The organism is uncultured Brevundimonas sp. (genome assembly GCF_937863155.1).
In the GTDB taxonomy this organism is placed as follows: Bacteria; Pseudomonadota; Alphaproteobacteria; order Caulobacterales; family Caulobacteraceae; genus Brevundimonas.
The window spans coordinates 1-54,623 of the sequence record NZ_CALMFB010000054.1 but is presented as its reverse complement, the minus strand read 5'-3'; the positions used below and the strand labels follow the sequence as shown (position 1 = coordinate 54,623).

The 54,623-nt window shown below is 67.0% G+C and carries 58 protein-coding genes and 1 tRNA gene (1 of these 59 running past the window's edge); 38 read left to right on the top strand and 21 right to left on the bottom strand.

Annotation, left to right across the window (positions count from 1 at the left end; translation table 11 throughout):
• Positions 1 to 1,345 carry the 5' portion of a sensor histidine kinase gene (locus Q0581_RS08460; RefSeq protein ID WP_298699376.1) on the bottom strand. The gene continues 128 nt to the left of window position 1, outside the view, so only the first 1,345 of its 1,473 coding nucleotides appear in the window; it begins with the start codon at positions 1,343 to 1,345; the stop codon falls past the left edge of the window.
• A 173-nt stretch (positions 1,346 to 1,518) separates the two neighbouring features.
• Between Q0581_RS08460 and Q0581_RS08455 the strand changes: the two genes are divergently transcribed.
• From Q0581_RS08455 to Q0581_RS08430, 6 genes are read left to right on the top strand one after another with little or no spacing between them, the layout of a single operon-like run.
• On the top strand, positions 1,519 to 1,962 hold the full coding sequence (locus tag Q0581_RS08455) for a YbaN family protein (protein WP_298699374.1): 444 nt from the start codon (positions 1,519 to 1,521) through the stop codon (positions 1,960 to 1,962).
• Positions 1,963 to 1,994: 32 nt separating this feature from the next.
• On the top strand, positions 1,995 to 3,764 hold the full coding sequence (locus Q0581_RS08450; protein WP_298699372.1) for a pyridoxal-dependent decarboxylase: 1,770 nt from the start codon (positions 1,995 to 1,997) through the stop codon (positions 3,762 to 3,764).
• Positions 3,761 to 4,294, top strand: coding sequence for an SCP2 sterol-binding domain-containing protein (locus tag Q0581_RS08445; RefSeq protein ID WP_298699371.1), 534 nt, complete (start codon positions 3,761 to 3,763; stop codon positions 4,292 to 4,294). The genes Q0581_RS08450 and Q0581_RS08445 overlap by 4 nt, the downstream gene beginning before the upstream one ends.
• A 4-nt stretch (positions 4,295 to 4,298) precedes the next feature.
• Positions 4,299 to 5,291 carry a peptidase U32 family protein gene (locus Q0581_RS08440; RefSeq protein ID WP_298699370.1) on the top strand — a complete coding sequence of 331 codons (993 nt, stop codon included), beginning with the start codon at positions 4,299 to 4,301 and terminating at the stop codon, positions 5,289 to 5,291.
• On the top strand, positions 5,288 to 6,193 hold the full coding sequence (locus Q0581_RS08435; protein ID WP_298699368.1) for a U32 family peptidase: 906 nt from the start codon (positions 5,288 to 5,290) through the stop codon (positions 6,191 to 6,193). Before Q0581_RS08440 ends, Q0581_RS08435 begins: the two co-directional genes overlap by 4 nt.
• Positions 6,190 to 6,501, top strand: a complete 312-nt coding sequence (locus tag Q0581_RS08430; RefSeq protein ID WP_298699366.1) for a chorismate mutase — start codon at positions 6,190 to 6,192, stop codon at positions 6,499 to 6,501. Before Q0581_RS08435 ends, Q0581_RS08430 begins: the two co-directional genes overlap by 4 nt.
• Before the next feature lie 148 nt (positions 6,502 to 6,649).
• Here Q0581_RS08430 and Q0581_RS08425 read toward each other — a convergent pair.
• Positions 6,650 to 6,739 (bottom strand) — tRNA-Ser (locus Q0581_RS08425).
• A gap of 112 nt (positions 6,740 to 6,851) precedes the next feature.
• Here Q0581_RS08425 and msrA point away from each other — a divergent pair.
• Both msrA and Q0581_RS08415 read left to right on the top strand, forming a co-directional pair.
• Positions 6,852 to 7,505, top strand: a complete 654-nt coding sequence (gene msrA, locus Q0581_RS08420; protein WP_298699364.1) for a peptide-methionine (S)-S-oxide reductase MsrA — start codon at positions 6,852 to 6,854, stop codon at positions 7,503 to 7,505.
• A 4-nt stretch (positions 7,506 to 7,509) separates the two neighbouring features.
• Entirely contained in the window at positions 7,510 to 7,854 is a 345-nt protein-coding gene (locus Q0581_RS08415; protein ID WP_298699362.1) for an MmcQ/YjbR family DNA-binding protein, read from the top strand.
• Here the strand turns inward: Q0581_RS08415 and Q0581_RS08410 are convergent.
• The 8 genes from Q0581_RS08410 to flgF all read right to left on the bottom strand — a co-directional run bounded on the left by Q0581_RS08410 (position 7,851) and on the right by flgF (position 14,274).
• Positions 7,851 to 9,641: a DUF885 family protein gene (locus tag Q0581_RS08410; RefSeq protein WP_298699360.1), complete on the bottom strand. Its 1,791-nt coding sequence runs from the start codon at positions 9,639 to 9,641 to the stop codon at positions 7,851 to 7,853. The genes Q0581_RS08415 and Q0581_RS08410 overlap by 4 nt on opposite strands.
• Positions 9,642 to 9,662: 21 nt before the next feature.
• On the bottom strand, positions 9,663 to 10,187 hold the full coding sequence (locus Q0581_RS08405) for a hypothetical protein (RefSeq protein WP_298699358.1): 525 nt from the start codon (positions 10,185 to 10,187) through the stop codon (positions 9,663 to 9,665).
• 17 nt (positions 10,188 to 10,204) lie between these two features.
• Positions 10,205 to 10,633, bottom strand: a complete 429-nt coding sequence (locus Q0581_RS08400) for a hypothetical protein (protein ID WP_298699488.1) — start codon at positions 10,631 to 10,633, stop codon at positions 10,205 to 10,207.
• A gap of 36 nt (positions 10,634 to 10,669) precedes the next feature.
• Complete coding sequence (locus tag Q0581_RS08395) at positions 10,670 to 11,140, bottom strand: hypothetical protein (RefSeq protein WP_298699356.1); 471 nt, start codon at positions 11,138 to 11,140, stop codon at positions 10,670 to 10,672.
• Positions 11,141 to 11,317: 177 nt separating this feature from the next.
• The gene (gene flgH / locus Q0581_RS08390) at positions 11,318 to 12,052 is read right to left on the bottom strand and encodes a flagellar basal body L-ring protein FlgH (protein WP_298699355.1); all 735 of its coding nucleotides are present in this window, start codon (positions 12,050 to 12,052) and stop codon (positions 11,318 to 11,320) included.
• A 12-nt stretch (positions 12,053 to 12,064) separates the two neighbouring features.
• Complete coding sequence (locus Q0581_RS08385) at positions 12,065 to 12,736, bottom strand: flagella basal body P-ring formation protein FlgA (RefSeq protein WP_298699353.1); 672 nt, start codon at positions 12,734 to 12,736, stop codon at positions 12,065 to 12,067.
• A complete protein-coding gene (gene flgG, locus Q0581_RS08380) occupies positions 12,736 to 13,524 on the bottom strand; it encodes a flagellar basal-body rod protein FlgG (RefSeq protein WP_298699352.1) in 789 nt (262 codons plus the stop codon). The genes Q0581_RS08385 and flgG overlap by 1 nt, the downstream gene beginning before the upstream one ends.
• A 12-nt stretch (positions 13,525 to 13,536) precedes the next feature.
• Positions 13,537 to 14,274 (bottom strand): flagellar basal-body rod protein FlgF, encoded by a 738-nt coding sequence (gene flgF, locus Q0581_RS08375; RefSeq protein WP_298699350.1) that lies wholly within the window; start codon positions 14,272 to 14,274, stop codon positions 13,537 to 13,539.
• 182 nt (positions 14,275 to 14,456) lie between these two features.
• On the opposite strand from flgF, the gene Q0581_RS08370 reads away from it, so the two are divergent.
• From Q0581_RS08370 to Q0581_RS08330, 9 genes are all read left to right on the top strand, one after another.
• The gene (locus tag Q0581_RS08370) at positions 14,457 to 15,110 is read left to right on the top strand and encodes a flagellar basal body-associated FliL family protein (protein ID WP_298699348.1); all 654 of its coding nucleotides are present in this window, start codon (positions 14,457 to 14,459) and stop codon (positions 15,108 to 15,110) included.
• Between the two features lie 3 nt (positions 15,111 to 15,113).
• Entirely contained in the window at positions 15,114 to 16,175 is a 1,062-nt protein-coding gene (fliM, locus tag Q0581_RS08365; RefSeq protein WP_298699346.1) for a flagellar motor switch protein FliM, read from the top strand.
• Positions 16,172 to 16,663 carry a DUF6468 domain-containing protein gene (locus Q0581_RS08360; RefSeq protein ID WP_298699345.1) on the top strand — a complete coding sequence of 164 codons (492 nt, stop codon included), beginning with the start codon at positions 16,172 to 16,174 and terminating at the stop codon, positions 16,661 to 16,663. The genes fliM and Q0581_RS08360 overlap by 4 nt, the downstream gene beginning before the upstream one ends.
• A 71-nt stretch (positions 16,664 to 16,734) precedes the next feature.
• Positions 16,735 to 17,661 carry a hypothetical protein gene (locus Q0581_RS08355; protein WP_298699344.1) on the top strand — a complete coding sequence of 309 codons (927 nt, stop codon included), beginning with the start codon at positions 16,735 to 16,737 and terminating at the stop codon, positions 17,659 to 17,661.
• 83 nt (positions 17,662 to 17,744) lie between these two features.
• A complete protein-coding gene (locus Q0581_RS08350) occupies positions 17,745 to 18,002 on the top strand; it encodes a DUF3297 family protein (protein ID WP_298699342.1) in 258 nt (85 codons plus the stop codon).
• Between the two features lie 64 nt (positions 18,003 to 18,066).
• On the top strand, positions 18,067 to 19,512 hold the full coding sequence (locus tag Q0581_RS08345; protein ID WP_298699340.1) for a M20/M25/M40 family metallo-hydrolase: 1,446 nt from the start codon (positions 18,067 to 18,069) through the stop codon (positions 19,510 to 19,512).
• A gap of 163 nt (positions 19,513 to 19,675) precedes the next feature.
• Positions 19,676 to 20,950, top strand: a complete 1,275-nt coding sequence (locus Q0581_RS08340) for a site-specific integrase (RefSeq protein WP_298699338.1) — start codon at positions 19,676 to 19,678, stop codon at positions 20,948 to 20,950.
• A gap of 39 nt (positions 20,951 to 20,989) precedes the next feature.
• Complete coding sequence (locus Q0581_RS08335) at positions 20,990 to 22,084, top strand: type IV toxin-antitoxin system AbiEi family antitoxin (protein ID WP_298699337.1); 1,095 nt, start codon at positions 20,990 to 20,992, stop codon at positions 22,082 to 22,084.
• Positions 22,081 to 22,935 carry a nucleotidyl transferase AbiEii/AbiGii toxin family protein gene (locus Q0581_RS08330; RefSeq protein WP_298699335.1) on the top strand — a complete coding sequence of 285 codons (855 nt, stop codon included), beginning with the start codon at positions 22,081 to 22,083 and terminating at the stop codon, positions 22,933 to 22,935. The genes Q0581_RS08335 and Q0581_RS08330 overlap by 4 nt, the downstream gene beginning before the upstream one ends.
• Here Q0581_RS08330 and Q0581_RS08325 read toward each other — a convergent pair.
• From Q0581_RS08325 to Q0581_RS08310, 4 genes are all read right to left on the bottom strand, one after another.
• The gene (locus Q0581_RS08325; protein ID WP_298699333.1) at positions 22,932 to 23,468 is read right to left on the bottom strand and encodes an SLATT domain-containing protein; all 537 of its coding nucleotides are present in this window, start codon (positions 23,466 to 23,468) and stop codon (positions 22,932 to 22,934) included. The two genes, Q0581_RS08330 and Q0581_RS08325, sit on opposite strands and share 4 nt — an antisense overlap.
• Positions 23,465 to 24,391, bottom strand: a complete 927-nt coding sequence (locus tag Q0581_RS08320; protein WP_298699331.1) for a hypothetical protein — start codon at positions 24,389 to 24,391, stop codon at positions 23,465 to 23,467. The genes Q0581_RS08325 and Q0581_RS08320 overlap by 4 nt, the downstream gene beginning before the upstream one ends.
• A gap of 518 nt (positions 24,392 to 24,909) precedes the next feature.
• The gene (locus tag Q0581_RS08315; protein ID WP_298699329.1) at positions 24,910 to 25,692 is read right to left on the bottom strand and encodes a hypothetical protein; all 783 of its coding nucleotides are present in this window, start codon (positions 25,690 to 25,692) and stop codon (positions 24,910 to 24,912) included.
• 394 nt (positions 25,693 to 26,086) lie between these two features.
• Positions 26,087 to 26,371, bottom strand: coding sequence for a hypothetical protein (locus Q0581_RS08310; RefSeq protein WP_298699327.1), 285 nt, complete (start codon positions 26,369 to 26,371; stop codon positions 26,087 to 26,089).
• A gap of 306 nt (positions 26,372 to 26,677) precedes the next feature.
• On the opposite strand from Q0581_RS08310, the gene Q0581_RS08305 reads away from it, so the two are divergent.
• Entirely contained in the window at positions 26,678 to 27,577 is a 900-nt protein-coding gene (locus tag Q0581_RS08305) for an endonuclease/exonuclease/phosphatase family protein (protein ID WP_298699326.1), read from the top strand.
• A gap of 13 nt (positions 27,578 to 27,590) precedes the next feature.
• Here Q0581_RS08305 and Q0581_RS08300 read toward each other — a convergent pair whose 3' ends face one another.
• Entirely contained in the window at positions 27,591 to 28,190 is a 600-nt protein-coding gene (locus Q0581_RS08300; protein ID WP_298699324.1) for a hypothetical protein, read from the bottom strand.
• 59 nt (positions 28,191 to 28,249) lie between these two features.
• Between Q0581_RS08300 and Q0581_RS08295 the strand changes: the two genes are divergently transcribed.
• Positions 28,250 to 29,635, top strand: a complete 1,386-nt coding sequence (locus tag Q0581_RS08295) for a hypothetical protein (RefSeq protein WP_298699323.1) — start codon at positions 28,250 to 28,252, stop codon at positions 29,633 to 29,635.
• A 236-nt stretch (positions 29,636 to 29,871) separates the two neighbouring features.
• Positions 29,872 to 31,932, top strand: coding sequence for a ParB/RepB/Spo0J family partition protein (locus Q0581_RS08290; RefSeq protein ID WP_298699322.1), 2,061 nt, complete (start codon positions 29,872 to 29,874; stop codon positions 31,930 to 31,932).
• 84 nt (positions 31,933 to 32,016) lie between these two features.
• On the opposite strand, the gene Q0581_RS08285 is transcribed toward Q0581_RS08290, so the two are convergent.
• Positions 32,017 to 32,538 carry a hypothetical protein gene (locus Q0581_RS08285; RefSeq protein WP_298699319.1) on the bottom strand — a complete coding sequence of 174 codons (522 nt, stop codon included), beginning with the start codon at positions 32,536 to 32,538 and terminating at the stop codon, positions 32,017 to 32,019.
• Between Q0581_RS08285 and Q0581_RS08280 the strand changes: the two genes are divergently transcribed.
• The gene (locus tag Q0581_RS08280; protein WP_298699318.1) at positions 32,537 to 32,743 is read left to right on the top strand and encodes a hypothetical protein; all 207 of its coding nucleotides are present in this window, start codon (positions 32,537 to 32,539) and stop codon (positions 32,741 to 32,743) included. The genes Q0581_RS08285 and Q0581_RS08280 overlap by 2 nt on opposite strands.
• A gap of 11 nt (positions 32,744 to 32,754) precedes the next feature.
• Here Q0581_RS08280 and Q0581_RS08275 read toward each other — a convergent pair whose 3' ends face one another.
• Positions 32,755 to 33,555, bottom strand: coding sequence for a hypothetical protein (locus Q0581_RS08275; RefSeq protein WP_298699316.1), 801 nt, complete (start codon positions 33,553 to 33,555; stop codon positions 32,755 to 32,757).
• A gap of 255 nt (positions 33,556 to 33,810) precedes the next feature.
• Between Q0581_RS08275 and Q0581_RS08270 the strand changes: the two genes are divergently transcribed.
• The 9 genes from Q0581_RS08270 to Q0581_RS08230 all read left to right on the top strand — a co-directional run bounded on the left by Q0581_RS08270 (position 33,811) and on the right by Q0581_RS08230 (position 40,992).
• The gene (locus Q0581_RS08270; RefSeq protein ID WP_298699314.1) at positions 33,811 to 34,734 is read left to right on the top strand and encodes a hypothetical protein; all 924 of its coding nucleotides are present in this window, start codon (positions 33,811 to 33,813) and stop codon (positions 34,732 to 34,734) included.
• Between the two features lie 41 nt (positions 34,735 to 34,775).
• Entirely contained in the window at positions 34,776 to 35,465 is a 690-nt protein-coding gene (locus tag Q0581_RS08265) for a Shedu anti-phage system protein SduA domain-containing protein (protein WP_298699312.1), read from the top strand.
• A 93-nt stretch (positions 35,466 to 35,558) separates the two neighbouring features.
• Complete coding sequence (locus Q0581_RS08260; protein ID WP_298699311.1) at positions 35,559 to 36,386, top strand: hypothetical protein; 828 nt, start codon at positions 35,559 to 35,561, stop codon at positions 36,384 to 36,386.
• A 71-nt stretch (positions 36,387 to 36,457) separates the two neighbouring features.
• On the top strand, positions 36,458 to 37,027 hold the full coding sequence (locus Q0581_RS08255; protein ID WP_298699310.1) for a hypothetical protein: 570 nt from the start codon (positions 36,458 to 36,460) through the stop codon (positions 37,025 to 37,027).
• 91 nt (positions 37,028 to 37,118) lie between these two features.
• A complete protein-coding gene (locus Q0581_RS08250; protein WP_298699309.1) occupies positions 37,119 to 38,030 on the top strand; it encodes a HEPN domain-containing protein in 912 nt (303 codons plus the stop codon).
• A complete protein-coding gene (locus Q0581_RS08245; RefSeq protein ID WP_298699307.1) occupies positions 38,023 to 38,361 on the top strand; it encodes a hypothetical protein in 339 nt (112 codons plus the stop codon). Before Q0581_RS08250 ends, Q0581_RS08245 begins: the two co-directional genes overlap by 8 nt.
• Entirely contained in the window at positions 38,358 to 38,582 is a 225-nt protein-coding gene (locus Q0581_RS08240) for a hypothetical protein (protein ID WP_298699305.1), read from the top strand. Before Q0581_RS08245 ends, Q0581_RS08240 begins: the two co-directional genes overlap by 4 nt.
• Before the next feature lie 34 nt (positions 38,583 to 38,616).
• A complete protein-coding gene (locus tag Q0581_RS08235; protein ID WP_298699303.1) occupies positions 38,617 to 39,609 on the top strand; it encodes a hypothetical protein in 993 nt (330 codons plus the stop codon).
• Positions 39,610 to 39,843: 234 nt separating this feature from the next.
• Positions 39,844 to 40,992, top strand: coding sequence for a DUF3800 domain-containing protein (locus Q0581_RS08230; RefSeq protein ID WP_298699301.1), 1,149 nt, complete (start codon positions 39,844 to 39,846; stop codon positions 40,990 to 40,992).
• A 34-nt stretch (positions 40,993 to 41,026) separates the two neighbouring features.
• Here Q0581_RS08230 and Q0581_RS08225 read toward each other — a convergent pair whose 3' ends face one another.
• On the bottom strand, positions 41,027 to 44,272 hold the full coding sequence (locus tag Q0581_RS08225; RefSeq protein ID WP_298699299.1) for an error-prone DNA polymerase: 3,246 nt from the start codon (positions 44,270 to 44,272) through the stop codon (positions 41,027 to 41,029).
• Between the two features lie 126 nt (positions 44,273 to 44,398).
• On the opposite strand from Q0581_RS08225, the gene Q0581_RS08220 reads away from it, so the two are divergent.
• Genes Q0581_RS08220 through Q0581_RS08205 form a run of 4 tightly spaced genes read left to right on the top strand, consistent with a single transcriptional unit; the run spans position 44,399 to position 48,090 of the window.
• Positions 44,399 to 44,962, top strand: coding sequence for a hypothetical protein (locus tag Q0581_RS08220; RefSeq protein ID WP_298699296.1), 564 nt, complete (start codon positions 44,399 to 44,401; stop codon positions 44,960 to 44,962).
• The gene (locus tag Q0581_RS08215) at positions 44,959 to 46,332 is read left to right on the top strand and encodes a 7-cyano-7-deazaguanine synthase (protein ID WP_298699294.1); all 1,374 of its coding nucleotides are present in this window, start codon (positions 44,959 to 44,961) and stop codon (positions 46,330 to 46,332) included. The genes Q0581_RS08220 and Q0581_RS08215 overlap by 4 nt, the downstream gene beginning before the upstream one ends.
• Complete coding sequence (locus tag Q0581_RS08210; RefSeq protein ID WP_298699292.1) at positions 46,329 to 47,501, top strand: XRE family transcriptional regulator; 1,173 nt, start codon at positions 46,329 to 46,331, stop codon at positions 47,499 to 47,501. The genes Q0581_RS08215 and Q0581_RS08210 overlap by 4 nt, the downstream gene beginning before the upstream one ends.
• 10 nt (positions 47,502 to 47,511) lie before the next feature.
• Entirely contained in the window at positions 47,512 to 48,090 is a 579-nt protein-coding gene (locus Q0581_RS08205; protein ID WP_298699291.1) for a hypothetical protein, read from the top strand.
• Between the two features lie 11 nt (positions 48,091 to 48,101).
• Here Q0581_RS08205 and Q0581_RS08200 read toward each other — a convergent pair whose 3' ends face one another.
• A complete protein-coding gene (locus Q0581_RS08200; RefSeq protein ID WP_298699289.1) occupies positions 48,102 to 49,622 on the bottom strand; it encodes a DNA polymerase Y family protein in 1,521 nt (506 codons plus the stop codon).
• On the bottom strand, positions 49,537 to 50,295 hold the full coding sequence (locus Q0581_RS08195) for a damage-inducible protein (protein WP_298699288.1): 759 nt from the start codon (positions 50,293 to 50,295) through the stop codon (positions 49,537 to 49,539). The genes Q0581_RS08200 and Q0581_RS08195 overlap by 86 nt, the downstream gene beginning before the upstream one ends.
• Before the next feature lie 151 nt (positions 50,296 to 50,446).
• On the opposite strand from Q0581_RS08195, the gene Q0581_RS08190 reads away from it, so the two are divergent.
• From Q0581_RS08190 to Q0581_RS08175, 4 genes are all read left to right on the top strand, one after another.
• Positions 50,447 to 51,037 carry an SOS response-associated peptidase gene (locus tag Q0581_RS08190; protein WP_298699286.1) on the top strand — a complete coding sequence of 197 codons (591 nt, stop codon included), beginning with the start codon at positions 50,447 to 50,449 and terminating at the stop codon, positions 51,035 to 51,037.
• A 333-nt stretch (positions 51,038 to 51,370) separates the two neighbouring features.
• Positions 51,371 to 51,664: a DUF736 domain-containing protein gene (locus tag Q0581_RS08185; protein ID WP_026108286.1), complete on the top strand. Its 294-nt coding sequence runs from the start codon at positions 51,371 to 51,373 to the stop codon at positions 51,662 to 51,664.
• A 73-nt stretch (positions 51,665 to 51,737) separates the two neighbouring features.
• A complete protein-coding gene (locus Q0581_RS08180) occupies positions 51,738 to 52,625 on the top strand; it encodes a zincin-like metallopeptidase domain-containing protein (RefSeq protein WP_298699282.1) in 888 nt (295 codons plus the stop codon).
• 49 nt (positions 52,626 to 52,674) lie between these two features.
• Entirely contained in the window at positions 52,675 to 53,787 is a 1,113-nt protein-coding gene (locus Q0581_RS08175; RefSeq protein WP_298699280.1) for a DUF4238 domain-containing protein, read from the top strand.
• Here the strand turns inward: Q0581_RS08175 and Q0581_RS08170 are convergent.
• A complete protein-coding gene (locus Q0581_RS08170; RefSeq protein ID WP_298699278.1) occupies positions 53,777 to 54,490 on the bottom strand; it encodes a hypothetical protein in 714 nt (237 codons plus the stop codon). The genes Q0581_RS08175 and Q0581_RS08170 overlap by 11 nt on opposite strands.
• Positions 54,491 to 54,623: the final 133 nt, after the last annotated feature.

Genomic DNA, 54,623 nt, shown 5'->3' with positions numbered 1-54,623 from the left:
ACAGCCCGACGCCCATGCCGGTCGGCTTGCTGGTGATGAAGGGCTGGAACAGCTGGGCGGTCACGGCCTCGCTGACGCCGGGGCCGGTATCGGCTACCATGACCTGCGCCATTCCGGGCGGTCCGGGTTCCAGATGGATCGACAGGGACCGTGGCCCCTGCACCTCGTCCATGGCCTCGATGGCGTTGCGGATCAGGTTCAGCATCACCTGCTGGATCTGCACGCGATCGACCAGCGCCCGATCCACCGAGGGGTCCAGCGCGAACCGCACGTGCACGCCATGATCCTTGGCCCCGACAAGAGCCAGGGCGGCGGCTTCCTCGATCAGCTTGCCCAGGCTCTCCTGACGCCGTTCGGTTTCGCCGCGCGAGACGAAATCGCGCAGCCGCCGGATGATGTCGCCGGCGCGCAGCACCTGTTCGCCGGCCTTGGTCAGGGCGTCCTCCAGCCGGTCGCGGGGCAGGTCGGCCTGGTCCAGCAACCTGACGGACCCCTTCAGATAGTTGGCCGTGGCCGACAGGGGCTGGTTCAGTTCGTGCGCCAGGGCCGAGGCCATTTCCCCCATGGCCGTCAGGCGCGAGATATGGATCAGCTCGGTCTGCAGTTCCTGCAGCCGCGTCTCGGTCTTCTGCCGTTCGGTCAGGTCGCGGATGAAGCCGGTGAAGAAGCGCTGGCCCTCGGACACCATTTCGCCGACCGCCAGCTCCAGCGGGAAGGTCGAGCCGTCCTTGCGTTCGCCCACCACCACGCGCCCGATGCCGATGATGCGGCGCTCGCCCGTGGTCAGATAACGCGTCAGGAAACCGTCGTGCGCCGTGCGGTACGGGTCTGGCATCAGCACCTTGACGTTGCGGCCGATCATTTCCGCCGCGGTCCAGCCGAACATCCGTTCGGCGGCGGGGCTGAAGGACTGCATCAGGCCGCGCTCGTCGATCACGACCATGGCGTCCGGCACCGTGTCCAGGATCGAACGCAGGTGCGCCTCTCTCGCGTGCAGATCGCGCCGGGCCGCCAGCCCCTGGTCGCGCAGTCTCTGGAACACCTCGCCGGCCGCGCTGATGCCCATGCCCAGCATGACGAAGACCAGCACCGCCGCCGCGTCGCCCGCCCCATGCGATCCCATCCGCCAGGTGATGAAGGCGGCCCCGGCGGCGCCCAGGATCGTGGCGGCGAATCCCGGAAAGACGCCGCCCAGCGCCGCCGCCGCCAGCATCCCCGGAATGAAGAACAGAAAGGCGACCCGGTCGGCCAGATAGCCCGACATCGCCAGCCGCACGAGCAGGCCCAGAAGCGCGCCGACGCCCGCCACGGCCAGAGCCGCATAGGGCCGCCTTCGATCCAGCATGCGTATCCACTCATGCCGGACGCCTGTTAGAGCGGTGATCTGCAAAACGGCCTCCGTCGGGAATCGTACGAGACGGCGCGGCCTTTCGCCAGCCGTCCTGCGACCCTTTCACGCAGTCGCAATTGATGCGTCGCAAAGCGTTCCGGCGCGCGCGGCCTGATCCTTTGGCGGTGATGAGCCACGACTCCGTTGAACGCGACGCGCCCTACGACCTGTGCGGCTTTAGCGAGTGTCATTGTCGGCCCGGCGCGCGCCAGGCGCACAGCGGCCGGGTGATGCTGTTGCTGCTGGGCTGGATCGCCGCCGCCCTGGCGATCCTGGGGGTGATGCTGCCGCTGTTGCCGGCGACGCCGTTCGCCCTGGTCGCCGTCTGGGCCTTCGCCCGGTCTTCGCCCCGCCTGGAGGCCTGGCTGCGCGGCCACCGCTGGCTGGGGCCGCTGATCGCCGACTGGCGCGCCCGTCGCGCCATTCCGCGCCGCGCCAAACAGATCGCGGTCGCCAGCCTGGCGTGCAGCTGGCTGACGATGGCGGGGCTGGGCCTGCCCGTCCTGGTCCTGGCCGGTGTTGCGCCGATCCTGACCGGCGTCGGCGCCTGGATCGTCACCCGGCCCCAGTGATCCCCCAACCGACGCCAGAGAACGCACCGCCCATGACCGCATCGCCCGCCGCCCCTTCGCCGCTGGATCTGGCCGGCGCCTATTTTCCAGGCCCGCACGGCGAGAACGAAGCCTGGATGCGGACGTCGCTGGGGCATGTCCTGGACGCCTGGTTCAACTGGCGGCGCAGCCTGTTCCCCCAGGACGCGGCCATCACCACGACGGTTTCCCCGGCCGCCGGCGCCCAGCGCGACAAGCTGGCGGTGGAACTGGACGCCCTGTGCCGGGCGATGACCAGCGAGACGCCCACCTGCACCCCCCGGTACATCAGCCACATGAAGGCCGACATCTCGACCCCGGCCCTGATGGGCTGGCTGGCGGCCATGCTGCACAATCCCAACAACACCTCGCGCGAGGCCAGCCGCGTCGGCACGGTGATCGAGACCGAGGCCATCGCCATGCTGGCGCGCATGCTGGGCTACGATCCCGACGCGGCCCAGGGGCATTTCACCTCGGGCGGCACGGTCGCCAATCTGGAGGCCGTCTGGCGCGCGCGGCACCGCATGGACCTGTGGCTGGGACTGGCGCTTCACCTGGCCGAGACGAAGGGCCGCCCGCTGGACGTGTTCGCCGACGCCCACATGGGATGGGGCGCGTTCCGCCGCCTGTGGGCCGCGCACGACCTGAGCGAGGACATCCTGCGCCCGGAACGCGCGGCGGCGGGCAACCCCATGGACATCTGGCGACGGATCGACCGTCTGACGCCCCAGCCGTGGCGCGGGCCGGTGCTGCTGGCGCCCGGCGCGGCGCATTATTCGTGGCGCAAGGCGGTCAACATCTTCGGGCTGGGCGAGGATTCGCTGTGGAGCGTCGCCCTGGACGACCAAGGCCGCATGGACCTGGACGATCTGGACCGGCTGATCCAGCGCGCCCGCGACGAGGCCCGGCCGATCCTGATGACGGTCGCCGTGGCCGGGACGACCGAGACGGGCCAGATCGACCCCATGGACCGGTGGCAGGCGCGTCTGGACGACCTGCGGCGCGAACACGGCCTGCATGTCTGGAGCCACGTGGACGCGGCCTATGGCGGCTTCCTTCGGGCCATCGACCTGGACGGCGCGGCCTTCGACGACCGCACCCGCACGGCCCTGGCGGCCATGGGCCGGGCCGAGTCCCTGACCATCGACCCGCACAAGCTGGGCTATACCCCCTATGCCTGCGGGGCCTTTCTGACCCGCGATGCGGTCGCCTATGCCGTGTCGACCTTCGATGCGCCCTATCTGGACCGCCCCGAGCTGGGCGACGGCAAATGGTCCTCGACGCTGGAGGGATCGCGGTCGGCGGCGGGGGCGGCGGCGACCTGGCTGACCGGGCGCACCCTGGGCTTCTGCGCCGAGGGCCTGGGCGCGGTCCTGGCCGAGACGATCGCCGTGCGCCGCGCCTTCCAGGCCGCCATCGGATCGCGGGTTCCCCAGGCCCGTTTCCTGGCCCCGGTCGACAGCAACATCGCCTGTTTCTGCATCGCGGCCGAGGGACAGCCTCTGTCGGTCGTCAATCAGCAGACCCTGGCCCTGTTCGACGACATTCACAGGTCGCCGACCTTTTCGGTGTCCCGGACCACCCTGGGCGCGACCAGCAAGGCGGCCATCGCCCGGCACGTCGCGGGATGGAACGGGACAGTCGACGCCTCGGGCCTGGTGCTGATCCGATGCGTCTTCATGACCCCCTATTGGGCGGCCCCCGCCGCGCGCGACACCCTGTTCCAGGAGTTCGCCGATCTGATTGCGCGTCAGATCGCCCCCGGCCTGGAGGCGGCGGCGTGAGCGGCTGGCGGCGTCGATCAAAGTCTGACGGGCGCGGTCGCGGCGAACGCCTGGCTGTCACGGTGCTGATGACCCTGCGCCACCCACCGGAACGGATGCTGACCGCCGCCCTGCGTGCGCTGGGCCGGCGCCGGCCCGAGGTGTTCGAGCGACTGGGCGTGGCCAATGACGTCGATCTGGTGGTCGCCCCGTCCGACTTTCCCGTCGCCTTTCGGCTGCGTCCGGGTCACGGCGCGGGCCGGGTGGAGGTCGAGCGTCATGATGCGGCGCGGCCCTCCGCCGCGCGGATCACGGGGCCTCTGGCCACTCTGATCGGTTTGTTCGACGGCGCCTGTGACGCCGACGCCGCCTTCTTCGCCCGGCGCATTCGCATCACCGGCGACACCCAGGCTGTGGTCGCCCTGCACAATACGCTGGAGGCGGCCGAACTGACGACCGCCGACCTGTTACCCCTGCCGGATCCGCTGCGGCGCTGGACCGGCGCCCTGCTGTCGGCGGGATTGGCGCGGCTGCGCGCAAGAGAGGGGTAAGGGCGTGGGTTCGATCGAACTGGTCTGTCCGGCCGGGTCGCCCGCCATGCTGCGCGCGGCGATCGAGGCGGGCGCCGACAGCGTCTATTGCGGCCTGCGCGACGACACCAATGCGCGCAATTTCCCCGGCCTGAATTTCTCACCCCAGGAGCTGTCGGACAGCGTGGCCTGGGCGCACCGTCACGGGGCCAGGGTGTTGTTGGCCGTGAACACCTTCGCCCAGGCGGGCGGCAGCGATCGCTGGCGACGGTCGCTGGACGCCGCCGCCGCTTCGGGCGCCGATGCGGTGATCGTGGCCGATCTGGGCGTCCTGGCCTATGCGCGCGAGGCGTGGCCGCATCTTCGTCTGCATCTGTCGGTTCAGGCCGCGGCCGGATCGCCCGAAGCCATCGCCTTCTACGCCCAGGCCTATGGTGTGAAACGTGTGGTCCTGCCGCGTGTGCTGAGCGTGGAGGAGATCGCCGCCCTGATGCGCGAGATCGAGGTCGAGACCGAGGCCTTCGTCTTCGGCGGCCTGTGCGTCATGGCCGAGGGACGGTGCGCCCTGTCCTCCTATGCGGCGGGCCGTTCGCCCAACCTGTGCGGCGTCTGCTCGCCGCCCGAAGCCGTGTCCTACAGCGAAGAGGAAGACGCCCTGGTGTCGCGCCTGGCGGGCTTCGCCATGGATCGCTACGCCCCCGGCGACCCGGCGGGCTACCCCACCTTGTGCAAGGGCCGGTTCGAGGCGCGGGGCGTCCTGTCCTATCTGTTCGAGGATCCGGTCAGCCTGAACGCCATGAGCCTGCTGGGCGGGCTGAAACGCGCCGGCGTGACGGCGGTCAAGATCGAGGGGCGCCAGCGCGGCAAGGCCTATGTCGCCCGCGTCGCCGCCGCCTTCCGCGCCGCCATCGACGCCATCGACCGGGGGGAATCGCCCGACGCCTACGAGCATCTGCTGACCGACCTGGCCGAGGGCGGGCGCGAGACCACCGGCGCCTATCGCAAGAGGTGGCGATGACCGATCCGACCCGTATCGAGATCGCCCTGGGCCCTTTGCTGTTTCACTGGCCCGCCGATCGCATCCGCGATTTCTACGCCCGCATGGCCGATTGCGCGGCGGTGGACCGCGTCTATCTGGGCGAGGTGGTGTGCGGAAAGCGCGCGCCCCTGGTCGATCATGCGCTGGCCGAAGCCGCAGAACGACTGACCGAGGCGGGCAAGACGGTGGTCTGGTCGGGCCTGGCCCTGCCGGCGACGCTGCGTGACCGCAAAGCGATCAAGGTCCTGTCCGCCGAAACGGACGCCCTGATCGAGATCAACGACGTCTCGGCCCTGAAGGACCGCGTCGGCCCGTTCGTGGCCGGCCCCCTGCTGAACATCTACAACGAAGGGGCGGCCCAGGAACTGATCGCGCGCGGCTGCGTGCGTCTGTGCGCCAATGTCGAGCTGTCGCTGGCGGCTGTCGGCGCCATCGCCGCCGCCTGTCCTGGGCTGGAGATCGAGCTGTTCGCCTTCGGCCGCCTGCCCCTGGCCCTGTCGGGGCGCTGCTACCATGCCCGCAGCCACGGCCTGCACAAGGACGCCTGCCGTTTCGTCTGCGACCAGGACCCGGACGGCATGGACCTGCGGACCCTGGACGGCCGCGCCTTCCTGGCGGTGAACGGCGTCCAGACCCTGTCGCATGGAGTTCAGCTTGCCGATCTTCCGCCCGACGATCTGCGTACAGCGGGCGTCACGGCCCTTCGCCTGTCGCCGCATCATATGGACATGGCTCAGGTCGCGGAGGCGTTTCGCGGCTTTCTGGACGGCCGGATGGACGCCGCAGGCCTGCATGAAGCCGTGGCGCAGGCAAAGCCGCCGGCCCCTTTCATCGGCGGCTATCTGCGCGGCCAGGCCGGCGTCGAACCTGTGCCGTCATGACGCCGCCTGTCACCCTGGCCGACGTGCGTGTTCAGATCGACGCCGTGGATCGCCGGCTTGTCCGGCTGCTGGCGGAACGGCAGAGGCTGGTGGAGCAGGCGGCGGCCATAAAGGGCCTGCCGGACGCCGTTCACGACCCGGTTCGCGTCGCCCAGGTGTTTGAGAAAGTTCACGCGACGGCGGCGGCGGCCGGTCTTTCGCCCGCCATCGCAGGGCCGATCTGGCAGGGATTGATCGCCTGTTGCACCTTTCATCAGATCACCTGGCTAAGCCGAACGAAGATTTCGTCGCGCTGCCCGCATCAGTGATGGGCGCTGTCGGTCTGCCAACAGACGGCGACGTTTCGCTAAATCGTGCTTGAGCGAGCCCCGGAGACCCGCCGCTACAGTCTTGGAATTGCGCGCCGCCCCCAAGGGGGGTGGCGATATTTTCTGATACAATTTCAATAAATTGGCGTGGCGGACAGAGGGGGATTCGAACCCCCGATAGAGTTTCCCCTATACACGCGTTCCAGGCGTGCGCCTTCAACCACTCGGCCACCTGTCCGTTTCCACGCAGTCGCGGAAGACGGGGCAGATAGACCAGACGCCCCCCCTCGGCAAGCGCTCGCGGCATCCCCATATGTGCGGGCGTCCACATAGATTCAGGGAGACCGCCCGTGGCCCACGCGCCGACCGCCGACCTGCCGACCCGTGAAACCGCCCTGCCCGGCCGCGCCGAACCCCTGCCGACCGACGAAGTGCATGTGGTCAACGGCCGTCCGCTGAAAGGGCCGCACCCCGAAGGGTTCCAGACGGCGATCTTCGGCATGGGCTGTTTCTGGGGCGTGGAGCGGGTGTTCTGGAAACTGCCCGGCGTGTGGGTGACTTCGGTCGGCTATGCGGGCGGCGTGACGCCCAATCCCACCTATGAAGAAGTGTGCAGCGGCCGCACCGGTCACGCCGAGGTGGTGCAGGTGGTGTTCGACCCGGCCCAGACCTCTTATGGCGATCTGCTGAAAGCCTTCTGGGAGAACCACGATCCGACCCAGGGCATGCGCCAGGGCAATGATCGCGGAACCCAGTATCGCTCGGCCCTGTACTGGCTGGACGACGCCCAGCGGGCCGAGGCCGAGGCGTCGCGCGACGCCTATCAGGCGGCCCTGATCACGGCGGGCCGCGTGGAACCCATCACCACGCAGATCACCCCGGCCGGCCCCTATTATTTCGCCGAGGGCTATCACCAGGGGTATCTGGCCAAGAACCCCGGCGGCTACTGCGGCATCGCCGGCACGGGGGTCACCTGCCCCATCGGCGTCGGCGTCGGGGCCTGACGCCATGGACAGAGACGCCATCCGCGCAGCCTGTCTGGCGCTGCCGCATGTGACGATGGATCATCCGTTCGGCCCTCACAACGACGCCTATCGCATCGGCGGCAAGATGTTCGTGATCGTGGGCGAGACCGGCGGCGTGTCGTTCAAGGTGTCGGACATCGCCTATGCGGTGCTGACCGAGGACGGGCGGGCGCTGCCGGCGCCGTATCTGGCGCGGGCCAAATGGGTGAACCTGCCCGACCCCGCCGCCTGGCCCCAGGATGAACTGATCGAACATTTCGCCATCGCGCGCCGCCTGATCGGCGCGAAGCTGACCCGCAAGATGCGCGACGCCCTGGCGCTGGATTAGGGCGCCGCCTGTTCGGCGATCCAGGCGTCCATGCGGACGTCCAGCAGGTCCAGCGGCAGAGCGCCTTCGACCAGCAGGGCGTCGTGGAAGGCGCGGATGTCGAACCCCAGGCCCAGCGCCGCCTCGGCGCGCTGGCGGATCTGGCGCAGACGGATCTCGCCGATCTTGTAGGCCGTCGCCTGGCCGGGCCAGCCGATGTAGCGCTGCAGTTCGGTCTCGATATTGTGCGCCGCCAGGGCCGAGTTGTCGCGGAAACAGGCCCGCGCCTGTTCGGTGGTCCAGCCCAGCCAGTGCAGGCCGGTGTCGGCCACCAGCCGACAGGCGCGCCACATCTCATAGCTCAGCCGTCCGAACCGCTCATACGGCGTGCGGTAGAAGCCCATCTCCTCGCCCAGGAATTCGGCGTAAAGGCCCCAGCCTTCGGTGAAGGCGGTGACCCCGGCGCGGCGGCGGAACATCGGCTGGGCGTCGGCCTCCTGCTGCAGGGCGATCTGCAGATGATGGCCCGGCACGGCCTCGTGCAGCGTCAGGGCCGGCAGTTCATACAGCGGCCGCTGGTCCAGGCGCGAAGTGTTGACCAGATAGCCGCCCGCCACTCCGTTGCGCAGCGAGCCGGGGCTGTAGCGGCCGGTGGTGTAATTCTCCTCGATCTCGCGCGCGACGGGCCGCACGCCATAGGTCAGGCGCGGCAGGGTTCCGAACAGGGCCGGCAGACCGTCATCGGCGCGCTTGGCCATTTCCGAGGCCTTCTCCAGCAGCCCCTCGCGCGAGGCGGCGTAAAATTGCGGATCGCTGCGCAGGAAGGTCAGGAAACCCGCGAAATCGCCGGTCCAGCCGGCGGCGCGCATCTCGGTCTGCATGCGCGCACGGATGCGGGCCACTTCCTGCTGACCCAGTTGATGCACCTGATCGGGCGTCAGGTCGGTGGTGGTGTAGGCGCCGACCAGATAGGCGTACAGGTCGCGTCCGCCCGGCCGGTGGGCCAGGCCCGGCGCCTCGGGCGCCTGGGGCAGATAATCGTCGGTCAAAAAGGCCAGCCAGGCGCGGCGGCTGGGGGCCGCAACCGCCTCGATCACCGCCTGCCCCTGGCGTTTCAGCGCCGCGCGTTCTTCGGCGGGCATAGCGGCGGGCAGGGTGTCGAACGCCGCCAGCAGCGGATCGTCCGCCGCCGTCAGGGCCACGTCGTTGCGCGCCAGGGCGATGGCGCTTTCGACCACCGAACGCGGCTGGACCAGGCCGGTCTCAAGGCCGCGCCGGGCGTTGGCGATGGTGTCGTCATAGGTGCGGCCCAACGCCCGCAGCCGCTGGATGTAGCGTTCGGCCTCGACCGCCGAACCCAGGCGGGTCGAACGCGCCATATAGCCGGCGAAATTGCCCGGCCCGCCTTCGGAATCGAACGACAGCCGCCCGGCGTCCAGCGCAATCCCCGCGATCTCGCGCCGCAGCATGCCCGCCAGAAAGGCGTGATTGATCCGTTCGGCCGCCGTCAGTCCCTCGGGCGCGATGGCGTCCAGCCGGTCCAGCAGGGTCTGCATGGGCGCCGCCTGGGCCAGCTCGAACGCGCGGCTGACATCGGGCAGGCGGGCGAAGGCTGTGTCGTCCCCCTCGGCCGCCGCCGTCATCGGATCGACCCGCATCCGATAGGCCTCATAGTCGGCGATCACCGCCGCCAGTCGCGCCGACGCCGTCTGGACCGCCACCGCGGGCGTTTGCCCCATCGCCACGCTGGCGGGCGCCGTGGCGCAAGCCAGCATCAGGGCCGCCAGGGCCGCGGTCGTGCGTTTCATCTCAATCCCCCCGGATCGGTCTCAGCCGCAGCGGCCGAAGAACTGCTCCACCCGATCCTGCGATCCCGGATGCGGGGCATAGGCATGACGCTCATTTCCTTGCCACACGGCCAGCCAGCCGACCTGGCGGAAGCGCTGGAACACCGGGTCGCTGGTGCGGGCCATGGCGGTCAGCCATTCGCCGTCGCTGACCTCCATCGGCTCGGCCGTGGCCCGCAGGCGCTCGGTCTCGCCGCCGGATTCCAGATGGATTTCCGCCGGGCCGCCGTCAGGACCGTGGGCCGAAACCTCGATCCGTCCATCCTTGCGCTCGCACCCCAGGCTCAGCTTCACATCGTCGCTTTCCTCCAGCCCATAGACCAGCTGAGCCGCGGGGCCTTCGGTGTTCAGGAACCAGTCGTAACCGGCCAGGGGCGCCGGCGCGCCGCCTGCGCCGCCCGCCGCCGTCAGCGAGGCCGAATGCGGGGTTCCGGTCGCACAGGCGCCCAGAAAGGCCGCGCCCGCCAGGCCCACGGCGCCCGCCCTGATCTTCGCTTGCGACCCCATCGTGCCCGTTCCTGTCCTCAGCCCCCGCAAAGCTCTGCGAAGCGGCGCAATTTGGCAAGATGTTCGGCCTGCACCTCGACCATCCGCTCGGTCGATCCCACGGTCAGGGTCAGCCGGCCCGTCTCGACGAAGGCGGCGAAAACCGGGTGTTCGGTGCGCACCATGGCCGACAGCCGACCGTCGCGGCCCGCCCGCCCCTCGGCCGCCGCCGTCGCCGCGCCCGCCCGCAATGTGGCCATGCCCCCAGCGGCCGAACCGGCGCCATAGGCGGTGACGCGCGCGGCGCCCTGACCCGTCTCGCATTCCAGAGTGGCGCGCAGGCGCGCGGTGTCCGGCACGTCATTGGCCAGGACCACCGGCCCCTCGCCTTCGTACAGGCTCCAGGTCCAGGCCGGTTCGCCCGCCTGCATCATCAGGCCGGCGACGGCCGCCATCAGCATCATCATGTCGGTCAAGCCCCCGCCCGTTCGACCCAGATTGGGTCAGATACGATGCGCCGCGCAATAGGCCAGGACGTCGCCGATCATTCGCCGCTCGGCGGCGGTGGCCTTCAGCACGCCCGCGTCGCCCTCGCTCTGAACCGCCAGACGGCCATGACGCACCAGACCGGCCAGGGCGGGATCACCCAGGGACACCTTGGTTTCGCGCATCAGGTCGCCGGTCATGGGGTCGATCTCGGCCGGCGCCGACAGCGACGCCCGCACCAAACGCGCACCCGCCGGCAGGGCCGGACCATAGGCCGCCGCCTCCTGGTCCCCGGGACTGCAGGTCAGCATCAGCGCCACCATGTCGGAGTTCGCCACGCCGTAGGCCAGCTTGGCCATCGCGCCTTCATGGCTCAGATGCCAGCCCATCGGCGCATGCTCGGCGACGGGGGCCACAACTTCGCGCGACTGGGCGGCGAAGGCGACCAGGCCCAGGGCGGCGGCGGCGGGAATCAGAACCTTGAACATCACAAACACTCGCGTCTGACAGGCAAACGCGGGCGTCCGTTAACGGTTCACGGCGAAGCTTTGGGCCTGACAGACCCGTGATGTTCAGGACACGGCCGTTTCACGCTCAAGCAGCCAACGGCCACGCCCTCGTCCGCCCTCAAGCAGCGACCGACCGCGTCGGGAGCGTTAGGGCGCCTAAAAAGGACTGAACCGCTCGACCAGGCTCTGGGCCGCCGGGGTGGACTGGACCCGGCTGATGTCGCCGCGCCCGCCATAGCTGATGCGCGCCTCGGCGATCTGGGTGTGGCTGATGGTGTTGCCGGCCGAGATGTCCTCGGGCCGCACGATACCGGCGACGGTCAGTTCGCGCACCTCGCGGTTGGTGCGCACTTCTTGCCGACCCTGGATGATCAGATTGCCGTTCGACAGCACGTCGGTGACCACGGCGGCGATGGTGAGATTGACCCGTTCGGCACGGTTGACCGAGCCGGAGCCGGCGGCGCTGGACTGGCCTTCCAACCCGACCATGTTCTGCGGATCGAACCCGCCGGGGAAGGCGCGGCCCAGGCTGTTCTCCAGGCCGAAGAAATTGCTGACCCCGCCGGAAATCTCGTTCGAGCGGTTGCGGGTGGTCGAATTCTGGGTCTGTGCGCGGTCGTCGATGTTGATGTTGACCGTCAGGATGTCGCCGACCTGACGCGCGCGCTGATCGCCGAAGAAGGTGCGGGCGCCCGCGCGCCACAAGCTGTTGGCGCTGGCGGCCGAGGCTTCGGGCCGGGCCTGAGGCGCCGGCAGATAGGCCTGCTGCACCGGGACCAGGGCCGCCGGATAGCCGATGGGCGCCAGTTCGGGTCCGCGCACCGTTTCGGCGACGGTCGAGCAGGCTCCCAAGATCAGGGCGGCGGCGGAAACGATCAGGATCTTACGCATGACGAACGGTCCTCAGCGGGCGGCGAACTGTTGCAAGGCGGCGGTGCGGGCGGCCTGGGCGGCGGGTCCGGCCATGGCCTGGCCCGGCCCGATGGCGACGGCGTCGATCATCCGGCCCGAGGTCGGGTTCAGAATGGCGACCGGCTCGCCCACGGCGGCGTTCCTCTGGGCGCGGCCCATGACGGTCAGGGTCACGCCCCCGACCTGATAGGCGACCGAGACCACGTCGTTGCGGGCGATCACCCGTTCGGCGGCGACGGCGCGCGACGGCGTCATCGTGGCGGCGGCGGGCGTGGCCGACGCCTCGGCCGGCTGGGCGGCGGCGGCGCCCGGCGACAGGGCGGCGTTGCGCACCACGACGCGGCGCAGGCCCTGGGGATTGCTCCACTCCAGGCCCGACTGGCGCGCCAGCATCTGCAGCTGACCGGCCTCCAGCACCACGGACGGCCCGGCGCGGGTCGCCACCTGCACATCGGCGGCGGCCCCCGCCCCGTCGAACAGATCGCCCAGCGTCACCCGCCCGTCGGAATCGACCGGCTGGGCCTTCAGGGTGACCGGCCCGCTGAGCGCAGGCGTGGCCGCCAGCACCGCGGCGACGGCGGCGACCCAGGCGGCCGTCCAGCGCGCGCGGCGGCTGAACAGCGGCGGTCGAGGCGGCGGATTCAGGGGAAACAGGATGCTCATCAGCTCTTCACCTGGGCGGCGACGGACAGCATGTTGTCGGCGGTCGAAATGACTTTGGAGTTCATCTCATAGGCGCGCTGGGCCACGATCAGGGCGCTGATCTCGCTGACCGCATCGACATTCGACGCCTCGGTGAAGCGATGCAGGATCTGGCCGAAACCCGGCTCGCCCGGGGCGCCGACCACGGCCGGTCCCGAGGCGGCGGTCTCCAGCAGCAGATTGTCGCCGATGGCTTCCAGGCCCGCCTCGTTGAAGAAGGTCGCCAGCTCCAGCTGGCCCACGATCTGCGGTTCGGTCGCGCCCTGGGTGGTGACCTGCACCTGGCCGGTCTTGGACACGGTCACGTCCACCGCGTCCTGCGGGATGGAGATGGCCGGCTCGACCAGATAGCCGTCGTCGGTCACCAGCTGGCCCTCGCCATTGGGCGAGAAATTGCCGGCCCGCGTATAGGCCAGTTCGCCCGACGGCAGGGTCACCTGGAAATAGCCCCGGCCGTCGATGGCCATGTCATAGGTGTTGCCGGTGCGGGTCGGGCTGCCCTGTTCGGTGATGCGATAGACGCTGCCGGCCTTGACGCCCGCGCCGATCTGGATGCCGGTCGGCACCACCGTGCCCTGGCTGGACGACTGGGCGCCCATGCGTTCGACGTTCTGGTACAGTAGGTCTTGAAACTCGGCCCGCTGACGCTTGAAGCCGACCGTGTTCATGTTGGCGATGTTGTTGGAGATGACCTCCACGTTCAGCTGCTGGGCCAGCATGCCCGAGGCGGCGGTTCTGAGAGCGCGCATGTCGGGGCCTCCTTAGTTCGCCCGGCCCAGGCGCTCGACGGCGCGCCGGGACAGGTCGTTGGTGTTTTCGATCATCCGCGTGATCCGCTCATAGGCGCGGCTGATCTCGATCAGATTGGTGACTTCCAGGATCGGATTGACGTTCGAGCCTTCCAGCATCCCCTGGCGCACGCGGGCGTCGGCGGCGTCCATGGCGGCGGCGTTCGAGGCGTTGCGGTAAAGGCCGTCGCCGCCCTTGGACAGGGCCGCCAGGGCGTCGAACCGCACCAGCTTCAGGTGGCCGACCGGCTGGCCGTCCTGGGTGATGGTGCCGTCGGCGGCGACCGAGGCCTGGCCGCGCGCGGGGTCCAGGATGATCTCGCCGCCCTCGCCCTGGACCGCGTGACCGGCCTCGGTGACCAGACGGCCTTCGGGATCGACCGTGAAGGCGCCGTCGCGGGTGTAGGCGGGGCCTTGCGCCGTCTCCAGCTCGAAGAACACCCCCTCGCCCTCGATGGCGAAGTCCAGCGGCCGGCCCGTCTGGCTCAGGGCGCCCTGGCCGTAGTCGCGGCCCACGCCGTTATCCAGCACGAAGCTGACGCCCGGTCGCACCGCGTGGTTGCGCGCCCGCTCGCCGACCTCGGTGCCCAGCAGCAACTGTTCGACCTTGAAGCCGGTGGTGTCCGCATTGGCGATGTTGTTGGCCGCGATATCCAGTTCGCGACGCAGCGTCATCTGGCGGGACAGTCCGATGTAGGCGGCGTTTTCCACGGGGCATGGCTCCTTCGTCCCTGCTCTCGCAACCCTCGTGCCAACAGGGTTAACGCAGGCCCCGCCTGGGTTTGGGCCGATCCGACCCCATCGGCGCCCGGCAGGATTTGCCGTTTCTAAACGTCCCGTTAACCAAACCGGCCCCAACTGACCCCTGGGATCATCCGGGGCGTCGTGCGCGCATGCTGAAGCTGGGCAAGAAGAAGGACAAACCGGCCGATGACGCCGCCGTGCCGGCCGTCGCGGACGGCGAGGCCGGGGCCGAGGACGCGGCGCCCGCCAAGAAGAAGCTGCCCCTTCTGTTCATCATCATCCCGGCCGCCCTGGTGGTGCTGGGCGGGGGCGGCGCGGCCGCCTTCATGCTGATGCAGCCTAAGCCCGCCGCCGCCCACGGCGAGGAAAAGGCCGACGAAGGCCATGGCGAAAAGAAGGGCGGCGGCCACGGCAAGGCCGAGAAGAAGGGCGGCGGCCATGGCAAGGAAGGCGGCGAGGCCGACCCCGCCGCCGGCAAGATCGCCGAAGGCCCGGACGGCGTGACCTTCTACACCCTGCCGGACATGGTCGTGAACGTGCAGTCGGCTGACGGCCGGCCCACCTTCCTGAAACTCAAACTCACGTTGGAGATGAAGGACGCGGCCCTGGCCGAACACCTCCAGGCCGAGGCCCCGCGCATGCAGGACATGTTCCAAAGCTTCCTGCGCGAGCTGCGCCCCGAAGAGATGCAGGGCTCGGCCGCCACCTATCAGCTGAAGGCCGAACTCTTGCGCCGCATCAATCTGATCGCCGCGCCGGGCAAGGTCGACGCCGTGCTGATCGAAGAAATGCTGGTGCAATAGGCCATGGCCGACACGCTTCAGGACAGGGATCCGCTGGCCGGTCTGAACGACGACGAGGTTCGCGCCACGGGCCTGTCCGAACGCGTCCTGAACCAGGATGAGATCGACAGCCTTCTGGGCTTCGACCTGGGCGAAGGCGACGACAGCGAACGCACCGGCATCCGCGCCATCATCAACTCGGCCCTGGTGTCCTATGAACGCCTGCCGATGCTGGAAATCGTGTTCGACCGCCTGGTGCGGCTGATGACGACCAGCTTGCGCAACTTCACCTCGGACAACGTCGAGGTGTCGCTGGACAACATCAGCTCCATCCGCTTCGGCGACTATCTGAACTCCATCCCCCTGCCCGCCATCCTGGCGGTGTTCCGGGCCGAGGAGCTGGACAACTACGGCCTGCTGACGGTCGATTCCAACCTGATCTATTCCATCGTCGACGTGCTGCTGGGCGGACGGCGCGGCACGGCGGCCCTGCGCATCGAAGGCCGGCCCTACACCACCATCGAGCGGGTGCTGGTCCAGCGGATGGTCGAGGTGGTGCTTCAGGACGCCTCGGCGGCGTTCGAGCCGCTGACGCCGGTGCATTTCAACCTGGACCGGCTGGAGACCAACCCCCGCTTCGCCGCCATCGCGCGCCCGGCCAACGCCGCCATCCTGGTCAAGCTGCGGATCGACATGGAGGACCGGGGCGGACGGATCGAGCTGCTGCTGCCGTATGCGACGCTGGAGCCGATCCGCAAGATGCTGCTGCAGCAGTTCATGGGCGAGAAATTCGGCCGCGACAACATCTGGGAAGGCCACCTGGCCACCGAACTCTGGACCACCGACACCGAGGTCCGCGCCGTGCTGGACGAACAGCAGGCGCCCCTGTCGACCGTGCTGAACCTGAAGGTCGGCGACACCTTCATGCTGAACGCCACGCCCGACAGCGACATCTCGATCCGGGCCGGGTCCATCCCGCTGACCACCGGCAAGATGGGCCGCAAGGGCCAGTTCATCGCCGTGCGCGTCGAAGGGCCGATCAGCCCCGAGGCCGCCGGCTCCATCGCCAAGGGGAGACACGGATGATCGGCGTGATCATGGACGCCCTGCTGATGATGCTGCTGGCGGCCGCCCTGGCCTATGGGGTGCGGCTGGATCGGCGGCTGAAGACCCTGCGCGAGGGACAGTTGGCCTTCGCCGGTGCGGTCAGCGAACTGAACACCGCCGCCGCCCGGGCCGAGGCGGCCCTGGGGTCGCTGCGGGCCTCGAACCAGGAAACCGACCTGCTGCACGACCGCATCGTCAAGGCCCGCGCCCTGAAGGCCGAGCTGGAGGCCCTGATGGACCGCGCGCCCGTCGTCGCCGCCCCGCGCATGGTCGCCCCTCCGATGGCCGAAGCGCCGACGGTCCGGCCCGAACCCGCCACCGCCCCCTCGCGCTCTGGCGGTCTGCTGAGCCCCGAACAGGTGGAGACCTTCCAACCCGTGCTTCAGGCCCTGGCCGCTAACCAGGCCGCTAAGCAAAGCCTCAACCGCGCCCGGCGTAGCCTGGACGAAGACCTGTTCGCCGCCTGACCCTTTTTGACGCCCCTATGTCCGTCGCGCGGCGACGGACGACTTGAGGGGCGAGATCGAGTGAGTAAACCATGGCTCGTCTGCCTCGCATCCTGCCGCTCGTCGCCATCGCCATCGGAGGCGTGGTGGTGGTGCGCGCCATCGGCGTCGCGCCGGGCCTGTTCGAGGGCGCCCGCGCCTGGGCCGAGGAAGCCGTTCCCGCCGCTGCGGCCGAAGGCGCCGCCGCCCCGCGCGCGGCCCCGGCGGTCTGCGCCCTCAGCCCCGAACAGCTGGCCCAGCAGGCGGGCCTGTCACCGGCGGAACTGCGCGTCATCCAGTCGCTGAAGGACCGCCGCGCCGAACTGGACGTGCGCGATCACGACTTCGCCACCATGCTGCCGCTGATGGCCGCCGCCGAGCAGAAGCTGGACGCTAAGACCCAGGCCCTGACCACGCTGCGCGGCGAACTTCAGGCCCTGCTGGGTCAGGTGGGCGAGCGTGAACAGGCCGAGATCGACCGCCTGGTCGCCGTCTATTCCGCCATGCGTCCGAAAGAGGCCGCGCGGGTCTTCGCCACTCTGGACGACCGGGTGCGCCTGCCGGTCGCCGCCGCCATGCGTCCGCGATCCCTGGCCGCCGTCATGGCCCAGATGGAGCCGTCCGGCGCGCGCGACCTGACCGAAAAACTGGCTCGTCGGTTCGAACGCCAGCAGGCCGCCGCCCAGGCCGCCGTCGCCGCCGCCGCCAACCCCGAGGCGCCCGCCCCCGCGCCGGCCCCAACCCCCGCTCCGACCGAGACGACGGCGACGCCGACCGCCGGTGAAGGCGGGGAGGCCGCCGCGCCGCGTCCGCGCCCCGCCGCCCGCACGCCCCAGCGCCGCCCGGCCGCCCGGCCCGCCGCCGCCCGTCCGGCCCCGCAACAGGCCGCCGCCGAAGCCCCCGGACCTCAGCCCTATTCGGGCGGCGCGGACGGCGCCGGTCGCGCGCCCGGCGCCCAGCCGCGCCAGACGGTTCAGTAACGCACGGCCCACAGCGCGTGGTTGGCGCCGGGCCATCGGCCCGCTATCAACCGCGCTTCCCGATCCGCCGAGCCTGATCCGACATGTCCGACGCCGCCCAACCCGCTCCGTCCATGCCCGACCGTCTGTCGGTCGATCCCGCCAGCCCCTACTACGACGCCGACCTTCTGGCGCGCGGCGTGGGCGTGCGCTTCAAGGGCGAGGACAAGACCAATGTCGAGGAATACTGCGTGTCCGAAGGCTGGGTGCGCCTGGCGCTGGGCAATCGCGTCGATCGTCGCGGCAAGGCCCTGACCGTCAAGCTGCAAGGCCCGGTCGAGCCCTATCTCCAGGGCGAATAAGGCCCTTACCTTCGCGCATGCCGCCCGATAGGCTTCGCCCCTTCCATTGCTTGGGGTTGAAGCCGTGAATCGCATTCGTCGCCAGTCCGCCGTCCTGTCCGTCGTCCTGGCCTTCGGCGTCGCCGCAACCGCCCTGCCGGCCGCGGCCCAGGACTCCGCCGTCGTGCGCGCCGCCGAACAGGTGCGCGATGACGCCCTGAACGCCAATGTGGCGCTGGACTATGTCACCCAGGTCACCACCCGTTTCGGCGCCCGCCCGGCGGGGTCAGAGGCGGAAACGGCGGCCTTCCGCTGGGCCGCCGACTATCTGCGCGGCCTGGGCTTCCAGAATGTGCGGCTTCAGGAATTTCCCTTGGTCGGCTGGGACCGGGGCCAGGAAAGCGCCGCCATCGTCGGCGACCGCCCCCAGATGCTGGCCGCCGCGGCCCTGGGTCATTCGCCCGCCACGCCCGAAGGCGGGATCGAGGCCGAGGTGGTGCGGTTCGACAGTCTGGACGCCCTGAACGCCGCCCCGGCCGGGTCGCTGACTGGCAAGATCGCCTATGTCGACGGCGGCCAGATGGTGCGGATGCAGGACGGTTCGGGCTATGGCTCGCTGTCGCGCATCCGGGGCGCGGGTCCGGCGGCGGCGGCGGCCAAGGGGGCGGTGGCCTTCATCATGCGCTCGGCCGGCACGGACGAACACCGCATGCCCCACACCGGCACCACCCGCTATGTCGACGGCCGCGTGCCCATTCCCGGCTTCTCCCTCAGCGCCCCCGACGCCGACCAGGTGTCGCGCCTGGTCGCCCTGGGCGAGACGGTGCGGCTGCGCCTGCATTCGACCGCCCGCACCTATGAGACCGTGTCCCACAATCTGATCGCCGAGGTTCCGGGCCGGTCGCGTCCGAACGAGATCATCGTGCTGGGTTCGCACATGGATAGCTGGGATCTGGGCACCGGCGCCTTTGACGATGCGGCGGGCGGCGCCATCACCATCGCGGCGGCCAAGGCCATCATGGACAGCGGCCGTCGCCCGGCGCGCACCCTTCGCGTCGTCCTGTACGGCTCCGAAGAGGTGAACCAGCCGACCGACCGCGCCTATGGCGGCGCATCCTATCTGGCCGAAATCGGCGCTGAGGGCGTGGAACGGCACATCATCGCCGGCGAAAGCGATTTCGGCGCCGACCGCATCTACGCCCTGGGCCTGCCGCCCGGATCGGCCGACACCGATTTCGGCCGCATCGCCGCGCGTGTGCTGCGCCCGCTGGGCGTGCTGCCGGGCGAGCCGGAGCTGCATGGCGGCGTCGATATCGGGCCGCTGGCCCAGGCGGGCGTGCCGGTCTTCGGCCTGCGCCAGGACGGGACGCGCTATTTCGACCTGCACCACACGGCCGACGACACCCTGGATAAGATCGACCCGGCCCAGATGACCCAGAACGTCGCCGCCTGGGCCGCCCTGGTGATGCTGATCGCCGATTCCGACGTGGACTTCCGCGCCACGCGCCCGGCGGCTACTCAGGCGCACTGACCCGCCGCGAGCGTGGCGAAACTGGTAGACGCAACGGACTTAAAATCCACTACCGTAGATTTACGTATCTAAATCAATCGGTTAGAGCGGGTAGACACTTACACACGACTTACACATTTGCCGCGAGCGGCAAGGAGGTCATGTGTCGGAGTCTCACTCGCTCATGGAGGGCAAGCTCCACGTCTATCGTCGCGAAAACAGCCCATACTGGCAGTGCGCGACCTATCTGAGCGGCCGCAACTACCGTCAGTCGACGAAGGAGACGAACGTCGCCTTTGCGCGAGAGTTCGCGCGCGATTGGTATCTCGATCGGCTCGCTGAAGATCGTCTCCGCAAGTCCGGGAAGCTCCCGTCGATGCCGGAGATGCCTGTCGTCGTCCCGGAGCGTGTGACGCCGAAGCGGCCGGGGGAGAAGACCTTCCGTGAGGCGGCCGCTGTCTTCGAAAAGGAGTTCGAAGCGATGACGTTGGGTGAGCGGAACGCTCACTACGTCGCTGGGAAGGGGCGGGTGATCCGTCTCTACCTCAACCCGTTCTTCGGCGATTTGCCGATCACCGAAGTCTCCGCCGGCCGGATCCAGGATTACCGGCTTCACCGTGTCACGCCACCTGACGAGCCGCAGCGCGTGCGGTTCGTCTCGGAGGGGCAAGAACGGATCGGAAAGGCGAAGATCTGGAAGCGGCCGAGCCGGCAGACGCTCCATAACGAGATGGTCTGTCTTAGGCAGATCCTGAAAACCGCGAACCGGAAAGGGTGGATTTCCGCACTTCCGGACATGAGCAACCCGTACCGGGCATCCGGCAAGGTGAGCCACAGGGCTTGGTTCTCACCTGAAGAGTACAAGCGCCTCTACGAAGCGACGCGCGAGCGCGCGAAGAACCCGAAAAAGGAGCGCTGGCGCGACGAGTGCGAGCAGTTCCACGACTTCGTGCTGTTCATGGTCAACACCGGGCTGCGTCCCGACGAGGCGCAGCGCCTCGAGTTCAGAGACGTCTCGATCGTTGAGGATGACGCGACCGGCGAACGCATCCTCGAGATCGAGGTGCGGGGCAAGCGTGGGGTAGGGTACTGCAAGAGCATGCCCGGAGCCGTCCGTCCGTTCGAACGGGTGCTCAAGCGCAAGAACGGCCAGCCAACCGATCTCGTCTTCGGTCTGGTGCAGCGCGAACTGTTGAACGCCATCCTGGACGAACTCGGCCTGAAGAAGGACCGGGATGGAAGGCCTCGTACCGCCTACAGCCTGCGGCACACCTACATCTCCATGCGGCTCATGGAGGGCGCCGACATTTATCAGGTCGCCAAGAACTGCCGGACCAGCGTGGAGATGATCGAGAAATACTACGCCTCTCACATCAAGAACGTGCTCGACGCCTCGGCCATCAATGTCCGAAAGCCCAAGCCGGCGAAGCGACAAACAGTGGATTCGAATGGTGCCTGATCGCGGCGATCAGCCAGCGAACTTGACCATTTCAGTGAAATGGCCTATTTCAACGTAATGATGAAAATGGAACTTTCAGTGAAAGAGACTGAACGCGCTCTCGCCGGGGAGCTGCGGGACATACTCGCCGTCGTCCCGACCGTAGAGGTACGGTCTCTCGATATCGAGGGACCGGGCGACGCCCCACGCGTCGATATCATCGCCGATGTCTCGATCGCCTCCAGAAGCTTCACGATATTGATGGAGGTGAAGAGTTCCGGACAACCGCGGGTGATCCGCAGCGCCGTCGATCAGGCGCTTCAAGCTGCCGCGAACCTCGGAATGAAGTCCATCGTGCTCGTGGGAGCCCCCTATATGGCGGATGCCGCCCGGCGCCTGTGTGACGAGGCCGGCGTGGGCTGGCTCGATCTCGCGGGCAACGTCCGCATCGTCGGCCCGGGCCTCTATATCGACCGGCAGACGGCCGAGAAGCCCAAGGCAGTCGCGCGCGAGCTGAAGTCGCCGTTCGCACCGAAATCAGCGCGCGTTCTCCGTTGTCTCCTTCAGACGCCCGGTCGGGCCTGGAAGGTGACGGACCTCGCCGAAGCCGCGCAAGTGAGCCTGGGCCAGGTCAGCAACGTGCGGCGCGCGCTGATCGACCGTGAATGGGCCTCGGCCGATTCCGAGGGCCTGCAGCTGACCGATCGCGAAGGTCTCCTGCGCGGCTGGCGAGAGGCCTACGAGGCACCCGTTGGGGAGCGGCGGCGCTACTATACGACCCTGCACGGGAAGCGGCTGGATGTGGCGCTGCGATACGCCCTGCGTGAGGCTCAGTCCTCAGGCCGGGCCGCGGCGATGTCCTTCACGGCCGCCGATTGGTGGGCGCCTTACGCACGCGTGCCGATGACCTACCTCATCGCCGAACCCAGCGCCCTGCCGGCCTTGGTCGATCATCTGCAGCTCAAGCCCGCCGAAAGCGGGGCCAATGTCGAGATCCTGATCCCCGACGAGGCCGAGCTGTTCGACGATCTGCGTCAGCCGGCTCCAGACCTCTGGACGACCAGCCCGCTGCAGACCTTCCTTGATCTCGGGACCGGCGGCGAACGCGGGCAGGAGGCGGCAGACCATCTGCTCGCCAGCGTGTCCCAGTGGTGAAGCCGGAACCGCAGAGCGCGGCGGACTATCCCGCGCGCAGCACCGCCGCCGTCCGCCAGACCCTCGTCGAGATCGGCCAGATCCTCGGCAGTTATGAAGGCAAGTTCGCCGTGGTCGGCGGCGCTGTGCCGTGGCTGTTGCTCGAGCCGGACGACATGATTCACGTCGGGACGTTCGACATCGATCTCGCACTCGACCCGGTCGCGCTCGCGGATACCGAATACGCAGACCTGGTTCACGCGCTTCAGGCCCATGGCTACGAGCGCGGCCCCGAGGATCGGGCGTTCCAGCTGACCCGGGAAGTTCCTGCCGAAGATGGCGGTCCCCCGATCAAGGTTGTCGTCGACTTCCTGATGCCGCGGGACGCGGAGGTGCCGAAGCGGGAGCGGCCGCTCGTGGAGGACTTCGCCGTCCAGAAGGCGGACGGGGCCGATCTGGCGATTGACTTCCAGGCTTTGGTCGAGATTGAGGACCGGATGCCGGGACGGTCGGGGACCAATCGCGTAAAGATCGCAGTGGCCTCGATCCCGGCGCTTCTCGGCATGAAAGGCCACGCCCTCGTCGGCCGCTTCAAGCGCAAGGACGCCTACGACATCTATTATTGCGTCCGAAACTACCCGGGCGGGCCCGAAGCCCTGGCCGACGCCTGCCGGCCCCTCCTGGAACGGGCTAGCGCTCTTCAGGGCTATGAGAAGATCGCCAGCAAGTTCAGGGATGTCGATGACCACGGACCTGCCTGCGTTCGCGAGTTCGTAGAGACAAGCGCGGCCTTGGGCGACCGTACTCCGGAGCAGTGGCAGACGGACGCCTATGGGCAGGTCCGAGCCTTCGTGGATGCGCTCGGGCTCTAGCCTCCTGCGAGCGCCAGTTCCTGTGGGGTGTATTCCGCCGATCCGCCCTGGATCGACTTGAACGCCTTCTTGTGAGCCGCGGACGGGATCGGCAGCGACTCGGATTGCAAGGCCCCGATCTTCTCCGTCAGCTCGGTCAGGCGCGACCGGAGCGCCGCAACGTCCATAATGCCGACGTCGATCTGGACGAACTGGCGCAGAGCGCGCCGGAGGCCGCCGTAGGAGACGCCGCTGCGGTGGTGTTGCGACGCCCGTTCGGAAGGATTGAGAAAGGTCATCAGGGCTGTGATGGCAGCGCCGACAAGCGCGAGCGAACCGCCGATGGCAGGGTCCATATCCGCCAGAATGGTGGCGCCGGCGGTAGCGCTGATGAGCGCTGCGGGAATGCCAAGCGAGTAGGTGCGGCCGCGCCAGGCGCTGGCAGCCTCGAAATGACCCTTCTCCGAATAGAGGGCGTCCACAGCCAGCCGGCGGGCCTCCGCCAGAATGGCGTCTCGGGAGTCGGTTTCAGCCGGGCTGACAGTATCGGTCATGACATGGGTCCAATCGCGGAGCCGAACAGCGAGCGCCATTCCGCGCCCGCACGCCGATCGGCGTTTACCGCCTCATATTGGCAGGCGCGCTGGGCGGTGGCCAAGGCCGTTCGCGCTCGCGGCGCCCAGGCGTCGCCGATCGATACCCACTCACCGGTTCCAGGCATCTGGACCGAGCCGCCGACATACCGGAGCATGAACTCGAAGAAGTCGCGGACCATCCAGTCCTCATAGCCTGCGGTCGCGTGCTGCCAGGTTTCAAGGAAGGCCACGGCCAGGCGCTCGAGCATGAACGACTTGATCGGCGCATGGGCATGACGCTGCCACTGCTTGGCCATCCGGATCAGGCGACGCGTGGAGCCGAAGGTTGCGCGATCCGACGCTTCGAGCACCGAGAGCTCAGCCCACGGATCGGTCTTGCGGTACGAACCGCCGCCATTCGCATCGGCGATCAGATATTGGCCGGTGTCGAGGCGGAAGGCCGGGATGACCTCGACGGGCATGGTCGCGAAGGGCACGACCACGACCTGGCCATCTCCACGGATCGCCGTTTGAGGGTAGGTCTGCGACAGCGCCGAGCGGACTTCCTGCAGCAGTTGGGACTGGCGGTTGCCGACGCGGGCCTCGTAGCGATGGAAGATATCGACAGGCATGCAGAACAGGACGTCGATGTCGCGCGGCGGGGCCACTCTCAGCGTTTTGGCCCAGGACCCGATCAACAGACTGTTCTGCGTCGCCTCGCCATGGCCGTAGTACCAGCGATTCAGGGCTGCCCGAACGCCCGTCTGCTTACGTGTACCGTCGACCGCCTGTTGCTCTGTGATCCCCAGCCCCTGCATGAAGGCCGAGAAGCGCTGCTCAACGAACATCCACCCGGGCGGGGGCACTGGAGGCGCGGGCGACAGCGGAACGAGAAAGCTCAAGGGTGGACCTAGGAACGGCGGCGAAGCGTCGGCATATCGCCGATATAGGGAGCGCCTGCGCCTATGCGAGAGCCGCGCGCGCTTTGGGGGTAATCGCGCCCGGAGACGGGTCGCCGCGTCCCGGTGGTTGAAGAATGCCCGCCGCCTTGGCGCGCGGGCACGAACGCAGGTATAGAGCCCGCTCGGCTGGCGGGCGTGGCGAAACTGGTAGACGCAACGGACTTAAGCTGAGGATTGAGTGCGCCGGGGGAAATCCCGGACGTAGAACCGCTCAAAGTCGGGGAACCCTGTCAGATGGCGATCCCGAGCCAAGCCCGTCTTCGGACGGGAAGGTGTAGAGACTAGACGGGCGGCGTCTAAGGCCTTCGGGCTATGACGAAGGGATAGTCCAGACCACGAACGTCGGGCCTTCTGGGGCAGGCGGCGGCGAAAGTCGAAGTGGTACGAAAATCCGTCGGGCATTGCCCATGCCGGTTCGACCCCGGCCGCCCGCACCACCGAAACTCGAGGATCGCGCTTCAGCCGGCCTCGGCGGCGGGAGCGGCCCTCGCCTGAAGGTCGGCCAAGATGTGCTCGGCGACCTCGATCACGGTCGCGAAGTCGCAGATCATTTGCCCATGGAAGCGGACAGGCCGCGCGCCCTCACCGAAGGAATGCATCATCACCGGCTCGAAAACGCCGAGCCGCCGCTGGGCGGCGATGACCTCAGGCCAGCGGGCCCAGTCCCACCCCGGGCCGCCGACCTGCGCTTCCAGCCTTGCGAACTCCGCCGCAGCCGCGTCGTCGAGTTGTTTGGGCGGGATGTAGAGCGGGATCCGGTGGGCCAGGGCGTGGCGATACTCTTCCAGATAGCCAAACCACTGATCCGTGCCTGCCAGATAGGCCTGGCTTCGCGCCGACAGGCTGCCTCTGAGGTCGGTATTGTCGGGCGTCAGACCGATCCGGCTGCGGTGAAGCGGACGTCCATTAGGGCCGCGCAGGTCTGCTTCCAGACACCAGAGCCAGGCCAGGTTGTCCATGACGCCGAAGATGTTGATGACGAAGGCCTGAAGGAAGGCTGTGGCGTCCCAGATCGCTTCGCGGGTTGGCTCTGTCTCCTGCGGTGGCAGGGTTTCGAAGACCCGCCGAAGTCCGTGCTTCAGGTCGGAAAGGCGTCGGCAGACGCCGTGGGTCATCATTTCCTTGGCCTGCGGAACCTGAAGCTGGAGACGGAACAGCGAGCTGGTCAGGGCGCCCTCCCGCTCCAACCAGTCATCACAGCGGTCCTGCATCTCGGCGGCGTCGTCATCGGAATAGGCCATGGCGCCATCCTAGCGACGGCACCCGTCCAGCCCCTAGCGCGGAGTTGGGGACACATAGCCGGCGTCATGGAAGGCGCGGGCCGACTCTCACTAGACCAACGGTCATGACCCACCATGAGCTTGACCGCACTCTCGACCGTATGTTCGCAGCGGCGGCGTCACCCGACGATCAGCCGGGTGTCGTCACTGTTCAAACGGATGATTGGTTGGGAGTCCTGTCCACGGTACGGGCGACTTGCGCGTCCCTTCAGGACGGCCTGCGCTATCGGGAAATCCAGGTTCAGGTCTCGTCGCAGTTTGAAACGAGGGTCCTGTCACGGGCCGAAGCGGGAGGGCGCGGCGAGCCTTATCGCGAACTGCGCAACCGGACTGCAGACGACGCACGTGCTCCAGCCTAGTGGATCGAAACAGGCGACCCACATGAGCTTGGATCGGTCATGACCAGGCTATCGACCATTGCGTCGATCTCGGCCAGCAACTCGGTCAGGTCGTGACCTTCGAACTCCGTTCGAGCGGCCTCGCGCCACGCGCTCCGCAGCACATCGCGAGCGTCCTCCGGAGCGAGATCCTCGAGATAGGTCAGGCCGCGTTCAGCCAACAGCCTCCGTGCGACGACACCGGCCTGCTCGGCCAGATCGCTGTAGATCTCGGTCTCCTCGGCAGTCAGCTCTTCGGCCACGGCGATCCTCGCGGGACGGGAATGGGGACGGGCCTGGAACTTCTGCGAAGAAGCCCGGGGTTTCAGGATCGACCGCCGCCGACGTCAGAGACGTCCCCCGGCTCGAGGTCGGTCCCTGTCTTGCCGGAACCCGTCGCGATCAGCCTACAGTGGCGGGCCGACGACGCAATCGGCTTTGGCGGTGAGGCGAGGCGGATCGCAGGAATCAGCCCGATGCAATAGTCGGAGGCGCGAAGCGCGCTCGACTACAGTTCTGCGCCGACCCGCCGTTAGCCGGGTCGCACCCTTCACGTTGAGGAGCTGACGATGAAACCCCTGATCGCGCTCATGCTCTCGGCCGCCCTTTCGTCGGGATGCGTCGGCATGGCGCCGAACCGTGACCTTGGCAGCCTCAAGATCGCGAGCTGGAACATGGAGCATCTGGCGGAGCGGGATGGGGAGGGGTGTAGACCGCGCACCGAGGCCGATTACGCTCTCCTTCGTGGTCATGTCGCCACTCTGGGCGCCGATGTGATCGCCTTCCAAGAGGTACAGAACAAGGTCGCAGCCGAGCGTGTCTTCGATCCGGCTCTGTACGACGTGGTGATGTCCGACCGTCCGGCCAGCACGCGGAGCGGCGAATGCCGGGGCCGACCAGGCCTGTTCATCCAGAACCAGGCGGTCGGCTTCGCCATCCGCAAAGGCGTGCCGTGGATCCGCAACGCCGACCTGAACGCCTTAGCGCTCGGAAACCCCGATTTGCGGTGGGGCGTCGATGTGACTGTGTTGCACGGACGTCCGGTCCGATTGCTGGCGGTGCATCTGAAGTCCGGCTGTAACTCCGGCCGCGAACCGACGGACCCGGACTGCCCGGTGCTGTTCGATCAGCTCCCGGTGCTGGAGAGGTGGACGGAAGCACGAGCTCGGGACGGCGAGGCCTTCGTGGTCCTCGGAGACTGGAACCGGCGATTGGCCAGCCGTGGCGACGCCTTCTTCGCCGATCTGAACGATGGCGATCCCGAGGGCTCGGTGTTGACCCTGACCTCCGGTGATCAGGCGGCGGGCTGCAAGGCGCGCTATCGCGAATACATCGACTTCATCGCTACAGGGAAGGTGGCGACAGGGCGCCTCGAGCCCGGGTCGTTCGAGGAGTACCGCTACGGCGGCATTGCCGAGACCGAACACCCTTCCGATCACTGTCCGATCTCGGTGCGGCTTTTGGGCTGAGGCTCGGCAGCGATCAGGGCTCCGCGCCTTCCAGCGCATCAAGATAGCCGTCGCAGCCCGTGAAATAGCCATCGACGGCGGTCATGACGTCTGCCAGCACCACAAGGTCGACATGGCCCAGGGCCAGTTCGATCGGGCGGCCCTTTGTGTCGACGGGATAGCGGTGAGAAAATGAGCCGGGATCTACGGCCGCAAACTCCGCAACAATGCGGCCGACCGCCTCGTCGGCACCGTCGGGGTCGGTGACAGCGAAACCTTCGAGAACCGCCTGGAACCGCGCCCAGAGCACGGAGAGGTCGTGGGATTTCCAGATCGCCTCGATCTCGACCGTGGGGCCGTAGGTCGCGATCAGATACTTCAGCGACAGCTCGATGAACTGGCGATAGTTGAACAGAATCGGAAACACGAGTGTGTCCCGATCGCCGCGGTCGTCGGTGGCGTGGGCCACCATGAGGTCCGCCGCCCTTTTATAGCCGGCCATCATCAGGACCATGCGGTTGTGCGCCGGCTCTGTGAGGGTGGCGTTGCCGTCCCAGTCGGATGAGACCGTAAACAATCGATCTCCAGACTTCGGCCAACGGAATGGTTTGCTGAGAAGCGCCTCAAAACTCATCCTGTCCTCCTGTCGGGCATTGGCGTCATAGTGCCAGAATGGATCCTATCCCGGAGAACATGTTCCGCGTCATCGCCTTGGCCCTTCCGGCCGGGCACGCCTTCGGTGAACGGCCGCCCGTCGCCGCCTGGGGTGACACAGCCGGAAGGACTTGCGGGATCGTGACGCGACATGCCGAAACCGGAGAACTCGGCCTCATTGCAATGCGACGTCGCGTAGACGATGTCTGGACCGAGACGGCGCGCGAAGTCGGATTTCGGTCACTCAGGGATGCTGAGCGGCGCCTTGAAGCGTTGCTTGGCATTGGCGCACCGCCAGAACCCTTGCCGCCCAACACCGCACCGCGTGCAGCCCTCCATGACCTGCAGGGCCGTACGCCGAGCGCCATTTTCGGTTCGTTGGGCACGCCCTCGCACCGTATTGCCGGCTCAATCCTCAACCAGCTTTATCTCGCCCTTCCAAACCCGGACAGGAACTGGGTCGGAGACTGCCAGACCGGGAATTTCCACACGCGGATGTGGGAAGCGCAGTTGCTCGCGGCGTTTCGAGAGCAAGGCCTGCACGTCAGCCAGCCGTTCGAGTCTCCGGACTTTCACATTCGCAATCGCCTTGGCGGCGAGGCTTGGGTGGAGGCGGTCACCGCCAATCCGGAGAGGCGCTTCGACCACATGAACGCGCCCCGCGTCCCGCCGCCAAGCGAGCGTGAAGCGCTGTTTTTCGGCCCTGCCGCGCTTCGTTTCGCCAAGACCATCGGAAACAAGCTGCAGCGGCGTTACGATCAGCTCCCTCACGTGCAGGGAAAGCCCTTCATCCTCGCCGTCGCGGACTTCCACGCGCCCGGCTCGATGCGTTGGAGTCGAGAGGGTCTGGCCGGCTATCTTTATGGCCGGGGCGCCGAGGTCGTCGTCGAGGACGGACGGCCTGTCGCTCGCGCGACCTATGCGACCCATCTCCACGGTCCGTCCCGATTTCCTGCGGGCCTGTTTGCGAACGCAGACCATGCAGAACTGTCAGCAGTCATCTTCTCGAACGCCTGCGCTATCTCGAAGCTCAGCCGTGTGATGGTATCCGCCGGCGCGGACCCGAAGGGCCTTCGCTACACTCGCATCGGCAAATTCTTCAACAGGACCGAAGGCGCGCTTCAGGGAGACGATTTCTGCCTGGACGTCGCCAGTGGCGCCTACCGGGCGCTCTGGCCGCAAGGTCATGAACCGTGGTCTGCGGAAATCGAGGTCTTCCACAATCCGTTCGCACGACACCCGGTCCCTCACGAACTGTTGCCGGAAGCGACCCACTGGTTTGACGTCGACGGCGAGACAATCTGCAGCGCGTACTACGAGACCGGAATCCTTTGGTCGGAGACCTGGATCACCGACGCCGAGAGGCCTCCCATAAGGCTCGAGGACATTCTCTCCGGCGACATCCCAGCCCTGAAAAAGCGCTAAGGGCTCCGCCCTCGCGCGGGCCAGGGTGAAGCGGCTGCGCCGCCGGATCGGCCGGTCTCCCCGACCTTCCGCGCCGGCGACGGAACCGATGTCTGCGATCAGTGCGAGGCTTGTGCAGGCCGGGCGATCCCCCTCCGGCCGATCCGCCCTGGCCCTTGCTACCCCGGTCTCGCCGACGGGCAGGGTTTCAGGCGCGCGTTTCGCGTGCCTGCAACCCTTGCCCAAAGGAGGCAGACATGACTGCTCAATTCACCCAAGCCCGTACCCCTGCGGCGGCTGACGCCGCCGCGACCGGAGCGGATCAGGAGCCGGGTCACGGCGCGGAGATCGTGGTTCCCCTGAACCGGTTGAAGGCGTCCCCAAAGAACGCCCGGAAGGTCCCGCACAACGCAGCGACCATCGAGGCCTTTGCCGCCTCCATCAAGGTCAAGGGGGTGTTGCAGCCGCCTGTGGTCGAGATCGAACGCGGCGAGGACGGGACGGCTACCGGCAACTATCTCGTGACTATCGGGGAGGGACGCCGCCAGGGGTTGCGGCTCCTGGCCAAGCGCAAGCAGATCAAGCGGACCCACCCCGTGAAGGTGGTCGTCGACACCGAGAACGACGCCCATGAAATCAGCCTCGACGAAAACACCACCCGCGAGGCCATGCACCCCGCCGACCAGTTCGAGGCCTTCAAGCGGCTGGCGGACGAGAAGGGCTACGGCGCCGAGGAGATCGGTGCCCGGTTCGGCGTGACGGCGACCGTTGTGCGGCAGCGGCTGCGGCTGGGCGCGGCGGCGCCGGAGTTGATGGCGGCCTATCGGGACGGGGCTCTGGCGTTGGACCAGCTGATGGCCTTCTGCGTCAGCGCCGATCAGGACCGGCAACGGCAGGTGTTCGAGCAGTTGGGCGAGTACCGTCCCGTCCATGCCATTCGTCGGGCCATGACCGAGGCCAAGGTGCGGGCCGACGACCGCCGCGCGATCTTCGTCGGCGTCAAGGCCTATGAGGCCGAGGGCGGGACGGTGTTGCGCGACCTGTTCACCGAAGACGGCGGCGGCTGGCTGGAAGACCCGGCCCTGCTCGACCGGATGGTCGACGACAAGCTGGCCGCTCTGGCCGACGGCGCGCGCCAGCGCGAAGGGTGGAAATGGGCCGAGGCTGCGTCCGAATACGCGGAGGTCAGCGCCTTGGGTCGGGTCTATCCGGTCGCGGTCGTCCGCTCCGAGGCTGATGCAGCGCAGATCGCGGCGCTGTCGGAGGAATATGATGCCCTCGTGTCCGAGGCCGGGCCGGAAGGGCTGACGCCCGAGGCGGACGCCCGGCTGGAGGAGATTGATAAGGCCCTGCAAGCCTTCGGCCCGGACTTCGACTATGCGTCGGAGGTCAAGGCGCGGGCCGGGGTGATGGTCCTGCTGGGTCATGACGGGCTGGCCCGGTTTGAGCGAGGTCTGGTCAAGGCCGAGGATGCAATCAGCGACCGCGCGCCCGATCCGGACGCTCCGGAAAGCTGGTCCGAGGCGGAGCCGCAGGACGGGGAGACGGCGCCGCCCGCGCCGGAAGCCGAGGCCGACGAGGGACTGGCGCCCCTGTCGGAACGGCTGGTGATCGACCTTACCGCCCATCGGACCATGGGGCTGCGCGACGCGGTTCAGGCCGATGAAAACATCGCCCTAACGGTGGTGGTCCATGCGCTGGCCTTGCAGGTTTTCTACCCCGCGTGGGGAACGTGGACGCCCCTGCAACTGCGTCTGAGCGTGACCGGTCTGGAGCGGCTGGCACCCGGCGTCAGCGACGGCCCCGCCGGGCGGCGCGTGGCCGACCGGCTGGAGGCGTGGGGCGCGCGGCTCCCGGAAGAGGCGCGCGACCTCTGGGTCGTCCTGATGACCCTGCCGCCGTCGGACCTTCTGGACCTGATGGCCTGTTGCACGGGCGTCGGCCTCTATGCGGTGCGTGATCCTCACGACCGCAAGCCGGACGCCTTGGCCCACGCCGAGACGCTGGCGACCGTCACCGGTCTGGATATGACCGGGACGTGGACGGCCACCGCCGCCAGCTACTTCTCCCGCGTGTCTAAGGCGCGGGTGCTGGAAGCGGTGACCGAGGCGACCACGAGTGAGGAAGCCGGGCGGATCGCCGGGTTCAAGAAGAGCGACATGGCCGATGCCGCCGAGCGGCTGGTCGAGGGCAAGGGCTGGTTGCCGTCCGTTCTGCGGACGGCCCCGGCGCTCGAGCCGGATGCCCATGAGCCGGAAGGCGAGGAGGGCGCGCCGCCGTCGTCCGATGCGGACGCCTATTCGTTCGCCGCCGAATAGGCGACGCCCGTCCGGAAACTCGCCGCGCGCCCTTTGGGGGCGCGCGGCTTTTTTGTGCGCAGGCGGCGCCGGAACATCTCCGGCTTAGGCCGCCGCGTCCTGTCGGAATGGACGCACCCGTTCGGCGCTGAACGGAAGTCGTTCAAGGCCAAGGACATCGCCGATGCGCCAACGGGTCTTCGCCAGAAGTTCGCGGCCGTCCTCCAGCCGGACCAGGACGGTGTCCTGCGTCGCCTCGCGTGGCTCAAGCAGACGCAGGCGGACGCCATGAAGATCCGACTGGATCAACCGCGCCGCTGCCATTTCCCCTGCGCTGAGGTGAACCACGCACGGCTCGGCGCACTTCTGGCGCGGAAGAATGCGGCGGTCGGGAACGGCGACGGGGAAGCTCATTCCTTCCGCTACGCCGTCGAAGCTGAACACCGTTCTAAGCGCCGCCCTTAACGAATCCTTCGCCGGGCGATGAGCGGGCGAAAACAAGGACGAAACCTGCACGAGCCTCTGCCGCTCGCGGCCCTCCGGCGGATGTTTGACGCCTGTGGAGCTTGTCCGTATGGCCAGCGCGGCATGGTCGGCCCGATCCCAGGCCCCGGCGCGAGGGTTCATGGCGGAATATCAGTTCATCGTTGATGACGGCCGGAGCGTCGACCTCGGCATCGAAACCGTCGATGCGATGGACAACGAGGAGGCCGAACTTCTCGCGCGCATGCGGTGGGCGTCGTCGCCGCCTTCTGCGCAACGTCGCAAGATGAGCTCCCCGCGAGACGTGACCGATCAATGGCGGGACATCAAGGGCGGGGAGCTTCGGTAATGGAGCGCCTGCTACGCCGCTCTCGCTTGCGGCCACAGGGAGCCGAACTTTTTGGCATCCTGCTTTCGCCGACGGTCCTGCGCACGCGCACCGTTGGGCCGGCACCTGATGTCGAGTTCAAGAAGGTGCGACTGGGACATGTTGAAGGTCACGTTTGGCCACTCATAGCCCTGACCGTCGTAGCCCGTCTTGTAACGGAAGCCGAGGTGCGTCGCCGCCACGATCAGCGGGCCGTTGGCGACGTAGTCCGGTCCCAAAGGTTCGCCATCGGGATATGTGCAGGGAAAGTTCTCGGCGATGTGCTTGAGACGATAGCTGTCGGTATCCGGGCGAATGGATTTCGTGGAGGGCACCTCGGCGAGCATGGCGAGGGCGCGCAGCACCTGATCGGCGACCAGAATGTCTTTCAGCTCCTCCCGGTACTCCTGCATCCGGTCGTAGTGCTGATGAGGGGTCTCCCATCGGCCGTCGTCCCGCCGCTTCGGCTGCCCGAACCCCCATCCCCACTTATGGAGACGGTCGTCGCGGTCCATCGCGTTGAGGGTGATGGCGTGCGCCGCAGCTCGGAACAGAAGCGACGCCGGCGCTTCGAAGCCGCGCGCAGTCAGATAAAGGCTGAAGGCCGAAGGATCGAGCCGCCGCGGTCCCGCGTCTGCAAGACGAGCCCGAAGCTCGGCGTTCGATTGGAAACCCAGTCCCCGCGCCAGCGCTTCGGTGCGGTGAGAGGATTTGATTGTCGGAGCGATCAACCGGAGGCCGGATTTCATCCGGTCCAGGGTGACGGAGTTCAGGAAGATGTCGAGTTCGACCATGGCGTTTGCCTCAATGGGTGCGCAGGTCGCCGATTACACTGCGGCACACGAGGAAACGTGGGGCCGAGGATGGGGAAGCAAGGAACGAGACGTTTGACCCGGCGACAGGTCACAGGCGCCTAACCCGGACAAGAGAATGCCGTGAGTCGCACATTGCGCAAGGGATCCCGGACGCTCCTGTCGACGGGCCGTCCGGCGCGCTGATCGGCAACCGTCAGTCGTGGCGAAACGCCAACGCGCAACTATGTTCGTCCCATGACCAGTGCCAATACGGAATCTAAAAAGAAAAAAGCGCCCCGATACCAGACGCGGCTGGTGCTGTTTCTCGACTTCCTCGGCTTCAAGGAACACGTCGAACGCTCTGCGCGTGAGCCTGCGCATCTGGCCCGGCTGGTCGCCGCAATGGATATTGTCGGAGGCATCGGCGCCTCTCACAAGGGCGTTCTGAAAAGCCAGAAGGTCACCCAGTTCTCGGACAGCATCGTCGTCTCGTACAAGGTGTCGGAGCCGTCAGCTGTGTTCCTGCTCCTGAACGAAATCGCCTTTGGCGTTCTCGATCTGGCTGAACGGGGCTTCCTGGTGCGCGGCGGTGTCACGGTCGGCAAGCTCTACCATTCCAAACGCCACGTTGTCGGCCCTGCGATGAATGAAGCTTATCGGCTGGAGTCGAAAGTTGCGAAATATCCTCGGGTACTCATCGATCCCAAGGTGCTCAAGGTCGCGCGCGCCGCGCGTCGTTCAGAGCATTCCCCCGAGGATGAAGCCGGCTACGTCTCCGATTTCATGACCAAGGACACCGATGGTCACTACTTCTTCGACTATGTCTCGTGGCGATCCGTCGTCGCGATCACCGGCGGCGACAACGATCTCTATGCCGATTATCTCGGCTGTCTCAGCATCCTGATCCGCGACGGCCTGCGCCACGACGACGCCAGCGTGCAGGAAAAATTTCTCTGGCTGCGGCGGCGTTACAAGGCTGCGATCGAGGAGATCAAGGCGATCCCTGCAAACCATCCCTACAGGGCCGAAAACGGCGCCATGTGCGAGGTCATCGCCGGCCTGCCGATCTTCAGGATCGACACCAAGCTCGCGAAGGCAGCGGTGAAAGCGGCGGCGAAGGCAAAGGTGATGGCGAAACCCGGGTCCAGAACCCGCCGTCGCCGCGCCCGCTCTGACTGAGACACTCCATTTCGCGGGATGGCTGCGTTAGACCTGTCGGTATGAAGCTGACGCACATGGATGACGCCTACTGGGTAGAACGCCGCACCGAGGCGGAGCGCGAGTTCCCGGGCTCGTCCTTTGGCATGCGGCCCGACCTGACGGCCGAGGTGGTGGATCGTTTCGAGGACGCCCTCCACGCCGGATCGGAAGAGGCGATCCAAGTCTGCCTGACCGAGAATCCCTACCTCGTGCAGTACGCCATTCGAGAATCCGGCCACCATGGCACCTGGGTCTATCCCAAGCAGATGATCCGGCCGAAAGCCGCCACGGGCGAACCCGGTCTCATACCCGACTTCCTCGCTGTGACGCGGTCATCGCTGGGCGATCACTGGTGGATTGTGGAGCTCAAGCGGTTCGACACCCAGTTTGCGGACGCCCAAGGGGGCGGCATGAGCCCCTCCGGCCACAAGGCGGTCAGCCAGGCGGCCGGCTACCTCTCCCACTTCCGGGAATACATCGACGCCATCAGGAGCCACGCTCGCATCCCGCGGATCACTCAGCCCGCCGGCGCGCTGATCCTGATCGGCGATTCCCGAACCGAAAGCGAAGCCCAGCGCACGGTTCGTTCCAATTTCGTTCGGACTTCATCCAACATCGATGTGGCGAGTTACCGTCGCATCGTGGTCAATGCGCGTGTGGACGTCGGCTTCACTCCCAACTCGCGGCCTTTCAGCCTCGAGCCCACCTGATAGCTTTGGCCCACTGACAAATCGGCAAGGTGAGCCAAACCCAAGCTCAGACATCATTCTCGACGTCCTGAAGGGCGCCCACGGAGTCCGAAGTTGATCTTCACCGAACTCGACTATGGAGAAGTGCGTAGCGAGAGGCGGGAGCTGGATCTCGTTATCGAGGCGGCCGGAGAGCGTTTCAAGGTGCCGGTTCGCTTCGTCGAAGACGAGCTCAATCTGGGCCCCATCGACGGTTTCACGCTGAGCTACGGGGCGACACTCAGTTTGACCAAGTTGGGACCGGCTGCGTTTCGCACGCTTGGCCCGACCACGATCAGCCGAGGTTTCCGCCTCGCCAACGTCGGCGGCGTCTACATCCTGACCAAAGGCGATCTGCATCTGTGCCTCGAGCTGGAAGCCGTTCCCTCTGTAGATCCCGCCCGGGGCGGCGAATTGGTTTCGTGGTATCGCCTGTTCCGCAGCACAGAGGGGGAGGACGCTCTGGTTGCCCTCACCAAGCGGCCGGACAGCGCGCTGGTCGATGCGATCGACGACGCCCTGGCGGCCCTCGAACAGGTCACGCCTCACGAGGAAGAGGAGGTCGCCGGCCACAACGGGCCGCCGGAGCCGGACGCTCTCTCCACCGAAGACTACGAGGCCGTCAGGGAGACGCTCGTCACCTTGCGCGCCCGAGCGGTCAAGGACGACCTGGCGGCCGACGAACTTCCCGCTGCGATCGCGATCTTGGACGACTGTGTGCGCAAGATCACCAGCTGGGCTCGCAAACGGCTCGCGATGGTGGAGGAGGGGTTTTATCGTGGGGTAGGGACCGCAGTGGGGACCGGCCTGGTCGGCCTGGCATTCTGGGTCGCGGCGGGTGGAAAGATCGGAACCGTGAGCGCTCTGCTGGCGACCTACGCAGGCCATCTTCTCGGCAAGTAGCCAGTGTCAGTGGCTTGCGCCGCGTCTGCGCCTCGGTATGCCCTCAGTTCAGCCGAACTGAGGGGAGAGCCATGGGCGCGATTTCGGAGAGAACCAAACACAAGGCACAGGTCTATGATGTCGCCTTGAACGCCTTCTTCAAGGGGCGCGACCTCGACGCCGCGAGCCTCGATACGTCCAAGACGGATATCGGCTGGGATATCGCCGAAGCCATGGTCGCGGCGGCGATCAGCGGCGTTACCTACAAAAGCCGCAACCCCGAAACCCTGGCCGATGCCGCCATGCTTTTGCGCGGTCTCGCGGATCAGGTCGAGGAGAACGGCCTAGCGGATATAGAGTGGGGCTATCGTGGCGGAATGCTGTCCCGCCACGCGTGGCGTCCCGACATTCGGGCGACGGAGGGTCTCGCCGAACTCGATCGCAGAACTGAGGCGGTGATTGAAGCGATGATGGGGCCGAGCCGGTCGCTGTCGGTTCCAGACAAACGCGCGATCGTCTGCCTGTCGTTCGTGCGAATGGCCTTGGCGCAGGTGCGGGATCTGATCGATCAGGAACCCCAGAGCGCCGACGCGATCCGCGCCATGGCGACGGGGATCGTGGAGGGGCAGCTCAGGGACTTAAAGGCGGCCGTCCCGAAGTAGACGTGTTCCCCGGGATGAGCAGACGCCGAATGATGTGCAGAAGATTCAATCATGCCTTGCTAGCGGCGAGGCCATCGGGGAGACTCGCCGAGTGAAGAAGACACTCGATCATCTGCCGCTGCCCAAGCAGTCCGAACTGCGTCACGTCGTCGATGTGATACGCGCCTCATTCGAGGAAGCGGTTGCGACCCGTCGGGCCGAGCGGCTGAAGAACGGCAGGATCCTGAAAGTCATCCTCTATGGATCCTATGCACGAGGCGATTGGGTCCACGATCCGGTCGGTCGGTATTTCTCGGACTTCGATCTGTTGGTCATCGTCGATCATGAGGACCTGACCGACGGCGAGTTCTGGTTCGACGCGACGAACCGGACGATGCCGGGCGAAGGCGAAATCCGGACGCCCGTCAGCATCATCGTTCACAGTCTAGATGACGTGAATGACCAGCTCGATCGGGGCCGTTACTTCTTCGCTGACATCCTTCGTGACGGCGTCACGCTCTTCGACACGCCCGGCAGCAAGCTGCACAAGCCTGCATCGATCAAAGCCAAGGCTGCGCTGGTTGAAGCCGAAGGCTTCTTCTCGAAGTGGATGCACAGCTCCAAGGAGTTTCAGGCTGGAGCGGTCTTCTACGCCCAGCGCGATAGCAGCAACCTGGCGGCATTCAGCCTGCACCAAGCGTCGGAGCACTTGTACCACTGCATCTTGCTGGTCGTGACGCTCTACAGCGGCAAGGCGCACAACCTTGCCTTCCTTCGCAAGAAAGCTGAAGCTATCGACGCCCGTCTCGCGGAGGCTTGGCCGCGCGAAACCAAGTTCGAGCGCCGCTGCTTTGAGTTATTGCGCGAAGCCTACGTCAAGGCGCGCTACTCCGAACATTACAAGATCAGCAACGAGGAGCTGGCGTGGCTCACGGAGCGCGTCGAGATTCTGCGCGGGCTGACGGTGACGGTTTGCCAGGAGCGGCTGGCTCAACTTCGGTCGGAGGCCGCTGACGATGTCTGATGCGCCTGGTTTTTTCATACCGTTCGCGGACTCTGCCGAGACGGCTGACGAGGTCTACGCCACAATCCGCACGACGATGGCGAAGGAGGCGTTTCAGCCAACCGAGCGTCAGGTCTACCGTGTCGTGTATCAGCACAACAGGCGCGAGCTCATTGCGACCGTCGGCGAAAAGGACGTCGACGGCGAGACCGTGATCGCGATCTTGGAGGCCTACAATCCTGGACCGATCTACATGGTCTGTACGCCGAACCGGGGCGTCGTCCGGGGCGCCCCGATTCTCGCGGGCGACGTTCTTGCGGTTGTCGATTTCAGTCAGGAGGAAATGGCATGAGTGTCAAGGATGAGGTGGATCGCGCTATCCACGGCTATCACGGAGACGATCTTCACGGCGTCACCGTGGGCTTCGAGCTCTGGGACGACTTCTGCCGGGAGACCGGTCTGACTCCGCAGCCCGCCGAGGACGGCGGCGACGACGTTGAAGTCATCTATCAAGGCCTCCGCATCATGCCCGGGGTTACGCCGAACAAGATCAATCTTGTGACGGGTTTCTAGGCCAGCGGTTGCGATGGGCGCATCTGAGCCGGACATGGACGATTTCATGCGCCGGCTCGAACTCAGCCGGGCGTTCGACGCACAGGAGCCGGTCGTCATCGATGGCGTGTCGTTCGACTTGCGGTGGGACATCGACAAGGATCAGTGGCGGCCTGTGGTCCCTATTGGAACCTACGGACGGCAGACCTTCCGGTTTGGTCCACGCATCGTCTTCCCATGGACGCCGCCCGATTGGGTCGAACACTGGCGCGACAACGGCGGCTATCTCGACGCTCCGGCAGGCAGCACCATCAAGATCGCGCTGGTGCGGCCATACCCTCTGGAAGGATCGTTCGAAGCTCTCGAGGTTGAAGAAAACCGCGAGTGCCAGTTGGTCTATCTCTGGGTTTTCACGCCCGACGGAGAGATGAAGGCTGCGGAGCCTCCACTCCCGCTATTCGCCAGAACCGCCACGGCCACACAGATCGACCTCGGCGATTTCGATAGAGCCTATAATGGGCTGGTCTCCCGGCTAGAACGTCTACTCGGCTGCGAGGATCTCGATGATCGGCTCGATAAGCCGGTGCCCGATTTCCCTCGGCCCTCGGCGGACATGCCGCTAACCTACCGACGAGCGGTTTTGACACTGCATGAAGCCGTCCATGAGTCCGATGAGAAGGCCTATGTCGCCTTCGGCTATTTGATGGGGCGCGCAGAGGCCGAGCAACAACTTCTCGATTCCGCCCTGAGGGATCACCGCGCAGCCAAAGGCCGCAAGAGGGGCACGGGGACCCGGAGCGCTAACAGTCAGCGCAAGACCGAGCCGATCCGCGAACTGGCAAAATCACTAATCAAGGGCAACGCTGCCATGTCACTCGGTGCGTGCGCGCGGATGGTCTCGCAACGGCTCCCTGACGACTGGCCGCTCAGCCGAGATCCGGACTGGATCAAGGATCATATCCGCGAACTTTTTCAGCAGCGCGAGGGTCGGGTCGAGTACCGTCCGAGGCCGGAGTGGGTCCATCCCCCCGAGGCGGACGGAGGATGATGTCAGCTCAGGAGGGGACGAGCAGTGGTCGCCTCCTGTCGTCCGCTCCGAACTCGGTGAAAGGGGGGGCTCCATTCAAGGAGCACACCCATGGATCCGAATTGGCTGACCGCTTTCGCAGCGCTCGTCGCTGCCGTCGCGACGTTCATTTCCGCCGTACGCAAGAAGTAAAGCGGCGAGTTGGAGCCTCTCGGGCTCATCTCGCCTCTGTACGAGAGGTCGTTTGATAACGCCATGAAACAGGCCGACTACGTCGCTCCCGCGCGTTACTTCCTCGACGAAAGCGGGACGAGCGGCGACCTGTCGACGGCAGGAGCCGGTCTTGACTTCAAACAACAGCCGATCTTCGTCCTGGCGGCTGTCGGGGTCGAGGATGAAGCTGGCTTGGCCGAGCGGCTGGAGGCGATCCGGGAAAGGCGCTTTCCTCAGGCCACGGAACTGAAATCGAGCAAGGGCCATGCGACCTCGGCCGTGATCTCGGAGTTGCTTGATGGGATCGACGCGCTGCATGGCGGTGTCCTGCTGGAGGTGATGGACAAGCGCTTCACCCTCTCAACCACCATGATCAACACCCTCATCTTGCGCCCCCTGTCAGCGTCCGATCATGAGCCGAAGGCGCTCTGGTTCCGGGCTCAGCTCGCCGAGCGATTTCACGAGATGGCCTCGACCGGCGTCTATGACGCCTTCATTCAGGCCTGTCGCGAGCCGGGAGAGGCGAGCCTGAAGGCTGCCTTCCGGGCGGTCTTGGACTGCTTTCCACCCGGACCTCCGCGTGAAGATCCTGCGAACGCCATCCGCTTTTTCACCCTCGACAGCCTGAAGGACTTCCGGAAGGCGGGTGCCTCTAAGCTGGAGGTTCAGCGGCGCTATCTTCCGCGCCCTGACCCGGGGCACACCGGCAAGGATGTCTGGATTCTGCCGCACCTGTCGGCTTTCACCAACCTCTACGCTCGCATCAACAAGCTCAGGGACGGACGATTGTCGGACGTCCAGATCATCCACGACGATCAGCCTTACTTCGCGGAGATCCTCCGTTCATCGAAACAGGCTGCCGAAGGTTTGGCCGGCACTGAAGGAGTGATCAACCTTGCCAGGGCAGACTACCGGTTCGTGGAGTCGGGCGACCTGACCTTCACGCCATCGACCGCATCCTCCGGAGTACAAGCCGCTGACCTGATCGCCGGCTTCGCGATGAGGCATGCTCGCGGCTGCCTCGCCGGCGATCCACAGGCTCGTGAGAATCGAGCCGTCTTTCGTCGTCTCGCTCACACCCTCGATGCATCGCCTGGATTAGGCATGAACCTGATGATGTCCGACCGCGACGTCCTGCGGTGTGGTTTGTTGCCCAGCCGCGACCCGATGGTGCGGCCTTCCGACTCGTAGGGATTGCTCTCTACGGACGGCGTGATTGGGCACATCATCGGAAGTCGCGGGTCTTCACTCTGATGGCTTCGAGCGACAGATCAGGGATGTAGATGTCGCGAACCTTGGGGGTGCGGGCATCGGGGGCGCTGCCGCGATAGACTTCGTCGCCGCGACCATGGGGGAGTGGGAATGAGGCGCGCCGGCCCAGCGACGCCAGAAGGTCGGACCCGTCGTGCAAACGGGTCGCCACGATGTGGACGACGTCGCCCTCGCGCTGGACCTTGCCGTCCACGACGAGAAGGCTGGCGCTGAGCACGATCTGGCGCTGTTGTTCGTAGAGGTTTGGCCAGATCACCAGATTGGCCACGCCGGTTTCGTCCTCGATGGTGATGAACATCACCCCCTTGGCCGATCCGGGTTTTTGCCTGACGAGGACCAGGCCGGCGACGCGGGTCAGCCTGCGATCACGCATGGCCGAGGCGTCGGCGCAGGTCATGACATGGCGCGATTGCAGGGTGTCCCGCAGGAAGGTCACCGGATGGTCCCGCAAGGTCAGGCCGACGTGGCTGTAGTCCTCCACGACTTCCTGCCCCTCCGGCATGGCCGGCAGGTTCAGGGTCGGCTCGGAGACCTCGGGTGTCGTCGCGCCGTCGTTCTGGACGACGGCGAACAACGGCAATGGATCATCGCGAAGCGCCTTGATGGCCCACAGGGCCTCGCGCCTCTGTAACCCCAGCCCCGGGAGGAAGGCGTCCGCCTCGGCGAGCCGGGTCAGGGCGCCGACGGGCGTGGAAGCCCGTCGCCACAGGTCCTCAACGGTGGTGAAGACGCCGCCGTCCCGGTGGGTCACGAGGCGGGCGGCGTCCGCATTCGCCAGGCCGCGCACCATGCGCAGGCCCAGTCGAACCGCGAGACGATCCTCGCGGTCGGTAGGCTCCAGCGTGCAGTCCCATCGGCTGGCGTTGACGCACACCGGCCGGATTTCGACGCCGTGCTCCCGCGCGTCGCGAACGATCTGGGCCGGGGCGTAGAACCCCATCGGCTGGGCATTGAGCAGGGCGGCGCAGAAGACGTCCGGATGATGGCATTTCAGCCAGGACGAGGCGTAGGCGATGAGGGCGAAGGACGCCGCATGGCTCTCGGGGAAGCCGTAGGAGCCGAAGCCCTCGAGCTGACCGAAGGTCTTCTCGGCGAACTCCGCCGTATAGCCGCGCTCGAGCATGCCCGAGACCAGCTTGTCCCGGAAATGGCTGACGCCGCCCGTGAACTTGAACGTCGCCATGGCGCGCCGGAGCTGGTCGGCCTCCGAGGCCGTGAAGCCGGCGCATTCGATGGCGACCCTCATGGCCTGTTCCTGAAACAGGGGGACGCCGAGCGTCTTGCCCAGCACCCGCTCCAGCTCAGGCGTCGGATAGTCGACGGGCTCGCGACCCTCGCGCCGTCGCAGATAGGGATGGACCATATCGCCCTGGATCGGCCCCGGCCGGACGATCGCCACCTCGATGACGAGGTCATAAAAGGTGCGCGGCTTGATCCGGGGCAGCATGGCCATCTGCGCTCGGCTCTCGATCTGGAAGACCCCCAGCGTGTCCGCCTTACGTATCATTGCGTAGGTCTTCGGATCCTCGGCCGGGATGGTCGCCAGCTCGAGGGCGACGCCCTTGTGCTCGCGCAGCAGATCGAGACCGCGTCGCATGCAGCTCAGCATGCCCAGGGCCAGCACATCGACCTTCATGAACTTCAGGGCGTCGATGTCGTCCTTGTCCCATTCGATGACCTGACGGTCCTTCATGGCGGCGGGTTCGATCGGGACAAGATCGTCCAGACGGTCGTCCGTCAGAACAAAGCCGCCGGGGTGCTGGCTCAGGTGTCTGGGGAAGCCGATCAATTGGCGGGACAGGTCGAGCGCCAGCCGCAGTCGGCGATCCTGGAGGTTGAGGTTCAGCTCCTCTGCATGTCGATCCTCGATCCCCTCGCTGGAATAGCTCCACACCTGGGAGGACAGCGTCTTGATCAGATCCTCGGACAGGCCGAGCGCCTTTCCCACGTCGCGCAAAGCGCCGCGCGACCGGTAGCGGATCACGGTGGCGCATAGCGCCGCCCGATCGCGGCCATAGGTCTCATAGACCCACTGGATCACCTCCTCGCGCCGTTCGTGCTCGAAATCGACGTCGATGTCCGGCGGCTCCTTCCGCTCCTGGCTGACGAAGCGTTCGAACAGCAGGTCATTACGGCCAGGGTCGATCGAGGTGATCCCCAGCACGAAACAGACCGCCGAATTGGCGGCCGATCCTCGGCCCTGACAGAGGATGTCCCGGCTTCTGGCGAAGCGAACGATGGAGTTCACCGTCAGGAAATAGGGCGCATAGCCCAGGGCTTCGATCAGCGTCAGCTCATGCTTCAGGCTGGCGCGGACCTTGTCCGACAGACCGTCCGGATAGCGTTCGGCCGCGCCCTCCCAGGTCAGTCGCTCCAGCGCCTGTTGCGGCGTTAGGCCGGGCAGGGCGGCCTCCCTGGGATACTGATACGACAGCTCGTCGAGGCTGAACCGGCAGCGGTCGGCGATCTCGACTGCCCGGCGCAGGGCGTCCGGATAGCGGGCGAACAGCCGGTGCATTTCCTCCGCACGCTTCAGGTGACGATCGGCCGATCGTTCCCGCTTGAAGCCGACATCGTCGATCGTGCAGCCCTCGCGAATACATGTCAGCACGTCCTGAAGAATGCGGCGGTCCGGGTGGTGGAAGAGGACGTCGTTGGTCGCGACGGTCTTCACCCTAAGATCCTGCGCCAGTTCCGAAAGCTGATGCAGCCGCATCTGGTCCCGGGGGCGGCGGCGCAGAGTCAGGGCGCAATAGGCATCAGCACCGAAGATGTCGGCGAGGGCCAAGAGGCGTCGGCGGCAAGCCGCATCGGCGCGATCGGTGACGAGCACGGCAATCAGCCCCCCGGCATGGTCCGCCAGGTCGGACCAGTCGAGGCGACAGCTGCCCTTGCCGGCGCGCCCCTTGCCGAGCGTTAGCAATCGACACAGGCGGCTATAGGCGGCCCGGTCGGTCGGATAGACCAGTATGGCGGTCTCATCGACGAGTTCGAGACGACAGCCGATCACCAGTCGAACCCCCGTCGCCTTGGCGGCCTCATGCGCCCGCACGATGCCGGCGACGCTGTTCCGGTCGGTAACAGCGAGCGCCTCCAGGCCGCAGACGGCCGCTTGAGCGAACAGCTCGTCGCAACTGCTCGCGCCACGCAGGAACGAGAAGTAGGAGGCGCACTGAAGCTCCACATAGCGCGTGGTCATGTTCGCGTTGTGTTCTCATTCAAGGGGCTCGTCAACGCCCCCTCCCTGACAATGTCAGCTTTGACATCCAGAATGGTTGACAATGTCAGATGATTCGGGCGACGTTGTTATCGATGGAGGTTCCTGATGAGTGATGGTCCGTACCGTACCCTCGATATGAGCAAGGTCTGGAAGGCCTTGGCCAAGACCGCCGAAAACGCCGCGCATACTGTCGCGGAGGTCGCTGAGGCCTTTCGCCCAGCGCTGGTGGAGGAGTGGGCGGCGATCCGTCCGGATTTCGCTGATGCGGTTAAGGCCGCGCTCGGGGACGATGATCGCGGTCGCCTTTTCTCCGAGATTGCGGTCGCTGAAACCGAACGTCTGCGCGCCCAGGCCTCCAATCCCATGGAGGCGCTGCTTGCGGATCATGCCCACGACCAGGCGAGGGACGCCCAACTGGGCGCCGCCGCTTACGAGAAAAGCATCGAACATTTTCTCGAGGACCGTGCGGTCCGGGGCGCCCGCCAGATGGAGGAGCACTACCATCGCGAACGGTCGCCGGATGCGGGACGTCTCCGCAACCACCTCGCGGCGGCGATCAGCTCGGGTGAACTCGCGCAACTGGCTTCAGGGCTCGCGCGCGGAGCGGGGCGTCGCGCTCTGACCGCGAAGGTGGACCGAAGCGGTCTGGATGAAGGAGTCGCCCTGTGACTGCGCTCACCCTCATTGGCGAACAGCCGGCCTTTCTGGTTGATGTTCTCGAGCCCGGCGTCAACGTGCGCGCTGGATCGTCCGCCGCAGTGATCGGCGAGGTTATCGAGCTCGATATTGAAGGGCTCGAGAACTACTTCTTCGCGGACTGGAACCCGACCTTGATCGACCTGCTCGTGGTCGCCGGCGCGGCTGAGTTCTGCGACGCCGTCAAACGTCGCCCGCTGCACCAGTGGAGCCGCCACTTCGACCTGCGCATCGCGGTACATGAAGCCGCCCTGTGGAATGGAGAGGCGGTCAAGACCGCCCTCCAGGACGCTTTGGGTTATCTGACCGGCGACGTCTGGCGCTTCACCTTCTTGCCGCGCCGCAAAGCCGTCGAGCGGCGGACCACCACCCTCGATCTCGCGGGCGGGGTCACCACCATCATGCCGTACAGTGACGGGCTAGACTCACGCGCCGTGCACGCGCTTGTGGCGGCGAAAGAAGGGGCGGCCGGCCTTGTGCGCGTCCGCCTCGGCGCTGGAGGTGTGGACCAGCCTCGAAGCAAGAAGAAAAGGCAGCCGTTCACCGTTGTGCCCTACAAGGTGAACTCCAGCGAGCGGGTGGAGACCTCCGCGCGCTCGCGCGGCTTCAAATTCGCCGCCGTCACCGGCATCGCCGCCATTCTGGCGAAGGTCGAACGGATCGTCGTCACCGAGAGCGGCCAGGGCGCCTTCGGGCCGATGCTCGCCGTCAGCGGCCAGATCTACCCAGACTATCGTGTCCACCCGACCTTCTCGCGCCGCATGGAGCGGTTGCTGCTCGCCCTGACCGGGCGCGAGATCCGCTATGACTATCCCCGACTGTTCAGCACCAAGGGGGAGACCCTGCGCGCGGCGAACGCCCTGCCTCAACCGCCGAGCTGGGCTGACACCCGGTCCTGTTGGCAGCAATCGCGTCAGACCGGCGTCGACGGCAAGCGACGTCAATGCGGGGTCTGCGCCGCGTGTATGTTGCGACGGGTCAGCATGCTGTCGGCGGGCATCGATGAACCGGCGAGCGCCTACGTCTGGGAACGTCTCTCGGCCGAGCAGTACGAGGATGGCGTCGTCGACGGCTTCGTTAAGCTCACTCCGGCGCTGAGGGCCTATGCGGTGGCGGGTGTCCTTCACATGGACCACTTGGCGGACCTTGTGGAATCGCCTCTACACGCGCGCCAGCTGAAGCATGCCGCGCGAGTGGCCGCCGAGGCGTTGGGGGGCGACCCGGCAGAGGTGGAAGAGCAGTTGCGTTCAATGTTGGAGCGGCACGCCGAGGAATGGCGCGCTTTCAGGAAAGCCCTCGGGCCGCGTTCATTCGTCTCGAAGCTCGCAAGCGCGCGACCATGAGCGACGCCCTGACCTCGGAAGAGATAGGCGAGCGCTTGCGGCTCGCCCGGGAAGCGGCCCGTGTAACCCAGGCCGCCGCAGCTGAGGCTTTGCAGATCGCACGGACCACCGTCGTCGCGATCGAGCAGGGTCAGCGCCGCCCGCGCCTCGACGAGCTGCAGCGGTTCGCCTCGGTCTACAACGTGTCGGTCAACGCCCTGCTCCGACGCGAGGCGGTGCAGATCGATCTGAAGCCGCGTTTTCGCCGTACCGGCGAGCCGGATGCGGCGGTCGAAGCGGCGGTGGAGCTGTTGACGACCCTTGTCCAGGCAGAGCTGGAGCTTGAGGCGCTGCTCGGCGTCCAGCGCGTGCGAAACGACCCGCCTGAACGCCCTCTGTCGCCGGGCAACGTCGTTCTACAGGCCGAACAGGACGCGGCCGAACTTCGTCAGTGGCTCGGGATCGGGAGCGGACCGGTTCAGGACATCGTGTCGGTCCTGGAATTCCAATTGGGCGCCCGCATTTTCACCCGCAGACTGCCTGCGAAGATCTCGGGCCTCTACGCATTCGATGATGTCGCCGGCGCCTGCATCCTGTTGAACGCGTCGCACCCGAAGGATCGGCGGGCGCAGACCGCCGCGCATGAGCTCGGTCATTTTGTTTCGACTCGCAAGCACCCTGACGCTCTCTACGCCGGTTCGCCCGAAACCAGCCGCGAAGAGCGATACGCCATCGCGTTCGCCAAGGCCTTGCTCACTCCGGCGCGCGCGGTGATGTCCCAGTTCAACTCCGTCACTGTCGGTGCGACCCAACTCACCCGGCGCCATGTCATCGTCATGGCCCACCTGTTTGGCGTGTCTCGCGAGGCCATGGTTAGACGGCTGGAGGAGATCGGACTGACCAAACCCGGAACCTGGGACTGGTTCGTCAACAATGGCGGCATCACCGACGAACAGGCGCGCCAGGTCTTGGGAGAGGCGGTCGCGCCCGATGAGGGGCGGGCTGACGCCGCTCGACCTGTTTCGATGCGGGTCGGACTTCTGGTGGGCGAGGCCTGGGCCAAGTCGTTGCTCAGTGAAGGCCAGATCGCTCAATTGCTGCAACTCGACCGGGTCGATGTGCGGGCGCTAATCGACGCCTATGAGGACGAGGAGGTCGGCCGTGACGACTCTCCCCGGCTTCTGGTCTGAGGCGAGCCGCATGAGGATCGCGGACGCGAGTGTTTGGATCAATCTCATCGCCACAGAGCGTGCGCACGTCATTCTTCGCGCCACGCCGGTCCCGCTGCGCATCACCGACGTGGCGCTGGCCGAGCTGGAGCGGGGTCGGTCCAAGGGACGACGGGCCGCTGACGAAATGGCGGCGTTGCTGCACATGGGTCTGACCGAGGTGGTGCCGCTCGCCGCCGAGGATGAGGCGCTTTTCGTCTCTCTGGTGAGTGGCTCGGCCGCGGAAACGCTCGACGACGGCGAGGCGGCGACCCTGGCTTGCGCCCATCGACTGGGCGTCAGCGCACTGATCGACGAACGAAAGGCCACGCTGATCGCCGCGCGGCGTTTTGGAACGCTTGAGGTCTTGTCCACAGTGGACCTGCTCTTGTCGCCGGAGGTGCGAGACGCCTGCGGCCCGGACTTCGGCGACGCGCTGTTTGGCGCCTTGACCGGCGCACGGATGCGCGTGCCCGATCATCATGCCGATGAGATCGTGCGGGTCGTGGGCGCCGAACGCGCCATAAGTTGCCGGAGTTTGCCGGCGCGTGTGCGCAGGGCCGGGGTCTGACGCCGGGGCGATCAGCCGAAGCGGCCGTGGATGAACCACGCCTGTGAACCGGTCGTTGCGTCCTCGCCGTTGCCGGCGCGGAACAGCCAAAAGCGCTCGCCACCCTCGTCTTCGACCTGGAAATAGTCGCGGACCGCCCACATCTCCGCGTCGCGGCGACCCCATTCGCCGAAGACCCGTTCCGGGCCATCCGCCCGGCGGATACGGCGACGGACACCGCGCCAGGTGAAATGGGTCGGCGGGTTGTCAGGCAGGAGCGCCATGGTTTCGACAGGCTCCGGTCTGCGGAACAGTCGCGTCGGGCGCGGCCATTCCGGCGCCCATACCCCGCCCGTCGGGGCGGATAGAGGCGCGACCTTGCGTGTGGAGCGCTCAGGGACGTCGCTTTCCACCGGAGACAGCCGGTAGAGCCGGTCGGCGCCGATCCGGTTCGCCAGCGTATCAACGAGCATGGACACGTCCGGTGCGGTCTCCGTGCCGAGACGCGCGGCGGCGGGCCGCCAGTTCAGCGGCTCGGTCGCACTGGCGGCCAGGGTCATCCGGTCGATGCCGAAGCCGGGCGCGATCGTTTCGATCTTGTCGGTCAGCAGCCGGCTCAGCCGGCGCACATCGCGCACCGGCTGAGCCAGACCCACGCGAACCGCCTCGATCCGGTTGTCCACGCGGTAGCAGAGCCAGTCGAGCCGCCGCGCCCCCAGGCCGCGCGCCTCCAACTGTACGCACAGGTCTTCGGCCAGGGCGCCGGCGTACCGGGCCAGGATTTCGTGGGCGCCGATCGGCTCGGCGAAAACCCGTTCGACGCGGGGCGTCTCGGGCGCCTCGACCGGAATGAGAGGCTCGTCGGACCGGCCATAGGCCTGGTCGAGACGCCGACCCAGCTCTGCTCCGAAACGGAGCTGGAGGGGCGCGCGGGGCCGGTGGGCGACGTCGCCGATCCGCTCGAACCCCATCCGCCTCAGTCCAGCGGGAAGGCCCGCCGGGAGGCGCAAGGCCTCTAGCGGCAGAGAGGAGAGAGCCGCATCGATGCCGTCGTCCGCGATCAGGCTCTGGTCGGCGCGGAAACGGGCGACCGCATGGGCGGCGCCCCAGGTGGGGCCGATGACGCCCCGGCTGGTCACGCCGACGCCCTGAAGGCGCGCGGCCAGATCGCGCAGAAGCGCTGCCTCGCCCCCCTGAAGGTGGGCGGCGCCGGTGACGTCGATCGCCAGTCCCTCGGGCGGATCGGCCTGGCACACGGGGGCGTAGCGGTGCATCGCCCACAGGGCGAGGCGGTCCAGCGCCTCGGCGTCGCCATGCGGATCGGCGTCCCTCACGTCCAAGCCCGGGATCAGGGCTTGGGCCTGGGTCGCGGCCATGCCCACGCGCGCGCCGGAGGCGGCGGCGGCGGCGTTGCAGGCCGTCACGACCCGCTTGCGACCGATCCGGCCCGTGAGGATGAGAGGATGCTCAGGCGGCGGCGCGTCGGCGCCCAGCCGGCGGCGCAACCGATCGACGGGCCAGTTCGGCAGGAAAAGCGAGACGACCCGTCTCATCGCAAGCGTCCAGAATGAAGTCCGCCGCGTCGGCGCCGCGGCAACGCATAAGTTCGATCCGCCATCGCGCCCGGCCGATCCCGGGGACCGGCAAGGGCGCCGATGGCTCGGCGCTGACGCGCCAGCGCGTGGCGGCCGCGGTCGGCTGGCCGAAGTCGGCGGCCTCCGCCGCCCGGCGCCATCGCCGGACAGCAAGGCCGATGACGCCCGACGTCTCGGCGGCCAGCTGCAGCCGGCGCGAGGCGGTCATGGTCAAGCGGGACGTCTCGCAGACGACGCCCGCCAGCCCGCCATGACGCAGGCCTTCCTCGAAACACGCCATCAGCGCCTTCTCGTCGCCCGCCTCGACGTAGATGACCCGATCCGGCCCCAGCCCTGCATGGCTGAGCGCAGGAGCGAACAGGTCGGGGCGGGTGATGCACCACAGAACCGGTCCGGGCAGACGAGCGACGATGCCCGCCGCGAACAGGGCGGCCGCCGCGCCGCCAACGGCGTCGTCGCCGCCCCCGGCCACCTCGTGGAGCGCCCCGAGCGCGAGACCTCCGCCCGGCAGGGCGGCATCCAGCGTCGCCACTTCGAACGGCAGCACACCGACCGCGCGACGGTCAGCCTGCTCCAGCGCGCGAACCTTGGCACGCAAGTCCTCGAAGTGGGCCGAGCGGGCGGCCGGCATGGACGAACTCCTCCTCGCCTCTATAATGTTCCTGAAATGTTCTGGTTCGAAGGTGGGGCCGGAGTCAATCCGGCCGGCGCCTTTTCCCCCGGGATTTGCGGCGACCTCGGAGCCGTGAAATCCTCGGCTCGACGTCACGAGAGTTCAGGTCATGTGCAACGAGTACCAACTCATCCTGCCGTTCGACGATGTGATTGCGGCGTTCAATCTGACGGGAAACCGGCTCGTCTTTCCCGGCGGCATGCCGAACTTCGGCCCGATGGCCTCGATCCGCATCGGGGATCGGGCCCCGATCATTCAAATGGGTGAGGAAGGACCCGAGGCCGTCATGACCCCTTGGGCCTGGAAGGGGCCGGGTGGACGCCCGGTCTTCAACTTCCGCTCCGACGGGCGATCCTTCGAGGGTTCGCACCGGTGCCTGATCCCGGCGGACGGCTTCTTCGAGTTCACCGACCCCGAGCCCGGACAGAAGCGAAAGACCAAATGGCGCTTCACCCTGTCCGGCCAGCGGCTCTTCTGGGTGGCGGGCCTGATCAAGGAGGGCGCCTTCGCCATGCTGACCACCGAGCCGGGGGAGGATATCGCCCCCTATCACGACCGGCAGATCGTGGTGCTTCGGCCCGAGGACGGCGCGGCCTGGCTCGACCTTCAGCGATCCCAGACCGAACTGTTGCGGGCTCTGCCCGCCGGGAGCCTCGACGTCGAGAAGGTCTTCCCCGCCGCAACCTCAGCGCCGGTTTGAGCCAGGGCGGGTCGGGCGTGACCGACCGTGCCGGGGCCGATGGCGATGACGGAGTGGTCGGGGCGGCCGGGGTCTCGCATCTTTTTCGCGCCAGCCGGCGCGGCCTCTCGATGAGGCGGATCTGACCGAAACCCGGTCGGCTGGCGCAACCGCTCACGCGACTTTCATCCCCGGCCTGACGGCCTTCCTCGCGAAACAAGAAAGTCTCTTGCCGCGGTCCTCCGCTTCGCTGCGGGGCCTCGCTTCGCTCTCCCTGCGCGCCGCCCGCGCCCCGGTCTGCCGATCGCCATCGAGGCCGCGGCAGGCGTGGCCCGAAGCAAAGGAGAGACTGACATGGCCACCATCGGCACCTTTACCGCCCAGGGCGACGGCTACACCGGTTCGATCAAGACCCTCACCCTCAACGTCAAGTCGGCGGTCCTGCGGCCCAACGAGAAGACGGACGACAAGGCCCCCGACTTCCGGATCTTCGCCGGCCAGACCGAGTTCGGCGCCGCCTGGAAGAAGACGAGCCAGCAGAACCGCGAGTATCTCTCGGTCAAGCTCGACGATCCCAGCTTCCCGGCGCCGATCTACGCCTCCCTGGTGGAGGTCGAGGGCGGACACAGCCTGATCTGGTCCCGCTGACCCAAGAGCCGCGGCGGCGCGGGGAACGCGCCGCCGCTCCTTCTTCCCGCAATCCATTTTCGAGGAGGCCGCCATGACGCGCCCCACCGATCCCGCACGCCCGGACGTCTACACCCGGATCACCCAACAGATCCTCGCCCAGCTCGAAGCCGGGGTCCGCCCCTGGACCCAGCCCTGGAAGAGCGCCACTTCGGTCAGCCGCCCCCTTCGCCATGACGGCACGCCCTACAACGGCATCAACATCGTCCTCCTCTGGGGCGAAGCGGCCGGTCGGGGCTTCACCCGGCCGACCTGGATGACCTTCCGTCAGGCCCTGACGCTCGGCGCTCACGTCCGCAAGGGCGAACGCGGTACGACGGTGGTCTACGCCAACCAGATCGTCCGCGAGGACGCGGACGAGGCCGGAGAAGGCGTCGAACACCGCATCCCGTTCTTGAAGGCCTACACGGTCTTCAACGTCGATCAGATCGACGGCCTCCCGGATCGCTACGGCGAGCCCGAAGTCCAGGGCATCAATGCCGACGAACGGATCGCGCGCGTCGACGCCTTCTTCCGGAACTGCGGCGCGGACATCCGTCACGGCGGCGGGAGCGCCTATTACGCCCCGGGGTCGGACCATGTGCAGATGCCGCCGTTCGAATGCTTCGAGGATGCCGACGCCTATTACAGTACCCTCGGCCATGAGATGACGCACTGGACGCGTCACCCCACCCGCCTTGATCGGGACTTCGGCCGCCAGCGTTTCGGCGATCCCGGCTACGCTCGCGAAGAATTGGTCGCCGAACTCGGAGCCGCCTTCCTCTGCGCGGACCTGGGTCTCGCCCTCGAGCCGCGCGAGGATCATGCGGCCTATGTCGGTCACTGGCTCCAGGTGCTCAAGGACGACAAGCGGTTCATCGTCTCGGCGGCGTCTCACGCGCAGAAGGCCGTCGATCACCTGCATCGCCTCCAGCCAGTTTGAACTGGCGCCCGCGTCCTCTCCGGGGCAGCCTCGGTGAGGACGCGGGATCATGGCCGACAACAAGAATCAGCACTTCGTACCCAAGGCCCATCTCAAACCCTTCTCGGTGGATGGAGGGGGCAAGGCCATTCACCTGTTCAACCTCGACAGGGACCGCGCGATCCCGAACGCCCCGGTGCGCAACCAGTGCTCCAGCGATTATTTCTATGGCCAGGATCCTCAGCTGGAGGCCGCCATCCAGAGCGTCGAAGGGCCCTATGGTCAGATGCTCGCGCGTGTCCTTCCCAACGGCGCGATCCCCGGCGCCCTGGACCGAACGGTGCTGAGGCGCTTCATCCTGCTCCAACATTTGAGGACCGAAGCGGCCGCCGCCAGCGCGAGCCAGGTCCTGGCCGCGATGGCGCAGCTGCCTGGCGTCCTGCCGCCCGGCGAAGACTTCGACGTCAAGAAGGCCATGCGCGTCGCGGTCGAGGAGGCCATGCTGGTCTATGCCCGGCAGATGCGGATCGTCGATGATCTGAGGGTCACAGTGATCCGCAACGAAAGCCGGACGCCCTTCATCACGTCGGATGACCCCGCCGTGCTGACGAACCGGTGGCATCTCCAGAATCCCAGGGGGCGATATCGGCCCTTCAGCCTGAGGCACGCGGGCCTGGTGATGCTGTTGCCGCTGTCGCCGTGCGTACTGGCGATGCTCCATGATCCCGACGTCTATGCGGTCGCTCATCGCCAGGGCGTCGTCACGATCGATCGCGATCGTGACGCCGACGCGCTCAACGCCCATCAGATCCTCAATTGCGCGGCCAATGTCTTCTTCCAGGACTGGGCGGGTCGGGATCAGCTCGCAGAGGCGGTTCGTGCGGCGGCGCAGGACCGACCCGAACGCCGCCACCGGACTACCTATGCGGTGCAGGATCGGACCGTCGGCCAACACACCCGCTACGCCGTCGCGCCGCTCGAGGAGATCGACCCCGGCGCAGGGCGAGAGGTTCTGATCCACACCGAGATCCTTCGCCCTCGACCCGGGCGATGGCCGGGGTTCCTCGCGGTGCGTCGGGACGCCCGAGCCTTCGACAATGGAACGCGGACCGGGTTTGTCCGGCGCGCCTGTTACGAGGAGGGGTTCGTGACAGGCGAGGGCTTCCGGCAGGTCAGGCTTTAGACGCGGACGACTTGCGGGCCTTGCCCAAGGTCGCCTTCAGCTGCTGCCTCGCCTCCACGTCGGCCGCCTGCCCGAGCGCATCGGCGAGGTCGTAGAAGGTCGTCGAGGTGACGCGCGCGGTATAGGCGAGGTCGCCCTTTCCAGCCATCAGACTGCGCGCGGTCTCCGACCACTTCGCCTTGGGGAGGCCGTCGAAGGCCGGATGGTTGCGATGGTAACGAAGCGTCCAGTCCTCGCTGCCGTTGTCCAGCCAGAGGTCCGCCGCGTAGTTGAGGGTGTGGGGGGAGTGGACGGTGAGAAACAGATTGGTGATCGGGAATCCGTAGCCCTCATCACTGAGTTCGTCTCCCGAGGCATAGCTGAGGAAGATGGCGTCGAGAGCCTCTCCGAGAACATGCCGACGCATGAACATCGGATGGTCCTCGATTGGTCGGGCGGATTCTCCGTGGTGGGAGGACGTGGGGTCGACCGAGGCCTCGCGCAGACGCTGGACGGCAGTGTGCGCATCCTTCGCCGCGCCGCCGGACATCGCCGCCAGAAGAAGGTTCGTAAGGTCGCTCGCCTTCATCTCGGCTCCGCCGCGACCGCGCCCCCCGCTGGAAATCAGACCGTGCTTGCGGAGGTTCATGGCGAGGACCCGTACCGACGCCAGCGAAAGGCCCAGGGTTTCTGAAACGACCGGCAGGAGATCTACGAGCTTCATAGAGAAATGAAATCAGATTTCGTTTCGTGGGGCAAGTCACAGGCTTGTCGCGGATGACCAAGGCGGTCGCAGAACTGCGGACCGCCCGGCTGGGGCGCCCTCAAGGGCGGCGGGCGAGCGGCCGGAACCGGCC

Coding starts and splice junctions, on each gene's coding strand:
- Q0581_RS08270 (WP_298699314.1), top strand. CDS start 33,811: ATGACCAGTGCCAATACGGAATCTAAAAAGAAAAAAGCGCCCCGATAC.
- Q0581_RS08360 (WP_298699345.1), top strand. CDS start 16,172: ATGATCGGCGTGATCATGGACGCCCTGCTGATGATGCTGCTGGCGGCC.
- Q0581_RS08285 (WP_298699319.1), bottom strand. CDS start 32,538: ATGAACCCTCGCGCCGGGGCCTGGGATCGGGCCGACCATGCCGCGCTG.
- Q0581_RS08185 (WP_026108286.1), top strand. CDS start 51,371: ATGGCCACCATCGGCACCTTTACCGCCCAGGGCGACGGCTACACCGGT.
- Q0581_RS08305 (WP_298699326.1), top strand. CDS start 26,678: ATGAAACCCCTGATCGCGCTCATGCTCTCGGCCGCCCTTTCGTCGGGA.
- Q0581_RS08395 (WP_298699356.1), bottom strand. CDS start 11,140: ATGTTCAAGGTTCTGATTCCCGCCGCCGCCGCCCTGGGCCTGGTCGCC.
- Q0581_RS08240 (WP_298699305.1), top strand. CDS start 38,358: ATGAGTGTCAAGGATGAGGTGGATCGCGCTATCCACGGCTATCACGGA.
- Q0581_RS08295 (WP_298699323.1), top strand. CDS start 28,250: ATGTTCCGCGTCATCGCCTTGGCCCTTCCGGCCGGGCACGCCTTCGGT.
- Q0581_RS08245 (WP_298699307.1), top strand. CDS start 38,023: ATGTCTGATGCGCCTGGTTTTTTCATACCGTTCGCGGACTCTGCCGAG.
- Q0581_RS08220 (WP_298699296.1), top strand. CDS start 44,399: ATGAGTGATGGTCCGTACCGTACCCTCGATATGAGCAAGGTCTGGAAG.
- flgH (WP_298699355.1), bottom strand. CDS start 12,052: ATGCGTAAGATCCTGATCGTTTCCGCCGCCGCCCTGATCTTGGGAGCC.
- Q0581_RS08300 (WP_298699324.1), bottom strand. CDS start 28,190: ATGAGTTTTGAGGCGCTTCTCAGCAAACCATTCCGTTGGCCGAAGTCT.
- Q0581_RS08410 (WP_298699360.1), bottom strand. CDS start 9,641: ATGAAACGCACGACCGCGGCCCTGGCGGCCCTGATGCTGGCTTGCGCC.
- Q0581_RS08325 (WP_298699333.1), bottom strand. CDS start 23,468: ATGACCGATACTGTCAGCCCGGCTGAAACCGACTCCCGAGACGCCATT.
- Q0581_RS08265 (WP_298699312.1), top strand. CDS start 34,776: ATGAAGCTGACGCACATGGATGACGCCTACTGGGTAGAACGCCGCACC.
- Q0581_RS08335 (WP_298699337.1), top strand. CDS start 20,990: ATGGCCTATTTCAACGTAATGATGAAAATGGAACTTTCAGTGAAAGAG.
- Q0581_RS08315 (WP_298699329.1), bottom strand. CDS start 25,692: ATGGCCTATTCCGATGACGACGCCGCCGAGATGCAGGACCGCTGTGAT.
- Q0581_RS08230 (WP_298699301.1), top strand. CDS start 39,844: ATGAAACAGGCCGACTACGTCGCTCCCGCGCGTTACTTCCTCGACGAA.
- fliM (WP_298699346.1), top strand. CDS start 15,114: ATGGCCGACACGCTTCAGGACAGGGATCCGCTGGCCGGTCTGAACGAC.
- Q0581_RS08450 (WP_298699372.1), top strand. CDS start 1,995: ATGACCGCATCGCCCGCCGCCCCTTCGCCGCTGGATCTGGCCGGCGCC.
- Q0581_RS08200 (WP_298699289.1), bottom strand. CDS start 49,622: ATGAGACGGGTCGTCTCGCTTTTCCTGCCGAACTGGCCCGTCGATCGG.
- Q0581_RS08400 (WP_298699488.1), bottom strand. CDS start 10,633: ATGATGATGCTGATGGCGGCCGTCGCCGGCCTGATGATGCAGGCGGGC.
- Q0581_RS08175 (WP_298699280.1), top strand. CDS start 52,675: ATGGCCGACAACAAGAATCAGCACTTCGTACCCAAGGCCCATCTCAAA.
- Q0581_RS08225 (WP_298699299.1), bottom strand. CDS start 44,272: ATGACCACGCGCTATGTGGAGCTTCAGTGCGCCTCCTACTTCTCGTTC.
- Q0581_RS08415 (WP_298699362.1), top strand. CDS start 7,510: ATGGACAGAGACGCCATCCGCGCAGCCTGTCTGGCGCTGCCGCATGTG.
- Q0581_RS08205 (WP_298699291.1), top strand. CDS start 47,512: ATGAGGATCGCGGACGCGAGTGTTTGGATCAATCTCATCGCCACAGAG.
- Q0581_RS08255 (WP_298699310.1), top strand. CDS start 36,458: ATGGGCGCGATTTCGGAGAGAACCAAACACAAGGCACAGGTCTATGAT.
- Q0581_RS08435 (WP_298699368.1), top strand. CDS start 5,288: ATGACCGATCCGACCCGTATCGAGATCGCCCTGGGCCCTTTGCTGTTT.
- Q0581_RS08385 (WP_298699353.1), bottom strand. CDS start 12,736: ATGAGCATCCTGTTTCCCCTGAATCCGCCGCCTCGACCGCCGCTGTTC.
- Q0581_RS08190 (WP_298699286.1), top strand. CDS start 50,447: ATGTGCAACGAGTACCAACTCATCCTGCCGTTCGACGATGTGATTGCG.
- Q0581_RS08430 (WP_298699366.1), top strand. CDS start 6,190: ATGACGCCGCCTGTCACCCTGGCCGACGTGCGTGTTCAGATCGACGCC.
- Q0581_RS08180 (WP_298699282.1), top strand. CDS start 51,738: ATGACGCGCCCCACCGATCCCGCACGCCCGGACGTCTACACCCGGATC.
- flgG (WP_298699352.1), bottom strand. CDS start 13,524: ATGCGCGCTCTCAGAACCGCCGCCTCGGGCATGCTGGCCCAGCAGCTG.
- Q0581_RS08455 (WP_298699374.1), top strand. CDS start 1,519: ATGAGCCACGACTCCGTTGAACGCGACGCGCCCTACGACCTGTGCGGC.
- Q0581_RS08210 (WP_298699292.1), top strand. CDS start 46,329: ATGAGCGACGCCCTGACCTCGGAAGAGATAGGCGAGCGCTTGCGGCTC.
- Q0581_RS08350 (WP_298699342.1), top strand. CDS start 17,745: ATGTCCGACGCCGCCCAACCCGCTCCGTCCATGCCCGACCGTCTGTCG.
- Q0581_RS08275 (WP_298699316.1), bottom strand. CDS start 33,555: ATGGTCGAACTCGACATCTTCCTGAACTCCGTCACCCTGGACCGGATG.
- Q0581_RS08340 (WP_298699338.1), top strand. CDS start 19,676: ATGGAGGGCAAGCTCCACGTCTATCGTCGCGAAAACAGCCCATACTGG.
- Q0581_RS08405 (WP_298699358.1), bottom strand. CDS start 10,187: ATGGGGTCGCAAGCGAAGATCAGGGCGGGCGCCGTGGGCCTGGCGGGC.
- Q0581_RS08355 (WP_298699344.1), top strand. CDS start 16,735: ATGGCTCGTCTGCCTCGCATCCTGCCGCTCGTCGCCATCGCCATCGGA.
- Q0581_RS08170 (WP_298699278.1), bottom strand. CDS start 54,490: ATGAAGCTCGTAGATCTCCTGCCGGTCGTTTCAGAAACCCTGGGCCTT.
- Q0581_RS08370 (WP_298699348.1), top strand. CDS start 14,457: ATGCTGAAGCTGGGCAAGAAGAAGGACAAACCGGCCGATGACGCCGCC.
- Q0581_RS08195 (WP_298699288.1), bottom strand. CDS start 50,295: ATGCCGGCCGCCCGCTCGGCCCACTTCGAGGACTTGCGTGCCAAGGTT.
- Q0581_RS08235 (WP_298699303.1), top strand. CDS start 38,617: ATGGACGATTTCATGCGCCGGCTCGAACTCAGCCGGGCGTTCGACGCA.
- Q0581_RS08290 (WP_298699322.1), top strand. CDS start 29,872: ATGACTGCTCAATTCACCCAAGCCCGTACCCCTGCGGCGGCTGACGCC.
- Q0581_RS08280 (WP_298699318.1), top strand. CDS start 32,537: ATGGCGGAATATCAGTTCATCGTTGATGACGGCCGGAGCGTCGACCTC.